Origin of the sequence: Streptomyces kronopolitis (genome assembly GCF_014646275.1) — a bacterium.
Lineage (GTDB): Bacteria > Actinomycetota > Actinomycetes > Streptomycetales > Streptomycetaceae > Streptomyces > Streptomyces kronopolitis.
Map to the genome: position 1 here is coordinate 1 of NZ_BMND01000009.1, position 57,671 is coordinate 57,671.

Sequence of the window (57,671 nt, forward strand, 5' to 3'; positions counted from 1 at the left end):
TCAGGGCGGCGTTCACGCCCAGCAGGGAGGGCTGGCCGTGGGTGTAGACCTTGCCGCGCTCGGCGGGCAGCAGCCCGGCGACCGCCTTGAGCAGGGTCGACTTGCCCGAACCGTTGGAGCCGATCAACCCGATCGACTCACCGCGGTAGGCGGTGAAGGACACGCCCTTGACCGCGTGCACCTCCCGCACGCCGGTGGAGGGCTTGCGGCGGATGATGCGGTTCAGCGCCGCGGTGGCACTGCCCTTGCCCGCGCCCGTGCCGTACACGCGGTAGACGATGTGCAGATCGTCCGCGATCACGGTGGGGACCCGCTCCCGGGCCGCCTCTGTCGGCTGGACGCCGTCGGTCTGCTCAGCCACGTCCGTACCGCTCCTCAGCCTTCCAGAAATACACAAAGCCCACGACGCCCATCAGCAGCGCCCAGCCTCCGGCGAACGCCCACACGTGCGGGGGCAGCTGGCTCGCCTTGAAGCTGTCGATCAGGGCGAACCGCATCAGGTCGATGTAGACCGCGGCCGGGTTCCCGTTGAGCAGGACCTCCACGAACTTCGGGACGTCCTTGCCCTTCAGGATCACGTTGATGCTGAACATGACGCCGGAGGCGTACATCCAGGTCCGCATGATGAACGGCATCAGCTGCGCCAGGTCCGGCGTCTTCGCCCCCAGCCGCGCCATGGCCATCGCCAGGCCGGTGTTGAACACGAACTGCAGCGCCAGCGCCGGCAGCGCGAGCAGCCACGACCACGTCGGCACCTGCCCGAAGCCGAGCAGGATGATCACCAGCACGCCCATGGAGAACAGCAGCTGCTGGAGCTGCATCAGGCAGAACGAGATCGGCAGGCAGGCCCGCGGGAAGTGCAGCGCCCGCACCAGGCCCAGGCTCCCCGAGATCGCCCGGGTGCCGGCCATCACCGAGCTCTGGGTGAAGGTGAAGATGAAGACGCCGGTCACCAGGAACGGGACGAAGTCCGGCACGCCGCGGCTCGTGCCGATCAGCACACCGAAGATCAAGTAGTAGACGGCCGCGTTGAGCAGCGGCGTCGCCACCTGCCAGACCTGGCCCAGCTTGGCCTGGCTGTACTGCGCCGTCAGCTTGGCGCTGGCGAAGGCGGAGATGAAATGCCTCCGGTGCCACAGCTGCCCGATGTACTCCAGGAGGCCCGGGCGGGCGCCGCTCTGCGAGAGCCCGTACTTCTGGGCCCGCTGGGCAGGGCTGAGCCCCTCGTCGGAAGATGACGGGGCACTCATGGCGACCGCACTGTCGTGCGTGGTCTCGCTCACAGTTGACACTTTCGTCCTCAAGGTGCGCTGCCGGGGCCATGCCCCGGCTCGCGCCTGATGCTCACGGATCCGAGCTTGTCAGATGACGGGAGGGCGGCCCAGTCGGGTCAGTCGCCAAACGGTAGCCCACTTCATGGGGCGCCTGGGACCGCACGGCGAGACCCAGCCCTCCTTGAAGCCGCCCAGCCAGGCCCGCAGCGCCGGCCGCGACGGCCGGCGGGCGAGGGTGAGCAGAAGCCAGACGCCGAGGTAGACCGGCACCAGCGGGGCGGGGAGGTTGCGGCGGGCCAGCCAGACGCGGTTGCGGGCCACCATGCGGTGGTAGACCGCGTGCCGGGCCGGGGCCGTCGTCGGGTGGAAGAGGACCATGTCCGACCGGTAGTCGATCTGCCACCCGGCGTCCAGCGCCCGCCAGGCCAGGTCCGTCTCCTCATGGGCGTAGAAGAAGTCGTCGGGCAACCCGCCGACCTCCTCGAAGACCGCCGTGCGGACCGCGTTCGCGCCGCCGAGGAAGGTGGTCACCCGCGACGAGCGCATCGGGTCGGCGGCGCGCAGCCGCGGGACGTGCCGGCGCTGGGTCTCGCCGGTGTCCGGGTCGGCGATCCGGAAGCTGATGATGCCCAGCCGGGGGTCCGCGGTGAAGGCCTGGCGGCACAGCTCGGCGGTGTCCTCGTGGGCCAGCAGTCCGTCGTCGTCGAGGAAGAGCAGCACGTCGACATCGCGGCCGCCCGGCCCGAACGCCTCGATACCGGCATTGCGGCCGGCCGGGATGCCGACGTTCTCCGGCAGCTCGACCGTCCGTATGCCCTCGGGCAGCTCGGGCAGCGGCGAACCGTTGCCGACCACCGCGATCTCGACCCGGTCGCCGTCCTGCTTGGCGACCGAGTCCAAAAGCGCGCGCAGCTCCTCGGGGCGGTTGCCCATCGTGATGATGACCGCGCCGACCTTCATCGTGCTCCTCACTTCAGCCTGCTCGACGCCAGGATGGACACCAGGTGCAGCAGCGTCTGCAGAAGCGCGATGCCGGCCAGCACGGCGACCCCGAGCCGGGAGAAGAACAGATCGCCCCGGACCGAGTCCAGGACCGCCAGGACCAGGATCAGCAGGGAGGCCTCGACCCCGAGGACGAGGCGGTGGAACTTCAGCGCCGCGGCGGCCTTGCGGGCCAGCGCCATGCCGGACGAGCGCGGCTCGGAAGCCGTCTCCTTGACCGGCGGCAGACCGCCCTGGTGGCGGGCCACACCGACGAGGTCGGTCTCGGCCTTGATCAGGATGGCGCCGAGCGCGGCGAGCGTGCCCAGGAAGGCCCACAGCCAGTCGATCCGCCCCGAGCCCCACAGGTCGGCGGCGCGCAGGCCGAAGCCGACGAGCACCGCGGCGTCGCACAGGTAGGCGCCGACCCGGTCCAGGTACACCCCGCCGAGGGAGAACTGCTTCTTCCAGCGGGCGACCTCGCCGTCGACGCAGTCGAGCAGCAGGTAGAGCTGGACCATCAGCACGCCGAGCAGTGCCCCCGCGATCCCCGGCACCAGCAGGGCGGGAGCGGCGAGGACGCCGGCGACGGTCATCACGTAGGTCAGCTGGTTGGGCGTGATCCGCGTGTTCACCAGGTGGCGGTCGATGCGCAGCGAGAGCTCGCGCATGTAGAGCCGGCCGGCCCAGTGCTCGCCGCTCCGCCGGTCCTTCACCCCCGGAGGGTGAACGACCGGGCGGAGCTCAGCTACCGATGGCTTCTGCATAGTCGGCGTAAGCGTCCCTGATCTGGTCGGTGGACAGGTCGAGGTGCTCCAGGATGGTGTAGCGCCCGGGGCGGGTCTTGGGTGCGTACTCGACGACCTGGACGAATTCCTCGTCGCTGAAGCCGATCTCACCCGGCGTGACCGGCAGGCCGTGCCGGCGCAGCACCTGGACCATCAGGTCACGGGTCTCCTTGTCCCCGCGCAGGTGCGTGGCGAACGCGGCACCCAGGCCGCACTGTTCGCCATGGCTCGCGGCGCGCTTGGGGAAGAGGAGGTCGAAGGCGTGGTTGATCTCGTGGCAGGCGCCGGAGGCCGGACGGCTGTCGCCCGCGACCGACATCGAGATACCGGTCAGGACCAGGCCCTCGGCCAGCACCTGGAGGAAGTTGTCGTCGCCGACGCCTCCGGGGTGCCGCAGCACGGCCTCGCCGGCCTGGCGGGCCATGGCGGCGGCCAGTCCGTCGATGTCCTCGCCGGTCTCGCGGTGGGCGAGCTCCCAGTCCGCGACCGCGGAGATGTTGGAGATCGCGTCACCGATGCCGGAGCGGACGAAGCGGACCGGGGCCTCGCGGATGATGTCGAGGTCGATCACCACGGCGATCGGGTTCGGCACCCCGTAGGAGCCGCGGCCCGCGTCGTTGTCGAGGGTGGCGACCGGCGAGCACAGGCCGTCGTGCGACAGGTTCGTCGCGACGGCGACCAGCGGCAGGCCGATGCGCGCCGCGGCGAACTTGGCACAGTCGATGATCTTGCCGCCGCCCAGGCCCACGACCGCGTCGTAGTGGCCCTTCTTCATGGCGTCGGCGAGCTTGATCGCGTCGTCCAGGGTGCCGCCGCCGACCTCGTACCACTCGGCGCCCGGCAGCTGGGGCGACAGCCGCTCACGCAGCCGCGCCCCCGAGCCGCCGCTGATCGCGATGGCGAGCTTGCCGGACGCGGAGATGCGCTGATCGGCCAGCAGGCCCGCCAGGTCGTCCAGGGCGCCGGCGTTGATGTCGACGACGACCGGGGACGGAATGAGGCGGGTCAGTACTGGCATGCGATGTCACGGCCCTTCGCGAGGTCGTCGTGGTTGTCGATCTCGACCCACTTGACGTCGCCGATCGGCGCCACGTCCACCTTGAAGCCGCGGTTGACCAGCTCCTGGTAGCCGTCCTCGTAGTAGAGGTCGGGGTCCCGCTCGAAGGTGGTCTTCAGGGCGTCGGCCAGCTCCTCGGCGGCCTCGCCCTCGATGAGGGTGACACCGATGTACTCGCCGGTGGCCTCGGCCGGGTCCATCAGCTTGGTGATCTTCTGGACACCCTTGGCGGGGTCCACGACGACCTTCATCTCCTCGTCGGCCAGCTGCTTGACCGTGTCGAGCGCGAGGATGATCTTCTGGCCGTTGCCGCGGGCAGCGAGCAGCGTCTTCTCGACGGAGACGGGGTGCACGGTGTCGCCGTTGGCGAGGATCACGGTGTGCTTGATGGAGTCACGACCGCACCACAGGGAGTAGGCGTTGTTCCACTCCTCGGCCTTGTCGTTGTCGATGAGGGTGAGCTTGAGGCCGTACTTCTGCTCCAGGGCGGCCTTGCGCTCGTAGACGGCTTCCTTGCGGTAGCCGACGATGATCGCGACCTCGGTCAGGCCGATCTCGGCGAAGTTGCCGAGGGTCAGGTCGAGGATGGTCGTGTCCCCGTCGACCGGCACCAGAGCCTTGGGCAGGGTGTCGGTGTAGGGGCGCAGACGCCGTCCGGCGCCGGCAGCCAGCACGAGGCCGATCATGCGGGTTCTCCTTCATCGTGTACGGCGGGTGCTTGGGAGGACACCCAGAAACGGATGCTCTCGACGAGCACCAGCAGCGCAAGGACCACGGCAAGGGCCGTGAGCGCCAATGTGAAACCTGAGGGGGACAGCGCGGCGGCGAGGACGGTGACCGCGAGGACGCGTCCCTCGTGCCCGCCGGTTGCCCGGACCAGCCACCGCGGCGGGGCCCCGGTGCCACCGCGGATGCGGTAGACGGTGTCGTAGTGATGGTAGGCGACCGCCGCGACCAGCCCGTACGCCGCGGGCAGCGCCCCGGGGACGTCCGCGCGGGCGGCCAGCACCAGGATCGTGACGTATTCGCCGGCCCGGAAGAAGGGCGGCACCAGCCAGTCGAGGGCGCCCTTGAGCGGGCGGGAGACGGCCGCTCCGGCCAGCAGCGCGGAGCAGCCGGCGATCCCGACGGTGAGCCAGGAGGCGGGGTCGTCCTGGAAGAGCACCCAGACCAACAGCACGGCGGTTGAGAGAAATGCCATGGCCGGGGCCAGGAAGGAGCCGGTGCGGCCGCGGCCGCGGGCCCCGGCGGCGATCAGCTCGGCCAGCGGTCCGGAGTCGGCGAGGTCGGCCAGCGCCCGGGCGGCGCGGTCGGTGCGCCGGGCCCGCCTGGTCAGCGAGCGCAGCACCCGGCCCGCCGTGGTGTAGCAGGCGGCCAGCGCACAGCCGATGAGCAGGGCGTAGAAGACGATGCGCGGGGTGGTGAAGGCGGTGAGCACCGCGATCATGGCCCAGCGCTCGCCGATCGGCAGCACGATCATGCGCCGCACCCAGACCGTCCAGCCGACGCTGTCGAGCTTGTCGGAGAGCGCCGCGGTCGGGCTCGTGTTGGCGTCCGCGTCGTGGTTCGCCTCGTTGAAGGAGAAGTCGACGACATGGCGGCAGGTCTGCAGCACCATCGCGCCGAGCGCCAGCGCCCAGACGTCATCCCCGCCGCGGGCCGCGCCCAGGGCCAGGCCCGCGTAGTAGGCGTACTCCTTGGCCCGGTCGAAGGTGGCGTCCAGCCAGGCACCCATCGTCGAGTACTGCAGGGAGTAGCGGGCGAGCTGCCCGTCGGTGCAGTCCAGGAAGAAGGAGAAGAGCAGCAGCAGGCCGGCGGCGACGAAGCCGCCGCGGGTACCGGTGGCCGCGCAGCCGGCCGCGATCAGCGCGGTGAGCAGGGACGCGGTGGTGACCTGGTTGGGGGTGAGCCCGCGCCGTGCGCACCAGCGGGCGAGGTAGCGGGAGTACGGGCTGATGAAGTGGGTGGTGAAGAACCCGTCGCGGGACTTCACGGCGGTGCGCAGCCGGACCGCCTCGTCGTCGACGGCGGCGACGTCCTCCCGTGCCTCCTCGCGCCGGGCGGGGGTGAGCGCGACGGTGGCGACCAGGCTGCCCAGCTCGACGCGGTGCAGACCGGCGCCGTCGCGGTCGAGGGCCTCGGTGAGGGTGTCGGTGAGCACGTCCGTGAGGTGGGCGGTGCCGGCGCCGACCGGGATCCGGCCGAGGGCACGGGTCAGCGCGCCGCGGGCCGCGGGCTGCGCGGTGAGCGCGCCCGGTACGGCCGCGGCCGGGAAGCGGGGGTCGGTCAGCGCCAGCCGCAGGGCGTGCAGATGCCCGACGAAGCGGGGGTCGACGACGGCGATCCGCTCCTGTGCGGGCACCGCGGCGATCAGCTCGGCGGCGGCAGCGGGATCGTTCGCCGTGCGGACGTCAAAACCCAGCGTGCGCAGGTCGGCTTCGAGCGGCGACCCGGCGACCGGCGGACCGGTGAGGATGGCGGTCGACAGACGAACTCACTCCTTGGAAGCTGACAAGGCAGCACGGGCGGTCCGCAGTCGATTCCGCATTCGACACGGTCTACCCGGGCAGCGGGCGTGGCACACCTCGCCCCCGGAGGGGCCGGGTGGCACGTCGGCAGAGGTTATCGGATCGCCGGATGCGGCCGTTCACCGCGCATTCACCGCACGATCGAGTGACCGACGGCTGCGCCTGCCGCGATCATCATGGTGGATCGGACGGCGCATGAACAACTGCGCTGCGCCCCCGGTGGCCGCCCCGGTGCCCCTTATGAGAGGGCTGGTCACGGGGCGGGCGGGTTGTGCCGGGGCAGGTGTGGTGCGCGCCATCCCCTCTTCGGCGGGTGCCTGGCCTCGCCCCGCCGCCACCGGCCGAGCGGCCGGGATCCCGGTCCCGGGGGCACCGTGCGCGGCGGTGGATGTGGCCCCTCTCACGGCGGGCGCACTTTCGTTCCGGCGCGCGGGGCATGTGGCGCCGCGCACCCGCTGTGCCGCTGATGCGGACCCGGCTAGGGCAGACTTGGCGTCGAAGACCGACGACAAGGATGGGCATGCCGATCACACCTGCCAACGGACAGACCGCCGGGGACCCGGCGGTGAGCACACCGGGCGGCGCCGCCGAACCGATCATGCTGGAGCTGGTCGACGAGGACGGTACGACGATCGGCACCGCGGAGAAGCTCGCCGCCCATCAGCCTCCCGGGCAGCTGCACCGCGCGTTCTCGGTCTTCCTCTTCGACGAGAAGGGCCGGCTGCTGCTCCAGCGCCGGGCCCTGGGGAAGTACCACTCCCCCGGTGTGTGGTCCAACACCTGCTGCGGTCACCCGTATCCCGGTGAGGCGCCGTTCGCGGCCGCCGCGCGCCGTACGGCCGAGGAGCTGGGCCTGGCCCCCTCGCTGCTGGCCGAGGCGGGCACGGTGCGCTACAACCACCCCGATCCGGACTCCGGCCTCGTGGAGCAGGAGTACAACCACCTGTTCGTCGGGCTGGTGCGGGCCGAACCGGCGCCGGACCCGGAGGAGATCGGCGAGATCGCGTTCGTGACGCCGCAGGAGCTGGCCGACCGGCATGCCCAGGCGCCGTTCTCCGCGTGGTTCATGACCGTGCTGGACGCGGCCCGCCCGGCGGTGCGCGAACTCACGGGACACGCGGCGGGCTGGTAGCGAGCGGGGCGAACGGAAGCTCGGCCCAGATGGCCTTGCCGCCGTTCGCCGTCAGCTCCACCCCGCATTTGCCGCCCGCCTCCGCGGTGAGCGACTTGACCAGCCACAGGCCGCGTCCGCCGACGTCACCCTGGTCCGCCTCGAGAGCCTTGGGGCGGTAGGGGTGACTGTCCTCGATCGCGATCTGCAGCCAGTTGGCGCCGAGGGTGAGCTGGACGGCGATCTGCGGCGAGAGCAGGGCCGCGTGCCGTACGGCGTTGGTGACGAGTTCGGAGACGATGAGCAGCAGGCCGTCCATGATCTCGGCGGCCACGGGCACACGCTGTTGGGCGAGCAGATCCCGGACCGCGTGCCGTGCCTGCGGCACCGAGGCATCCAGTGCCGGGGCGGTGAACCGCCAGACACCTTCGTACGCGAGCGGGGAGGTCAGCTCTTCGGGGGGCTCTGCGGGGGGTCCGGAAGGCATCCTCACAGGAAGAGTCTTGGGAATGCGCTGGTCCGTACCGGGCCGCTGACCACAAGTCGGCGCCTATCGACGCCTTTTGGCCGCATCCGAGTGTTTCGACGGACCCGGTGACCGGTCCTGTCCCTCTCCTGGCTCGCGCGCGGACCAGGCGGGAAGCATCGCCCCGCGCGCGGCACCGTCCGGCCCTACAGCACAGCCGGTCCGGTGCCTGAGCACCGGACCGGCTGTATCTGTGCAGTAGCGGGGACAGGATTTGAACCTGCGACCTCTGGGTTATGAGCCCAGCGAGCTACCGAGCTGCTCCACCCCGCGTCGGTGCACACCACCCTACGGGGCGGTGGCCGGTGGGCCAAATCGATAATCCGCGCGGGTCCCGGGGGGCGCCCGGTCCCGCCGTGCTCACACCGTCCGGTCGGTGATCCGTCCGGCGTCGACCTCGATCCGGCGGGTGGTGTGCACCGCCTGGAGCATCCGCCGGTCGTGGGTGACCAGCAGCAGGGTGCCGGGGTACGTGGCGAGTGCGGACTCCAGCTGTTCGATGGCCGGCAGGTCGAGGTGGTTGGTCGGCTCGTCGAGGACGAGGAGGTTGACCCCGCGGCCCTGGAGCAGCGCCAGCGCGGCGCGGGTCCGCTCACCCGGTGAGAGCGTGCGGGCCGGGCGCAGGACGTGCGCCGCCTTCAGCCCGAACTTGGCGAGCAGGGTGCGGACATCGGCCGGCGACAGCTCGGGGACATGGGCCCGGAAGGCCTCCATCAGCGGCGCCTCGCCCCCGTCACCGAAGAGCTGGCCGCGCGCCTGGTCCACCTCGCCGACGACCACGCCGGGGCCCAGCGCGGCATGCCCCTCGTCCAGCGGCAGCCGGCCGAGGAGGGCGGCGAGCAGGGTGGACTTGCCGGCGCCGTTGGGGCCGGTGATGGCGACCCGGTCCGCCCAGTCGATCTGGAGGTCCACCGGGCCGAAGCGGAACGTGCCGCGCCGCACCGCGGCGCCGCGCAGGGTGGCCACCACCGCGCCGGCCCGCGGGGCGGCGGCGATCTCCATCCGCAGCTCCCACTCCTTGCGCGGCTCCTCGACGACCTCCAGCCGCTCGATCATGCGCTGGGTCTGCTTGGCCTTCGCGGCCTGCTTCTCGGTGGCCTCGACCCGGGCGTTGCGGCCGACCTTGTCGTTGTCGGGGGCCTTGCGGCGGGCGTTCTTGACGCCCTTCTCCATCCAGTTGCGCTGGGTGTGCGCACGGGTCTCCAGGGCGGACCTGGTGTCGGCGTACTCCTCGTACTGCTCGCGGGCGTGGCGCCGGGCCCGCTCGCGCTCCTCCAGATAGGAGGCGTAGCCGCCGCCGTAGGTGTTGACCTGCTGCTGGGCGAGGTCGAGTTCGACGACGCGGCTGACCGTGCGGGTCAGGAACTCGCGGTCGTGGCTGACCAGGACGGTGCCGGCGCGCAGCCCGGTGACGAAGGACTCCAGCCGGTGCAGGCCGTCCAGATCGAGGTCGTTGGTGGGCTCGTCCAGCAGGAAGATGTCGTAGCGGGAGAGCAGGAGCGAGGCGAGGGAGGCGCGGGCGGCCTGGCCGCCGGAGAGCGTGGTCATCGCCTGGTCGAGGCCGACGGACAGGCCCAGCTGGGCGGCGGTCTCCTCGGCGCGCTCGTCGAGGTCGGCGGCGCCCAGCGCGAGCCAGCGCTCCAGCGCCGTGGCGTAGGCGTCGTCCGCGCCGGGCCGCTCCTCGACCAGCGCCTCGGTGGCGGTGTCGAGGGCGAGCTGGGCGGCGGCCACGCCCGTGCGCCGGGCGAGGAAGGCCCGGACGGTCTCGCCGGGGCGGCGGTCGGGTTCCTGCGGGAGGTGGCCGACGGTGGCGGCGGGCGGGCTGAGGGCGAGCTTGCCGTCCTCCGGGGTGTCCAGTCCGGCCAGCAGGCGCAGCAGGGTGGACTCGCCCGCGCCGTTGGCGCCGACGAGGCCGACCACATCGCCGGGGGCGATGACCAGGTCGAGACCGGAGAACAGGACGCGCTCGCCGTGGCCGGCGGCGAGGTCTTTGGCGACGAGAGTGGCTGACATCAGGCCGCCGATGCTATCGGGCCGGGCCCGCGGCGGGCGTTCTACCATCCGGGCATGGAACCCGGTCTGAAGACACACGTCAGCGACGGCACCGCGACCGTCACGATCAGCAACATCGGCAAGCGGAATGCCATGACGGTGCAGATGTGGCGGGAGCTGCCGCCGCTGCTGGAGCGGCTGGCGGGCGACCGGTCCGTACGGTCGCTGGTGCTGACCGGGGAGGGCGGGACGTTCTGCGCGGGGGCGGACATCGGGGCGCTGCGGGAGGGGGCCGGTGAGTCGCAGGGGCTGGCGGTGGCGGCGGAGGAGGCGCTCGCGGCGTTCCCCGGTCCGACGCTGGCGGCGATACGCGGCTACTGCGTGGGCGGCGGCGCCCAGTTGGCGGCCGCCTGCGATCTGCGCTTCGCGGAGGAGGGCGCGCTGTTCGGGGTGACGCCGGCCAAGCTGGCGGTGGTCTATCCGGCGTCCGCCACCCGGCGGCTGGTCCGGCTGGTCGGGCTCTCCACCGCCAAGTACCTGCTCTTCTCCGGGGAGTTGATCGACTGCGCGCGGGCACTGCGCACCGGCCTGGTGGACGAGGTGCTGGCCGAGGGGGAGCTGGGCAAGCGGGTGGCGGAGTTCTCGGCCGTCCTGGCCAGCCGGTCGCTGCTGACGCAGACCGCGGCGAAGGAGCTGGCCAACGGCACCTGGGACGTGCCGCCGGCCGAGGCCGAGGAGCGGGGCGCGCACTGGGCCGGGCAGGCCCGGGCGAGCGGCGACACCGCGGAGGGGGCCGCCGCCTTCCTGGAGCGCCGGGCGCCGCGCTTCACCTGGCCCGCGGGCTGAGCGGGGCGGGGTCCGCGGACACCGGGGCCGGGTCCGAAGCGGGGTCCGGGCCCGAAGCGGGGCCCGTCACCGCTCCCCCGCCAGCAGGAACCGGCTGCGCTCCCGCAGCGCCGCGGTGACCTCGGCCGGGGCCTTGTCCGGGGAGCCCGCGTCGTAGGGCGGCTGCGGGTCGTACTCGATGCCGAGCTGGATCATCTGGGCCGCGGCGTCCCCGGCGATCCGGCCCGCCAGCGCCAGCCCCATGTCGATGCCGGAGGAGACACCGGCGGCCGTGACGTACTTGCCGTCGAAGACCACCCGCTCCCCGGTCGGCTCGGCGCCCAGCGCCGGGAGCTGCTCCAGCGCGAGCCAGTGCGAGGTGGCCCGGCGCCCCCTCAGCAGGCCCGCCGCGCCGAGGATCAGCGAGCCGGTGCACACCGAGGTGGTCCAGGTGGTGGTGGCGTCCACGGCGCGGATCCACTCGTGCAGCGGGCCGTCGGCCATCTGCGCGGTCTGCCCGGGCCCGCCGGGCACGACGAGGATGTCCGGCGCGGTGACCTCCTCCAGCGCGGCGTCGGCGACCAGCCCCAGCGAGCCGGTGTCGTTGCGGTAGGGGCCGGTGTGTTCGCCGACGAAGACCGCCTCGACCCCCGGCAGCCGGCTGAGGGTGTCGTAGGGGCCGACGGCGTCCAGGGCGGTGAACCGGTCGAAGAGGAGGATCGCGAGCTGCATGGCGGGTTCCTGTCGGTAGGAGTGGTGCCGGCCCGGTGGCCGGCGGGGGATCAGGTCGCGGGTACGGGCGGCGCGGACGGCCGGAAGCGGCGGCGGTATTCGGCCGGGGAGGTGTCCAGGGCGCGGAGGAAGGCGCGGCGCATGGCCTCGGGGGTGCCGTAGCCGCAGTGGCGGGAGACCTGCGCGATGCCGTCGGCGGTGTCCTCCAGGCGCCGGCGGGCGGCCTCCAGCCGGACCCGGTCGACATAGCGCCCCGGCGGCATCCCGACCTCGTCGCGGAACGCCCGGGCGAAGTGCCGCGGGGACAGGCCCGCACGGTCCGCGAGGGCCTCGACGGACAGGTCCGCCGCCGGGTGCTCGGTGATCCACTGCTGGAGGTCGCGCAGCGGCCGCCGGTCGGCGAGCTGGACCGCGAGCTGGGCGCTGAACTGGGTCTGGTTGCCCGGCCGGCGCAGGAAGACGACCAGCTGCCGGGCGACGGCCAGCGCGAGGTCCCGGCCGAGGTCCTCCTCCACCAGCGCCAGCGCGAGGTCGATGCCGGCCGTCACGCCCGCGGAGGTGGCCACGTCGCCGTCCCGTACGTAGATCGGCTCCGGTTCGACGCGCACGGCGGGGTAGCGGCGGGCGAGGGTGTCGCAGAGCATCCAGTGGGTGGTCGCGCGGCGGCCGTCCAGCAGCCCGGCCTCGGCCAGCAGCAGCGCCCCGCTGCACACCGAGACCTTCCGCCGGGCGCGGTGGGCGTTGCCGCGCAGCCAGTCGATCAGCCGCGGGTCGGGGGCGCGGGTGCCCTGGCCGCCGGGCACCAGCAGGGTGTGCGGCACCGCTGCCTCGTCGAGCGTGAGGTCGGGGACGAGGGTGAGCCCGCTGGTGGTGCGGACCGGGGCGCCGTCGAGCGTGGCGGTGCGGATCCGGTAGGCGGCCGGCTCTTCCGGGGACGCCTCGTGGAAGACCTCGACGGGCCCGCAGACGTCGAGCGCCTGGACACCGTCGAAGAGGATCACGAGGACCTCGCGCTGTTCCATGTCTCCATCCTGGCCACCGCGGCGGATGGCAGCAATGACGGGTTTCCCACCTTTCCTGCCACCACCGGACGGGAAGCGGAGGGTGCGGCCGGTTCCGGTCCCCCGGGCTCTTGCTCCATACCCACCGGTCGGTAGCCTGCCTCCATGACCACTTCCAGCGCACTGCCCGAGCAGGCCGGCCGCACCTGCCACAACGCCGTCAACCCGTTCCACTCCACGCACTACTTCGCGCCGGAGCTCGCCGCGGAGCTGGCGAAGGCCGGCATCGAGAACCGCAGCGCCGGCTACTTCGCCTGTCGTGGCGCGGCCATGGGCGCGGTCGGCCCCGGCACGGTCACGGCGACCTTCTACAACTTCAAGCACGACCTCGTCGCCGCGCACGTCCCGCAGGTCTGGACGGTCACCACCCCGCAGGCGGTGCTGGACGCCCGGCTGCGCGCCGTGGACGCCACGCTGCGCCGGCTGCTCGGCCCGGAGGCCGTCGCCTCCCCGGAGATGGCCGAGGCCGCGGAGCTGGCGCTGCGCGCGACCGAGGGCTGCTCCCGGCAGGCCCGCCCGCTGTACGCCGCGCACGCCGACCTCCCGGTGCCCGACGCCCCGCACCTGGCCTACTGGCACGCCGCGACGCTGCTGCGCGAACACCGCGGCGACGGCCATCTGTCCGCGCTGCTGGACGCCGGGCTCGACGGCCTGGAGGCGCTGGTCACGCACACCGCCAGCGGCCGCGGGATGAGCTACCAGGGCGTCATGGCGACCCGCGGCTGGTCGGAGGAGGACTGGCAGGCCGCGCAGGAGCGGCTGCGCGAGCGCGGGCTGCTGGACGCCGAGGGCGAGTTGACCGGGGCCGGGGTGGAGCTGCGCAAGGACCTGGAGCGGGCGACGGACCGGCTGGACCGGGCGCCGTACGCGCACCTGGGCGCCGAGGGCGTGGCCCGGCTGACCGAACTCGCCACCGGCTTCACCACCGCCGTCATGGAGGCCGGGGCGTTCCCGGCCGCGCTGTTCGGCAAGTGAGCCGGCCGCCGGGGCGGTGATCCGGCGGGCGGCCGCGGTGACACTCCCGGGAGCAACTGCCCCTCAGCGGTGACGTATCGGGCCTTCCGGGCGGGGGTGTGCGCGGCCGCACGCACACCCCCGGCGCCGGGGAGCAGCCGCGGACCCGCGGGCGGCCGAGGACTCCGGGGACACTCCCCGTCGGCTGGGCGGCACGACAGTGCGGCCCGCCACCCGGCACAATGCAGGCTCATGCAAGCGCTGGAAGGCAGGTCAGGATCAACGTGACGGCATCCACTGAGCCCATCGGGGCCCTCGGGTCCATCGAAGCGAGGATCGCCGGGGAGCTCGGCGTCAAGGAGCGGCAGGTGAGGTCCGCGGTCGAACTGCTCGACGGCGGCTCGACCGTCCCGTTCATCGCGCGCTACCGCAAGGAAGCCACCGAGATGCTCGACGACGCGCAGCTGCGCGGGCTCGAGGAACGGCTGCGCTATCTGCGGGAGCTGGAGGAGCGGCGGGGTGCGATCCTGGAGTCCGTGCGGTCCCAGGGCAAGCTGGACGAGGCCCTGGAGGCGCAGATCCGCGGCGCCGATTCCAAGGCGCGCCTGGAGGACATCTACCTCCCGTTCAAGCCCAAGCGGCGCACCAAGGCCCAGATCGCCCGGGAGGCGGGCCTGGAGCCGCTCGCCGACGGGCTGCTGGCCGATCCGTCGACGGAGCCGGCCGCGGCCGCCGCGGCGTTCGTGGACGCGGACAAGGGTGTCGCCGACGCGGCCGCCGCCCTGGAGGGCGCGCGGGCCGTCCTGACCGAGCGGTTCGGCGAGGACGCGGATCTGATCGGTGAGCTGCGCGAACGGATGTGGTCGCGCGGGCGGGTCGCGGCGAAGGTGCGCGCGGGCAAGGAGGAGGCCGGCGCGAAGTTCGCCGACTACTTCGACTTCGCCGAGCCGTTCACCGCACTGCCCTCGCACCGGGTGCTGGCGATGTTCCGCGGCGAGAAGGAGGAGGTCCTCGACCTCACCCTGGAGCCGGAGGACCCGGCGGTGGTCACCGAGGGGCCCAGCTCCTACGAGGAGTCCATCGCGCACCGCTTCGGGGTCGCCGACCGCGGCCGTCCGGCGGACAAGTGGCTCAAGGACACGGTCCGTTGGGCCTGGCGCACCCGCGTGCAGGTGCACCTGGGGATCGATCTGCGGCTGCGGCTGCGGCAGGCCGCCGAGGACGAGGCGGTGCGGGTCTTCGCGTCGAACCTGCGCGATCTGCTGCTGGCGGCGCCCGCCGGGACCCGCGCCACGATGGGCCTGGACCCCGGTTTCCGTACCGGCGTGAAGGTCGCGGTGGTGGACGCCACCGGCAAGGTCGCCGCCACGGAGACCGTCTACCCCCATGTCCCGCAGCAGAAGTGGGACGCCGCGCTGGCCACCCTCGCCGAGCTGGCCCGCGCGCACGACGTCGAGCTGATCGCGATCGGCAACGGCACCGCCTCGCGCGAGACCGACAAGCTGGCGGCCGATCTGATCGCCGCCCGGCCGGAGCTGAAGCTGACGAAGGTGATGGTGTCCGAGGCCGGCGCCTCGGTGTACTCCGCCTCCGCGTTCGCCTCCCAGGAGCTGCCCGAGCTGGATGTCTCGCTGCGCGGCGCGGTGTCCATCGCCCGGCGCCTCCAGGACCCGCTGGCCGAGCTGGTCAAGATCGACCCGAAGTCGATCGGGGTGGGCCAGTACCAGCACGACCTGTCCGAGGTGAAGCTGTCGCGCTCGCTCGACGCCGTGGTCGAGGACTGTGTGAACGGCGTCGGGGTGGACGTCAACACCGCCTCCGCGCCGCTGTTGTCGCGGGTGTCGGGCATCGGCTCCGGGCTCGCCGAGAACATCGTCACGCACCGGGACAGCAACGGCCCGTTCCGCTCCCGCAAGGCCCTCAAGGACGTGGCGCGGCTCGGCCCGAAGGCGTACGAGCAGTGCGCGGGCTTCCTGCGGATCCGGGGCGGCGACGACCCGCTGGACGCCTCCAGCGTGCACCCGGAGGCGTATCCGGTGGTGCGGCGGATGGTGAAGTCGGCGGGCACCGAGGTCGGCTCGCTGATCGGCAACACCGCGGTGCTGCGCACGCTGAAGGCCGCCGACTTCGTCGACGACTCCTTCGGCCTGCCGACGGTCGGCGACATCCTCCAGGAGCTGGAGAAGCCGGGCCGCGACCCGCGTCCGGTCTTCAAGACGGCGACCTTCAAGGAGGGCGTGGAGAAGATCGGCGATCTGCAGCCGGGGATGATCCTGGAGGGCGTGGTGACCAATGTCGCTGCCTTCGGGGCGTTCGTGGACGTGGGTGTCCACCAGGACGGCCTGGTCCATGTCTCGGCGATGTCGAAGACCTTCGTCAAGGACCCGCGGGACGTGGTGAAGCCGGGCGATATCGTGCGCGTCAAGGTGCTCGATGTCGACATTCCGCGCAATCGGATCTCGCTGACGCTGCGGCTGGAGGACGAGCACGGTAAGGGCGGCCAGGCGGCCGGCGGCGGCGAGCGCCGCGGCGGCGCGGGCGGTGGCCGCGGCCGTCGCCTCGCCGGCCGGGAAGGCGGGCGGGGCGGTCCTCTTCGGTAGGGGCAGGGCGGCGACCGCCGGCGCGGCGGCGGTGACCGGCGGGGCGGCCGGGACGCCGCGCCCGCCAACGACGCGATGGCGGACGCCCTGCGGCGGGCCGGGCTGCTGGGCAAGGAGCGCGGCGGCCGCTGAGGTACCCCGGCAGCGGCGGAGTTCCCGCCGCTGCCGGGCAGTTCGCCGTCGGCTCAGCCGGCGCCCGCGTACCCGCGGATGCGCTCCAGTTCCGCCGCCACGTCCGTGAGCGTGGCGCAGTCCGGGACCGGCCGCAGAGCGGAGCCCGGCAGCCCGGCGCCGGACGGGCGGCGTGGGTCCTCCAGGGCGTCCGCCATCGCCGACAGCGTCCGGCACAGCCGTTCGGCCTCGGCCTCTCCCGGGCGGTGCGCGCCGTGATCGAGGCGTACCGCGCAGGCGGTCGCGGCGTCCACGATGCGTTCGGCGGCGGTGACCACGGTCAGCCAGTCGGGGTTGCGGTCGCGGGCCGCGAGGAGTTCGGCGGCCGCGGTCTCCGCCGCCGCCCTGGCCTCGGCCAGCGCCCGGTAGGCGGCGCGGCGCAGCGCCAGCCGTTCGGTGGGGTCCGCGCCCGGTTCGGCCTCCAGGACGTGCCGCAGGAAGTCCTCGGCGGCCCGCAGCGCGGCGGTCACCCGGTGGCCCACCCGCCGCCGCGGATCGGCGAGGTGCGGCAGATGCCCGACGACGAGGACGATGCCGCAGGCGATGGAGGTGTCGACGATCCGCTCGGCGGCGGCCTGGGGATCGCCGCTCACGGTCACGAACGCCAGCACCATGAGGGTGATCGCGACGGTCTGGAGCGCGAAGTGGCGGGTGGCGAACGGCAGCAGCGCCCCGCCCGCGGCGGCCACCAGCGCCGGCCACCAGCTGCCGGTCAGCAGCAGCCCCGCCCCGGCGAAGACCAGCACACCGGCGACGGTCCCGGCGAAGCGGTTGACCGTGCGCGAGAAGAGCGGCCCCAGGTCCGGCTTGACGAGGAAGGTGGCGGTCGCCGGGAGCCAGTACCAGTGGTCGGCGCGCAGCAGCAGGGCCACGGCGGTGCTCGCGGCGATGCAGACGGCGACCCGCAGCCCGTAGTCGCGGCCGGCGGGCCCGAACAGGTTGCGGCCGCGCCGGGTCCGGCCGCCGACGGCCGCCAGCGCGCGGCCGGCCACGGCCACCGGCATCCGCACCCGGCCGGGGCGGCCGCGCGGCGCCGGTTCCGGGTCCGTGCCGGGCAGCGGCTCCCGGCGGGCGAAGGCGACCGCGGCGTCCAGCAGCGCCCGGTCGAAGGCGCCGCGGCCGGCCGTACTGGTCTCCGGTGCGGCCACCCGTCCCGGTGAGCCTCCGGTGCGCAGCGCGTCGGCGAACCGGCGGGGGCTCTCCGCCACCCGCGGCGGCAGCGGGCGGGCCTCCCACAACAGGGCGACGCTCGCCTCGCACAGCGCGGTGGCGGCGGCGAACCGCTCGGTGAGCAGCAGTTCTCCGGTACGGGCCGGGCGGTGCAGCAGCCGGCTGGTGAGCCGGCGCAGCCGCAGCGCCTCATCGGCGCGGTCCAGAGCGGCGGTCAGCCGGCGCCGGGCCGGCTCGGCACCGGGCCCGCCGGCCGCGCCCAGCGCGTCGGCGAGCGCGTCGAAGACCGTGGCGACGGCCGCCCGCTCACCGCTGAGCGCCCCGCCGGCGGGCCGCGGCGAGCGCAGGGCCAGCCGCAGCAGGAGCAGCCACAGGCAGCCGGCGAGGACGTAGAGGGCCTTCGTCCAGGGCGCGCCGGGCAGCGGCATCCCGGCGCCGAGGACGGTGGTGGCCAGCATCTGCATACCGGCGTTGGAGCGCACCGGTCCGGCCACGCTGCCCGCGCCCGAGACGAAGCCGACGGCGAACAGCGCGGGAACGAGCCACCAGCCCGCCCCGGCCGCCAGCAAGGAGGCCCCGATCAGCATGCCGAGCGCCGAGGCGAGGGCCGGCAGCCCGATGTGGACGATCCCCGTGCGGCGCGTACCGGGGCGGTCGTTGACCCCCGCCAGCATCGAGCCGAGCCCGGCCAGCACGCCCGGCGCCGGGTGGCCGGTCGCGATACCCGCGCCCAGCAGCGGCCCCGCGCACAGCGCGCCGCGGGCCACGGCCGCCCAGGGCACGGGCAGCCGCTGCCAGCGGAAGGGGTGGGCCAGCCAGGCGGGCACGGCGCGCTGCGCGCGGAGCATGGGCCTCCTCAGACGACGACGTCCGGACGGCACGGGGGCCGGTCCGGCGGAATCCGAAGGGCGACATCGGCCGACGGTGGTGCTCCCAGCCTAAGCGCGGGGATTGTCCGTTTCGCTGCTGCGGGGTTACCGCAAGATCACAAACGGGCGGCGGGAAGAGGTCCGCACGAGCGGGCTGCCGCCTCGTCCCGCCACCTTTCCCGGGTCTCCCAGGCCCTCGGCTTCCCGCGTCGCCCGGGTTAGCGTCGCCGCATGACGCTCAGGACGGACGACATACGGGTGATCGGCGGCGGCGTGATCGGGCTGACCTCGGCGATCGCGCTGGCGGAGGACGGGTTCCGGGTGCGGGTGGTGCGCCGCGAGGCGGCCGGGGCGACGACGTCGGCAGTGGCCGGCGGACTGTGCTGGCCCTACCGCATCCAGCCGTACGAGCGGGCCGTGCGCTGGTCGGTACGGTCCTTCGAGGTGCTCAGCGCCCTCGCCCGGCGGCCGCGGGAGACGGGCGCCCGCATAGTGGCCGGCACGATGGCGGTAGGCACGACGCCCGGGGACCACGCCCCGCAGGAGTCGGACGGCGGCGTCGAGGACGGGCTGGCCGCCTGGTACGAGGCGGTCCCCGGCCTGCGGCGGGCACGCCCGGAGGAGCTGCTCGCCGGGTCCGCCTCCGGGTGGCGGGCACGGACCCCGCTCGTCGACATGCCGGCCCATCTCCGGTACCTGGAGCGGCGGCTGACGGCCGCCGGCGGGACCGTGGAGCAGCGCACGGTGTCCTCCCTGGAAGAGGCCGGCCGGTCGGCGGGCCTGCTCGTGAACTGCTCCGGACTCGGCGCCCGTGACCTGGTACCCGATCCGGACGTGCATCCGGTCCAGGGCCAGTTGGTGGTCGTGGACAACCCCGGGATCGAGGAGTGGTACGTCCGCGCCGACACCGGCGCGGCGGACACCACCTATCTGCTGCCGCAGCCGTACGGCCTGGTCCTCGGCGGCACGGCCGTGGAGCACGCCTGGTCGCGGGAGCCCGATCCGGCGGTGGCCCGGGCGATCGTGGCACGGTGCGCCCGGCACGTCCCCGCGCTGGCCGGGGCCCGGATCCTGGCGCACAAGGTGGGGCTGCGCCCGGCCCGGTCCGCGGTGCGGCTGGAGGCGGAGCGGCTGGCCGGCGGCGCGCTGTGCGTCCACAACTACGGGCACGGCGGTGCGGGCGCGACCGTGGCATGGGGCTGCGCGGACGAAGTCCTGCGGACCGTACGGGAGATCCGGGACGGCGACCTGCGCTGAGCGGGGCGCGCCGCCACGGCCGCCCGCCGCCTCACACCGTCCGGCATGCGGACACGAACATATTTGCCGCTCCCCGAGTGCATCCATCCGCCTGTTTCACGCGTCTCACCTCCGAGCGGCACTCTCATGGGGCCGCACAGCAGGGGCATTTCATTTGGAGCATTCACTTGAAAATCGGCATTAAGGGCATTAGGCGCGTGTCCGCGGTGGCCGTCACCGCGGGAGCCGTCCTGACGGCCGGGGCGTTCACGTCCCCGGCGCAGGCCGCCACGCTCAAAACCCCCACGATCACCGCCAAGGGCGGTTTCGTGATGAACAACGGCACGGGGAAGAGCCTCTTCACCAAGGCCGCGGACTCCCGGCTCTCCACCGGCTCCACCACCAAGATCATGACGGCTCGGGTGGTGCTGGCCCAGCAGAACCTCAACCTTGACTCCAAGGTGACGGTCCAGAAGGCGTACAGCGACTACATCGTCTCCAAGACGGCGTCGTCGGCGCATCTGATCGTCGGTGACAAGCTCACCGTCCGCCAGCTGCTGTACGGGCTGATGCTGCCGTCCGGCTGCGACGCGGCGTACGCGCTGGCCGACAAGTTCGGCAGCGGGTCGACCCGCGCCGCGCGGGTGAAGTCCTTCATCGGCAAGATGAACAGCACGGCCAAGAGCCTCGGCCTGACGAACACGAGCTTCGACTCGTTCGACGGCATCGGCAGCGGCGGGAACTACTCGACCCCGCGCGACCTGACGAAGCTCGCCAGCAACGCGATGAAGTACTCGACGTTCCGCACGGTCGTGAAGACCAAGTCGACCAAGCAGAAGGTCACGACGAAGAGCGGTGGCTACCGCTACATGTCGTGGACCAACACCAACAATCTGCTGGGCAGCTACGCGGGCACCATCGGCGTCAAGACCGGCTCCGGCCCGGAGGCCAAGTACTGCCTGGTCTTCGCCGCCACCCGGGGCAGCAAGACGGTCATCGGCACGGTCCTGGCCTCCTCCTCGGTGGCCAACCGCACCGCGGACGCCAAGAAGCTGATGGACTACGGCTTCAAGAAGTAACCCGTCCGGGTCCGACAAGGGGCCCCTCCGCGGCCGAACAGCCGCGGAGGGGCCCCTTCGTCATGGACGGCCGGCCTGGCGAGGCCGGGCGCAGGCGGGCAGCGGAGTCGCGGCCGTGACGTGATAGGCGGCCCGCTGGTCCAGCAGCAGCGGGACGAGTGCGCGCAGCGGCTGGCGCAGCGGGACGACCGCGCCGTCGCCATCCGGCCGCCAGCGCACCCCGTGCCCCGCCAGCACGTCCTTGACCTGCGCGAACTGCCGCGCGTCCAGGCGGTAGGCGCAGGGCGGATCGGTCAGGATCTGCGCGTCGGTGGCGGGTTCGTTGTCCGCGCCGCCGAGGTAGACGGGGCCGCGGTCGGCGTCACCGGAGCGCCGGGCCGCGGTGGTGGCCGCTTCGATGGCCGGGCGGTGCCGGTCGAGGAAGGCGAACGCGCCCTTGAGCGCGGCGAGCTGGGACCGCACCCGGCGCCTGTTGTTGCGTGCGGGGTCGGCCTTCTCGGCGTCGGTCAGCGCGTCGACCCGGGTCTCGACCAGCATGCCGAGCGAGCCCTTGACCCCCGCGGTGTTGCGCAGGATCCGCTCCTGGCCGTCGCCCGCGACCTGCTTGACGGGGTCGCCGGTCTCCGGGTCGGTCCAGATGCCGTAGACGCCGGCGGAGAAGCCGGCACGGCGGACGGCGGGCGCCACGAAGTCCTGGGAGAGCGCGGCGGCCTCGCGGTGCACCCGGTCCGCGGTGTTGAGGTTGCGCGGCCACAACGACAGCACGTCCTTGCGGTAGTACGGGGCGGTGGGTCCGTACTCGTGCAGGTCGTAGACGGTGTCGGGGCGGTAGTCGCGCAGGACGGCGGCCATCGCGCGGGCCTCGGCGGTCTTGAGGGCGAGGTGGTCGCGGTTGATGTCCACGCCGTCGGAGTTGCCGCGGGTGTCGGCGGCCCGGCCGTCGGGGTTGGCGGTCGGGATGACCAGGACGCTGGTCCGCGCCAGGAAGTGCCGGGTCGCCGGGTCCCGGGCGTAGGCGAGGTCGCGCACGGTGGTCAGGCATGCCTCGCGCCCGGAGGGTTCGTCGCCGTGCTGGGTGCAGGTCAGCAGGACGGAGTTGCCGCGTCGTACGTCCGCGGGGCGCGCGGGAGCCGGGGCGCCGATCCGTACGAGCCGGATCGGGCGGCCCTGCGCGGTGGTGCCGATCCGGTCGATCCGCACGCGCGCGGATCCGCGGTCGACGGCGTCGAGGAACCGCTGCTCCTCGGCCTCGCCGGTCCAGCGGGCGCCGTGGCTGGTCTCGAATCCCGTACGGGGTGCGGGGGTTGCGGTGGCGCCGGCGGGAGGGGCCGGCAGGGTCGCGCCGAGGGTGGCCGTCAGTCCGGTGGCCAGCATCCCTCGGGCGAGGCGGTGGGAGCGGGGTGTCACGAGGGGGTGCCTCCCTTGGGTGAGCGGTGGGGGTGGGGCGGGGCCGCCCGCGGTGGGCGGCCCCGGCGGTCGTTCCGCGGCGGTCCGCGGGTCCGCGCGCGCAGCCGCCGGCCGGCGGCCGGCTCGGGGCGTGCGGCGGGGCCAGGCCGTTCAGCGGGGCGCCCCCCGACGGGGGCCGGGGCGCGCCCGCGGTGGCCCGTGCGAAGGCGGGGGCGCCGCCGGTCAGCGGGAGTGCGGCGGAGGTGCGGGACAGGTCGAGGGTGAGCGCCGGGCGGGAGGCGGGCGGGTCGATCAGCCCGGCGTCGGTGCCGCCGACGAGGAGCGCGAGCCGGTGCCCGGCGGGCACGACATGGTCGCTCGCGGCGAGGTGCAGGGTGATCGTGTACGGCTTTCCCGGGGTGAGCGGGCGGCCCTTGCGGGCGTCGGCGTAGGTGCCGAGGTCGGCCCAGCCGCGGCTGAAGACGGTGTATGCCACCTTCTTCGTGTCGGCGGCGGTCTCCTTGAAGCAGCCGGTGTCGGCCGGGGTGCCCAGGCCCCAGCAGGTGCGCCTGTCGAGCGTGGTGATGCCCTCGCCGTCGGCGGTGTAGTTGCGGATGGTGGCGGGGCCGAGGTCCACCAGGACGGCGGAGAGATGGGCGGTCGAGGTGCTCGGGGTGGCGGTCACCGTCACCGTGCCGGAGCCGGACAGCCGCAGCGGCCTGCGCAGCGCCCCCGTGCTGAACCCGGCCTTGTCCGCGGTGGGTTGACCGGCCCGGGCGGCCCAGTCGGCCTCGCCGTGCCGCGGGTCGTCGGTGAAGGTCTCGGTCGTGCCGCGCGGCGCCTTGGCGGTGCCCAGGACGCCGACGCCGGGCGCGCTGCCGGCCCGCGGCCGCAGGACGGTCGTCGCGGTGCCGGGTGCGGGCCATCGCGCGTCGGTGGACCAGTGGCCGGGCGCCCGCTCGACGTCGGCGCCGGGAGCGCGCTCGATGCCGTTGTCGTAGCCCATCAGATAGTGGTCGAACCAGTGGTGCAGGGTCGTGACCCACGCGCCGCGACGGTAGTCGAAGGGGTCGACGTGCCCGGTCCGGGACAGCCAGATCTTGCGCTCGACGCCGTGCCGGGCGAGCGCGTCCCACCACTGCCCGGCGTGCCGGGTGCGGACGTTGAGGTCCTGCATGCCGTGGACCAGGAAGACACTGGCCCGGACCCTGCCCGCGTCGCGGACGTAGTCGCGCGCGGTCCACAGCGGGGTCCAGTCGCCGCTGCGCGGGGCGCCGGCGGCGAGCGCGCGCTGCACCGCGGCGCAGTGCGTGCCGGTCGCGGGGCTCTCGACCAGGCCCGCGAGGGAGTCCGGCCCGGAGTCGTACAGCGGGGCGCCCTGGGAGAAGTAGTAGTCGTACCAGGAGGAGATCCCGGAGATCGGGACGATGGTTTTCAGCCCGCTGACGCCGGTCGCCGCGACGCCGTTGGCGATGGTGGCGTCCCAGCTCTTGCCGATCATGCCGGTGCGACCGTTGGACCAGCCCGCCGCGACGGGTCTGCCGCCCGTGCGGGCGGTGTAGGCGCGGCCCCGGCCGGCCAGCCAGTCGACGACGGCCCGGGCCGAGCGGATGTCGGAGGGTCCGCCGACGTCCACACAGCCGTCCGAGCGGTTGGTCCCCGCGAGGTCGACGAGGACCGTCGCATAGCCGCGCGGCACGAAGTAGTTGTCGTAGAAGAGCGGGAATCCGGCGGGCCGGCCCCGGTCGTCATACGTCTTCTTCTGGCTCTCGTTGCCGCGTCCGCAGCACGAGTAGTACGGACTCGCGTCCATGATCACGGGTATCCGGCGGCCCTGCCGGGCGGGTTCGGCGGGCCGCACGATGTCGGCGGCGACCCGGTCGGTCCGCCCGTCCGCGTCGCCGTCGAGCCCGGTGTCCACCCAGACCGATTCGCGTATCGCGTGGTCGTAGGAGTAGACGGGTCTGCTCTCGCCGGGCGCCGCCTGCGCGGCGGACGGCCCGAGCAGGGCGGACAGCAGGGCGGCGACGGCCGCCAGCACGAGCGCTGTGAAGGAGATGCGGGGGATTCGCGCAGGACTGGTCACGAGGCGGACGGTAGCGCGGTCCAACTCCTGTGCGTAAGGGTGCGGGTGACGACGGATGTGCGGCCGGTGACGGAGCCCGGGGCCGACTCGGGGGCAGGGAGTGGCCGGAAGGCGTTCATGTCGGTCATGTGTCAGATCAGGCCATGTACATGACGCCGCCCCGAAGGAGTACATAGGGTCTGAACAGAGCCATCCCCCCTACGAGTTGGAGGACTCGTGCGTCACAGACTCCTCGTCCCGGGCGCGGCCGCACTCAGCCTGGTGCTGGCGGTCCCGGCCTCCGCGGCCGACTTCACCCCGGGCGCTCCGGGTGTGGGCGACACCTACTACCCCGAGAGCGGGAACGGCGGATACGACGTTTCCCACTACGATCTGCGACTCAAGTACCAGCCGAAGACGGACCTGCTGCAGGGCACGGCGACGCTGCTCGCCACCACCACCCAGGACCTCTCCCGCTTCAACCTGGACTTCGCGCTGAAGGTCAGCGAGATCCGGGTCAACGGCAAGAAGGCCCGCTTCGCCACCTCCGGCAAGCACGAGCTGGAGGTCACCCCGGCCACCCCGCTGGAGAAGGGCAAGCAGATCAGCGTCGTCGTGCGCTACGCGGACAAGCCCTCCCAGGTGAAGATCGACGACTACAGCGCCTGGGCCCGTACGCCCGACGGCGGTGTGGTCGCGCAGGAGCCGGACGCCGCCGTGTGGTGGTTCCCCAGCAACGACCACCCCACCGACAAGGCGACGTACGACGTCTCGGTGGCGGTCCCGGACGGCACCCAGGCGCTCAGCAACGGCGTACTGGCCTCGCAGTCCTCCAAGCTGGGCTGGACCCGCTACAACTGGCGCTCGGACAAGCCGCAGGCGACGTATCTGACGACGCTGGCCGTCGGCAAGTTCGACATCACCACCGACACCACCGCGAACGGCCTGCCGGTCATCAACGCGGTCAGCAAGGACCTCGGCGCGAACGAGGGGTCGGCGAAGGCGAGCATCGCGCGCACCACCGAGGCCACCGAGTGGCTGGAGAGCGTCTTCGGCCCCTACCCGTTCAACGCGGTGGGCGGCTATGTGCCGAACGTTCCGGCCCATTACGCGCTGGAGACCCAGACCCGCCCGTTCTACGGGAAGAAGGCCTTCGACAAGGGCACCAACGTGTCCGTCGTGGTGCACGAGCTGGCGCACCAGTGGTACGGCGACAGCGTCTCGCTCAAGGACTGGAAGGACATCTGGATCAACGAGGGCTTCGCGGCCTACAGCCAGTGGCTCTGGTCGGAGAAGGAGGGCGACGGCACCGCGCAGCAGCTGGCGGACTACGTCTACGCCCAGCACCCGGCCAATGACCCGTTCTGGAAGGTCCGGCCGGGCAACCCGGGCGCGGAGAACCAGTTCGACGACGCGGTCTACGACCGTGGCGCGCTGGCCCTCCAGGCGCTCCGCAACAAGGTCGGCGACAAGGTCTTCTTCGGCCTCCTCAAGTCCTGGCCGACCGAGCACCGGTACGGCAACGCCTCGGTGGCCGACTTCGTGAAGTTCGCCTCGAAGAAGTCCGGGAAGTCGCTGGACGGCTTCTTCCACACCTGGCTCTTCGAGCCGACCCGGCCCGCCGCGGGCGCGGCCCGGGAGGCGCTCGTCGCGTCGCACAAGAAGGTCGCCGAACCCAGGTCGTGGCGGGAGATCGCAGCCGCCACCCACGGTGTGCACGGAGTGCACGGGCACTGACCCGGGCGGCACACGCGCACCGTACGGAGCCGGGGCCTCCCCGGCTCCGTACGTACGTGGACCGCGGTCTCAGCCGCGCGCCGCCCGGCGGGCCCGGCAGGCGAGCGGCATGAAGCGCAGCCGCTCCGGAAGGGCCGGCACCACGGCGCGCACCACCCGGCCGAAGCGGCGCAGCCTGCGCTCCTGCGCGTCCGTCCACTCCAGACCAAGGGCCTCGCGGGCGTCCGGCGGCATCAGCCCGATCGACAGGAAGCGCCGGACACGGGTGAACCGCGGACACAGCCACGGCCAGGCCGCCCGCAGGAGCAGACGCAGCCACCGGGGGCCGCGGTCCGGGGCGGGGACCGGCTGGTCCGGCGCGAGCAACTCCCGCACCACGACGGTCGCTTCGCATTCGTTGTCGAGGACCTTGCGGTAATACGGCCAGAACTCCTCGACGCTCTGCGGCATATCGCGGTCGTGGATGCCCAGCACCCGGCCGACCTGCAGCCACTCCGCGTACAGCTGCCGCTCCTGCGCCTCGGTGAAGGGGCGGCCGAGATACTGCTGGGCGTGCCGGAAGACGGGAAAACCGGTCGCGTGCACCCAGGCGTAGTAGGCGGGGGTCAGCGCGTGGTACTTGCGGCCGTGCGCGTCGGTCCCCTGAATGGTCTTGTGCAGCCGGCGCAGCCGCCGCCCCTCCGCGGCCGCGCCCTCACCCCCGTACACCCACAGTTGCAGCGAGGTCAGCGACCGCTCGCCGCGCCCCCACGGATCCGTACGGAACACGGAGTGCTCGTCCACTCCGGCACCCACCGCCGGGTGGGCGACCTGCATGGTCAGCGCGGCCGGCAGGGTCAGCAGCATGCGGATGTCCCCGGCCAGCGACCAGAGCACCCCTCCGACCGGCGGCGGTTTCGGGTCGTTATCTACCGTATTCATTGCACTACTCATCCTACGGCGGGCCCCTCCGCCCGGCGTGGGAGGGGAGGGCGTGCGCGCCACCGGCCCGGGTGATTCTGCCGCCCGGGCATGCGGGGCGCGGGTGGGGCGCCGGCCGGTCGCGGGTCGCTGGTCGTCGGTCGCCGTCACTGGGTCGCTGGTCGCGCGGGAGCAACGGACCTCGCGGCCACCGCCGGCCCCGGACTCTGGTCCTCCCGGCCCGGCCCCGAGCCCCCGGCCCGGACCCCGCCCTCCCCCATCCCGCCTATCGCGCCGATCGCACTGATCGCACTGATCGCTTCGCTCTGTACATCTCGCACCCTCCGAGCGGCTACCTGAAAGTAACCCCAGCTGGTTGGATGAGCGTCGCCGATTCAAGTCCCCATCCCCACAGGGAGATTCAGTGTCGCACTCCTCGCTGCGCACGTCCCGGATCGCTGCCCTCACCGCGGCCCTCGCCGCCGCCACCCTGGCCGCCGCCCCCTCCGCGTCGGCCACCGCCGTCCCCCGCCTGAAGGTGCTCAGTTACAACACCTTCCTCATGAGTCGCACGCTCTACCCCAACTGGGGCCAAGAGCACCGCGCCCAGGCCCTCACAGACGCGGACTTCTTCCAGGGCAACGACGTCGTCGTGCTCCAGGAAGCCTTCGACAACTCCACCTCCGACGCACTGAAGAGCCGGGCTGCCGCGCAGTACCCGTACCAGACGCCGGCGGTGGGCCGCAGCCGCAGCGGCTGGGACGCCACGGGCGGCTCCTACTCGGCCGTCACCCCGGAGGACGGCGGGGTCACGCTGCTGAGCAAGTGGCCCGTCGTCCACAAGGAGCAGTACATCTACAAGGACGCCTGCGGGTCGGACTACTTCTCCAACAAGGGCTTCGTCTACGCGGTGTTGGACGTCAACGGCACCAGGGTGCATGTGGTCGGCACCCACACCCAGTCCACCGACTCGGGCTGCCGGGCGGGCGAGGCGGCCGCGGACCGCGCCAAGCAGCTCAAGGAGATGGACGCCTTCCTGGACGCCAAGAACATCCCGGCGGACGAGGAGGTGATGGTGGCCGGCGACCTGAACACCGACTCACACAGCGACGAGTACCAGGCACTGCTCAGCAACGCCGACCTGGCACCCGCCGACGCCCGCACCGGACACCCCTACTCCTTCGACACCCAGGAAAATTCGATCGCGAAGTACCGCTACCCGAACGACCCCCGCGAGGACCTGGACTACGTCCTGCACCGCAACGGCCACGCCCGTCCCACCGGATGGCACAACACCGTCCTGAAGGAGCAGTCAGCACCCTGGACGGTATCCAGCTGGGGCAAGGACTACACGTACACCAACCTCTCCGACCACTACCCGCTCATCGCCGACTGAACAGCGGGGGCGACGCGGGGGACGGGTGACGGGCGACGGACACCGGACCGCGCGAGCTGGCGCCGGACGCCAGACCGTACGAGCGGACAGCGCACGGCGGACGGCGGACGGCGGACGGCGAGTTCAGCGGTCATACACCGTCACCGGTATGCCACCCCGGGCCAGCCGTACGGATATCAGCGGCTCCACCCTGGACCAGACACCGCCCGCCAGCCCGCACCCGATACGCGGCATATGAACGGACGCCCCGAGCCGCCGGGCCCCGTCCGCGACCCGGATGTACGTGATCCCCGTTTTCTCAGCCATGACTTCACAGTAGGGGCAGCCACTGACAATCGGCCGGGACCGCAGCCGTTGGACCGTCCGGCACCGGCCCGACAGGGCCTGGCACGCACGAAGGCGGCCGCGGACGCCTTCCGGCATCCGCGACCGCCCGATGTCTCAGGCGCCGCGCGCTTGCATGGCTACTTCGACAGTTCGCGCTCCTCGGCGATCCGGCTCACCCGGCCGCGGACCGCGAACCAGCCGGCCACCAGGGCGGCGGCGAGCACCGGGATGATCATCACGGTCTGCCGGCCGACACCGTCGTCGAACCACATCAGCACGATGACGCCGAGCAGGAAGACGATGGTGGCAATGTCGGTGATCGGCGTGCCCGGCAGCCGGAAGCGCGGACGCTCGACCAGGCCCTCCTTCGACCTGCGCACGAACACCATGTGACAGACCATGATCGTGCACCAGGTGCTGATGATGCCCAGCGCCGCGATGTTCAGCACGATCTCGAACGCCTCACCCGGCACGACGTAGTTGAGCGCGACGCCCAGCACACAGACCGTGGAGGTGAGCATGATGCCGCCGTACGGCACCTGGTTGCGGTTCATCCGGCCGGCGAACTTGGGCGCGGACCCCGCCATCGACATGGAGCGCAGAATGCGGCCGGTCGAGTAGAGCCCGGAGTTCAGGCTGGACATCGCCGCGGTCAGCACGACGAGGTTCATCACATCGCCCGCCGCCGGCACACCGACGTTGGACAGCACGGTGACGAAGGGGCTCTCCCCGCCGGTGTACTTGTTCCACGGCAGCAGCATGGCCAGCAGGATCACCGAACCGACATAGAAGACGCCGACCCGCCACATGATGGAGTTGACGGCCTTGGGCACGACCTTCTCCGGCTCACCGGTCTCACCGGCGGTCACACCGACCAGCTCCACCGCGGAGTAGGCGAAGACCACACCCTGCAGCACGATCACGACGGGCAGCAGGCCGGTCGGGAAGATGCCGCCGTTGTCGGTGATCAGGTTCAGACCTGGCGCATGCCCGCCGACCGGGTGCTGGGTGGCCAGCAGGAAGATGCCGATGAACATGAAGGCGACCAGCGCGGCGACCTTGATGATCGCGAACCAGAACTCCAGCTCACCGAAGATCTTCACCGAGATGAGGTTCACCGTCAGCACGACCGCGAGGGCGATCAACGCCATGACCCACTGGGGAATGCTGGTGAACATGCTCCAGTAGTGGGTGTAGAGCGCGATCGCGGTGATGTCGGCGATACCGGTCGTCGACCAGTTGACGACGTACATCCATCCGGCGACGTAGGCGCCCTTCTCCCCCAGGAGCTCACGGGCGTAGGAGACGAACGAGCCGGACGACGGGCGGTGCAGCACCAGCTCGCCCAGGGCGCGTACGACGAAGAAGGCGAAGAGGCCACAGACCGCGTAAGCGATGGCCAGTGCGGGTCCGGCGGAGTGCAGCCGACCCCCGGCGCCCAGGAACAACCCGGTGCCGATCGCTCCACCGATGGCGATCATGTTGATGTGCCGGCCCTTGAGGCCCTTGCTGTAGCCCGCGTCGCCCGCATCCTGCGGGGCGCCGCTCCCCCCGTCAGGTGACCTGTGGGCTGCGTCGATGACGGATTCTGTGCTCACTGCTGGTGCATCTCGCTTTCGGGCAGGCTTGAGCGATGGCCGGATTTCGCGGATCGCACGTCCGGTCGACGGCACACGTTCCCCGAAGAGTGGCCCCCCGTCTGTGTTCAAGATCACACCACCTACAGGCCACCCAAGATTTGTCAGTATTTGTCGCGTATTTCCCGGCGTCTCATGGAGAAAGTGGGCCTCAGTTCACCCGATTCCGGACCCCGCCCCTCGACCGGCACCGCAGTTTTTTGGACCCGTTCGGTCCCGCTACGGCTGATGTTGGCCAAAACGACAATTCACGCCCCTCTCGATCACGCCCCGGGGAGGCCCGATCCGGCCCGCACGCAACCCGTCGCCCTCGCGCCACGTCGCACCTACAGGGGCCCGCTCGGCGCACAGGGCCCTCATCGGTCGTGAATCAGCCGTCGGCACGGTGGATTCCTCCGGCGCCCGGACAGCCGGAGGACGCCGGGCAGGCGGAGGAGCATGGTCACGGCGGCGCCCCCGAGCCCGTACCGCAGGGCTGCGGACCGCCCCGGCCCTCGGCGGCAGCGCCCGGCGGAGAAGGCGCCGAGAGGTTTCACAAGAGTGGTGAGACAGCAATACTGTTGAACATGATGGAGCCCGCCACCGATCTGACCGTCGACGAGCTGGCCGCCCGCGCCGGCGTCACGGTCCGCACGATCCGCTTCTACAGCACCCGCGGTCTGCTGCCGCCGCCGGAGATCGGTCCGCGCCGGGTCGGCCGCTACGGGCCGGACCACCTCTCACGGCTCGCGCTCATCGAGGAGCTCCAGCACCAGGGCCTGACCCTGTCGGCGATCGAGCGCTATCTGGAGCAGCTGCCGCCCGATCTGAGCGCGCAGGACCTGGCCATCCACCGGGCGCTGGTGGCGAGCTGGATTCCGGACAAGGCGGAGGACGCGACCCGGGAGCAGCTGGAGCGGCGGGTCGGCCGGGCGCTGACCGAGGAGGACGTGGACCGGCTGGCGGCGATGAGCGTGCTCGTGCGGACAGATGACCCGCGGGTCTTCCGGGTCGATCCGGGGCTGCTCCACCTGGGCACGCGTCTGCTGGACGTCCCGATCGCGCTGGAGACCATCCTCGCGGCGCGCGGCGTGGTCATCGAGCACACCCGTGCGGCGGCCCGTGAGCTGAGCCGGCTCTTCAAGGACGAGGTGTGGGAGCCGAACCGGCACGGCGGGCCGGACGAGGAGGAGCTGGCGCGGATGAAGTCGCTGTCGGCCCATATGCAGCCGATGGTGGTGCAGGCACTGGTCACCGCCTTCCAGCGTTCGATGAAGCAGGAGCTGCGGGAGTCGTTCGGCAAGGAAGGCGACCGGGGCCGGCGGGAGCGCCCCCAGGAGTGACGGGGGCGGGCCACGCGGGCCCGCCCCCACCGTTCAGTCGCTGAACTTCTCGCCCTTGCCAGCCTTGTCGACCAGCAGCGGGGACGGCGCGAACCGGTCTCCGTAGGCGGCCTGCAGCTCACGGGCGCGGGCCACGAACCCGGGCAGTCCGACGAGGTCCTCCCGGCCCGGCCCGCCCTGGTAGCCGTTGATGTACTGGAGCACGCCGCCGGTCCAGCCCGGGAAGCCGATGCCGAGGATGGAGCCGATGTTCGCGTCGGCGACGGAGGTGAGCACGCCCTCCTCCAGGCAGCGGACGGTGTCCAGCGCCTCGGCGAACAGCATCCGCTCCTGCATGTCGACGAACGGGATGGCGGCGCCCTCCTGGACGAAGTGCTCCCGCAGCCCCGGCCACAGCCCGGCGCGCTTGCCGTCGTCGCCGTACTCGTAGAAGCCGCCGCCCCCGCTGCGTCCGGGGCGGCCGAACTCGTCGACCATCCGGTCGATGACCGCGTCGGCCGGGTGCGGCTGCCAGCTGCCGCCGGACTCCTCGACCGCCCGCTTGCCCTCCTCGCGGATCTTGCGCGGCAGGGTCAGGGTCAGCTCGTCCATCAGCGACAGCACCTTGGCCGGGTAGCCGGCCTGGGCCGCGGCCTGTTCGACGGAGACCGGGTCGAGGCCCTCGCCGAGCATCGCCACGCCCTCGTTGATGAAGTGGCCGATGACGCGGGAGGTGAAGAAGCCCCGCGAGTCGTTGACGACGATCGGCGTCTTGCGGATCTGCCGGACCAGGTCGAAGGCGCGGGCCAGCGCCTCGTCGCCGGTCCGCTCGCCCTTGATGATCTCCACCAGCGGCATCTTGTCGACCGGCGAGAAGAAGTGCAGCCCGATGAAGTCCTGCTCGCGCTCCACGCCTTCGGACAGCAGGGTGATGGGGAGGGTGGAGGTGTTGGAGCACAGCAGCGCGTCGGGGGCGACGATGTGCTGGATCTCCTTGAACACCTTGTGCTTGAGGCCGACGTCCTCGAAGACCGCCTCGATGACCGCGTCACAGCCCGCGAGGTCGGTGGGCTCGGCGGTGGGCGTGATGCGCGCCAGCAGCTCGTCGCGCTGCTGCTCGGTCGTCCGGCCCCGGGCGACCGCCTTGGCGAGCAGCCCCTCCGAATAGGCCTTGCCCTTCTGGGCCGCCTCCACGGAGACGTCCTTGAGGACGACCTGCATGCCGGCCCGGGCGCAGGAGTAGGCGATGCCCGCGCCCATCATGCCGGCGCCGAGGACCGCGACCTTCTCCACCTTGCGGGGCTCGATGCCCTGCGGCCGGTTGGCGCCGGAGTTGACGGCCTGCAGGTCGAAGAAGAACGCCTGGATCATGTTCTTGGAGATCTGACCCGTGACCAGCTCGACGAAGTAGCGCGCCTCGATGGTCTGCGCCGTCTCGAAGTCGACCTGGGAGCCCTCGACCGCGGCGGCCAGGATGTTGCGCGGGGCCGGGTAGGGCGCGCCGTTCAGCTGCTTCTTGAGGTTGGCGGGGAACGCCGGGAGGTTGGCCGCGAACTTCGGCTGGGCGGGGGTGCCGCCGGGGATGCGGTAGCCCTTGACGTCCCAGGGCTGCTGGGACTCGGGGTGCTCGTCGACGAAGGCGCGGGCCTTGGCGAGCAGTTCCTCGGGGGTGGCCGCGACCTCGTGGATCAGCCCGGCCTCCTGGGCGCGGGTGGCGTTGTACTGGGTGCCCTGGAGCAGCACCTTCAGCAGCGCGTCGGCGATGCCGAGCAGCCGGACGGTGCGGGTGACGCCGCCGCCGGCGGGCAGCAGGCCGAGGGTGACCTCGGGCAGGCCGATCTTGGTGCCGGGGGTGTCGAGGGCGATGCGGTGGTGGCAGGCCAGGGCGATCTCGTAACCGCCGCCCAGCGCGGCGCCGTTGATCGCGGCGACGACGGGCTTGCCGAGCGTCTCGATGCGGCGCAGGTCGCGCTTGATGCCGTTGCCGGTCTCGAAGGCCTGCTCGGCCTGCTCGGGGGTGATGGCGATCAGTTCGCGCAGGTCGCCGCCGGCGAAGAAGGTCTTCTTGGCGGAGGTGAAGATGATGCCGCGGATGCTGTCCTTCTCGGCCTCCAGGCGGTCGGCGACCGCGGTCAGGGAGGCCTTGAAGGCGTTGTTCATGGTGTTGGCGGACTGGTCGGGGTCGTCCAGGACCAGGGTGACGATGCCGGTCTCGTCCTGTTCCCAGCGGATGGTCGACGACGCAGGGGACTCGCTCACTGTGGCTTCTCCGTAAGGGGTGGGGACGGGCGGTCAGAGGCGCTCGATGACGGTGGCGATGCCCATGCCGCCGCCGACGCAGAGGGTGGCCAGGCCGTAGCGCTTGTCCTGCCGCTCCAGCTCGTCGATCAGGGTGCCGAGGATCATCGCGCCGGTGGCGCCGAGGGGGTGGCCCAGGGCGATGGCGCCACCGTTGACGTTGACCTTGTCCAGGCTCAGGCCCATGTCCTTGACGAAGCGCAGCACCACGGCGGCGAAGGCCTCGTTGATCTCGACGAGGTCGATGTCGTCGATGGTCAGACCGGCCTTGGCGAGGGCCTTGCGGCTGGCGGGCGCGGGGCCGGTGAGCATGATCGTCGGCTCGGAGCCGGAGACCGCGGCGGACAGGATGCGGGCCCGCGGGGTCAGGCCGTAGCGGTCGCCGACCTCCTTGGAGCCGATGGCGACGAGCGCCGCGCCGTCCACGATGCCGGAGGAATTGCCCGCGTGGTGGACGTGGTCGATCTTCTCGACCCAGTGGTACTTCTGCAGGGCGACCGCGTCGAAGCCGCCGGCGTCACCGATGGTGGCGAAGGACGGCTTGAGGCCGGCCAGGGAGTCGGCGGTGGTGCCGGGCCGCATGTACTCGTCGTGGTCGAGGACGACCAGGCCGTTGCGGTCGCGCACCGGGACGACGGAGCGGTCGAAGCGGCCGTCCTTCCAGGCCTCGGCGGCGCGCTCCTGGGAGAGCGCGGCGAACTCGTCGACATCGCGCCGGGTGTAGCCCTCGATGGTGGCGATCAGGTCGGCGCCGATGCCCTGGGGGACGAAGCCGGTGTCGAAGTTGGTCATCGGGTCGGCGAACCAGGCGCCGCCGTCCGAGGCCATCGGGACCCGCGACATGGATTCCACGCCGCCGGCCAGGACCAGGTCCTCCCAGCCCGAACGCACCTTGGCCGCGGCCATGTTGACGGCTTCGAGACCCGAGGCACAGAAGCGGTTCTCCTGTACGCCGGCGACGGTGTCGGGCAGGCCGGCGGCGATCGCCGCGATCCGGGCGATGTCGGATCCCTGGTCGCCGACCGGGCCGACCACGCCGAGGACGATGTCGTCGACGGCGGCCGGGTCGAGGCCGGGGAAGCGGCGGCGCACCTCGTGGATCAGTCCGACGACCAGGTCGATCGGCTTGGTGCCGTGCAGTGCGCCATTGGCCTTGCCGCGGCCGCGCGGGGTGCGGATCGCGTCGTATACGTACGCTTCGGTACTCAAGTCAACAAGCCTTTCGCATGAGGGTGGGGCAGGGCGGCGGGTGGTCCGGGGCCGTCCGGGTCAGTCGAGCAGGGAGCGTCCGATGATCTCCTTCATGATCTCGGTGGTCCCTCCGTAGATCGTCTGGATGCGGCCGTCGGTGAAGGCCTTGGCCACGCGGTATTCGGCCATATAGCCGTAACCACCGTGGAGTTGCAGACAGCGGTCGGCGACGCGTTTTTGCAGCTCGGTGGCCCACCACTTGGCCATCGAGGCATGCGTCGCGTCCAGCTCGCCGGCGGTGTGGTCGGCGATGCAGCGGTCGAGGAAGGCGCGGGTGACGGCGCACTCGGTGGCCATCTCGGCTATCTCGAAGCGGATGTGCTGGAGCTTGGACAGCGGACGTCCGAACGCCTCGCGCTCCTTGACGTACCGGCTGGTGATCTCCAGCAGATGCTCGGCGGCGGCGATCCCGGCGACGGCGATGTTCATCCGTTCCTGGGCGAGGTGGGTCATCAGATGGATGAAGGCGCCGTTCCGCTCGCCGAGCAGATTCTCCTTGGGGACGTGCACGTCGTGGAAGAACAGCTCAGCGGTGTCCTGGGCCTTCTGGCCGATCTTGTCGAGGTTGCGGCCGCGCTCGAACCCGTCCATGCCCCGCTCGACGACCAGCAGGCTGAGGCCGCGCGCTCCGCCCTCCGGTGTCGTCCTGGCCACGACGATGACGATGTCGGCGAGGATCCCGTTGGAGATGAAGGTCTTGGAACCGTTGAGGATCCAGTGGTCGCCGGCGTCCTCGGCGTGGGTGCGGATGCCCTGGAGGTCGGAGCCGGCGCCGGGCTCGGTCATCGCGATGGCGCTGATGAGCTCGCCGCTGCAGAAGCCGGGCAGCCAGCGGCGCTTCTGCTCCTCGGTGGCGAGGGCCGTCAGATAGGGGCCGATGATGTCGTTGTGCAGGCCCACGGCCAGCCCGGCGGCCCCGGCCCGGGTGAACTCCTCGCCGAGCACCACGCTGTAGCGGAAGTCGGGCTGTCCGCCGCCGCCGTACTCCTCGGGCACCGCGAGGCCCAGCAGCCCCTGGGCGCCGGCCGCCCGCCAGGCGTCGCGGCTGACGATGCCGTCCTTCTCCCACTGCTCGTAGTGGGGTGTCACTTCCCTGGCGAGGAAGGTGCGTACGGTCTCGCGGAACGCTTCGTGGTCCGCGGTGAAGATCTGGCGCTTCATCTGTCCGGGCCCTCCTCAGAGCCAGTGCGGGACGGTCTCGGTCGGCGTGGCGGTTCCCGGCCTCCGGGGGCGGGCGCCGGGCGGCGTCATGCCCCGTCTCCCGCCCTGGCGTGCGCCGGCGTGTTCGATACCCGGGCGCGCGGGGCGGCAGGCGCCCGGGCTGGCGGCGGCCGCCTGCTTGTGCCCGACGGGGCGGGGCGCGTGGGGTCGGAAAGCACGTGCCATCAGCCAGCCGCGTCCTTCTCCTCGGCCCGTCCCGCGCCCCCGGACGGCGCGGGCGCGGCCCCGGACGGATCGGCCGGCGACGGGGCGAGGAGGCCGGGGACCTGCCAGTCACGCGCGATCTCGGCGGTGTCGGCACCGGGCCGTGCGGGGGGTCTGCGGACCGCTCCCGGCGTGCGGGAGAAGCGGGGGGCGGGCGCGGGCTGGGTGAGCCCGGAGTGTTCGACGAAGGTGCCGCGGGCGGCGAGATGCGGATGCCGCGGGGCCTCGCGGAGCGAGAGCACGGGCGCCACACAGGCGTCGGACTCCTGGAAGACCGCCGTCCACTCCTCGCGGGTCCGGGTCCTGAACCGGGCGGCGATGGCCGTGCGCAGCTCTCCCCACGCGGTGAGGTCCTCGCGGTCGGGGACCTCCTGCCCGAGGCCCAGCAGCCGGATGAACTCGGCGTAGAAGCGCTTCTCCAGGGCGCCGACGGCCATATGGCCGCCGTCGGCGGTCTCGTAGGTGCCGTAGAAGGGTGCGCCGCCGTCGAGCAGATTGCTGCCGCGCCGGTCCTGCCAGCCGCCGGCCGCCAGCATGCCGTGGATCATCGCCGTCAGATGGGCCGTGCCGTCGACGATGGCGGCATCCACGACCTGGCCCCTGCCGTCCTCGGTGCGGGCGTGCTGGAGGGCGGCGAGGACGCCGATGACGAGGTAGAGCGAGCCGCCGGCGTAGTCACCGACGAGGTTGGCGGGGATGGCGGGCGGGCCGTCGGGCCGGCCGATCATGCCCAGGGCGCCCGTGATGGCGATGTAGCCGATGTCGTGTCCGGCGGTGTCGGCGAGGGGGCCCTGCTGCCCCCAGCCCGTCATCCGGCCGTAGACCAGCCGGGGGTTGCGCGCCAGGCACTCCTCGGGGCCGACTCCCAACCGCTCGGCCACCCCGGGGCGGTAGCCCTCCACCAGCACATCGGCACGCTCCACCAGGTCCAGTACCCGCGCCACCCCGTCGGGGCTCTTCAGGTCCACCAGGACGGAGCGCTTGTTGCGGTTGGTGATGTCGTACGCGGGGTCGACGCCCAGCCCGGCGCCTCCGGGACGGTCGACGCGGACGACATCGGCGCCCAGATCGGCCAGCAGCATGGCCGCGAAGGGGCCGGGGCCGATGCCTGCGAGTTCGACGACCCGCACCCCGCTCAGCGGGCCGTTCCCTGACTCCGTCATCGCGCCCCATGCCTTTCCGCACTGTGACACTTCTGATGTAACACTCGCGATGTTAAGAACGTGTTCCACTTTCCACAAGCCCCTCCTGCCAAGTGGCGACCGCGGAAAAGGCCCGCGCCGACGATGCTCAATTGCCATCGCCGTCACGGGCCTTTGCGCGTCCGCTGCCGCTGCGCCGCTATCCCCCGTCGAGCTCGGCGATGAGCTTCTTGGGGGCTATGACGCGATACGACTCCTCCGCCCAGTCGCAGAGCAGCTCGGCCGGCGGAGCGCCCTGCCCCTCCAAGGGGACCTGCACCCATCCGGACGCGCCCAGGCCGTAACCGGCGGGCTTGGCGCCGGGCGAGGTCAGTGCGTGGGCATGCGCTTCCGGGTCCTTCAGCTTCAGCGTGACCCCGAGCGGATGGCTGCCGTCCCCGACGCCGAGGAAGACGAAGACCTTCTTGTTGACCTTGATGACGCTCTCGCCCCAGGGAAACTCCTCCACGGTCCCGGGAAGGCCCAGCGCGAACGCCCGCACCCGCTCCCGCACCGCCGCCGGATCCGACGCCTTCGCCATGACTTCCTCCACGTCCGTCCCCCGTACGGCACCTGTGGTGCCGCCCGGCGCCACGCGCACACCGCGCGGGCCGACCCAACGCATTCCACGCTAACGGCGACCACTGACAACGGCTTCGCGGAGCGCCGGACGCCCTGCCGGCCGAGGGACACCTGCCGCCATGCCTGCCCGGCCCGGCGGGGCGCCACGCTCGCCGGCGGGCGCGGGACGCGGTGCCGTGCCCGTCGCCCTGTCGTCGTACGACTGCCTGTGGCGCAGGGGGCGTCGGCGACCGCTACGGCGCGTCGGGAGCCGCGTCCCCGGTATTCGGGCCGGGCACCGCTCCCGTGGACCGGCCGCCCACTCCCCCGGCCTCCGGCACCAGCTGGTCGTCCGGCAGCTGACGGTCCGCGAGGCGCCCCAGCCGCCGGGGGACATCGCCGCCCACCAGGAGGACGACGACCAGCGTCAGCCCGAAGGTGAGCACGGCGAGCGCCCGCCCCAGGGGCATGCCCTCGGCCAGACGGGCCCCGAGGACGGGCGCGACCGCGCCGCCCAGCGCGCCGACGTTGTAGACGAAGCCCAGGGAGGCGGCGCGGGTCGCGGTGGGAAAGTGGCCGGCGATGTACTTCGGCAGGATTCCGGAGATGCCCTGGCTGAGCGCGAGCAACCCGAAGAGGAGCACGCCCAGCGCCGCAAGGCTGTCCCGTACCGCGAAGACCGGGAAGACGAAGGCCAGCGAGGCCAGCAGGGTGTACGCGTAGGCGCGGCGGGTGCCTAGCAGGTCGCCTACGAAGCCCGCCAGCCAGCAGCCCGCCATGGTGCCGAAGCCCGCGTAGAACATCACGTCGGTGACCTGCGCGGGCGCGTATCCGAGATCGGTCTTGAGGTACGTGGGCAGCAGGGCCTGGATCGGCCAGCTGTAGAGGAAGGCGCAGAACACCGTCGCCATCAGGGAGACATACAGCAGCCCTCCCCGGCGGCCACCCAGCTGCACCGCGAACGCGATCAGGCACAGCGCGGCGACGCCCGACAGCCAGGGGACGCCGCCGGCGCCGACCGGCGTGAAGACGCAGAACAGCGCGACGGCGGCAACCGCCGCCAGAGCCGTATTACACCCGCCGCGAAGGCGGCCGGTGAACAACGGCCGCAAGGCGTCGGGGCGTTCCCCGGCCGTGCGGGCGGCGATCTGCCGCTGCCAGTCCCCGGCCTCCGGCAGCGTTCTGCGCACCCAGAGGGCCACCAGTACGGGCAGTACGCCGATCCAGAACATCCAGCGCCAGCCGCCGTGAGGCACCACCCACCTGTAGAGCTCGGCAGCGAGGACGGTGCCGCCCGCATAACCGGAGATCAGGAATCCGGAGGCGCGGTTACGCCATCGGGTGGGCCAGCTCTCCAGCACATACGTCGCACTGGCGCTGTACTCCCCCGCCATCCCCAGACCGATCACCAGGCGGGCGACGAACAAACTGGTGTAATCCCAGGCGAACCCGCAGGCGAAGGTGCCGAGCGAGTAGAGCAGGATGCTGGCGATCATGGCGGCCCTGCGCCCGTAGCGGTCGCCCATCGCGCCCAGCACGGCACCGCCCAGCCACCGGGTGATGAAGGCGCCGGAGATCAGCGACGCCGCGGTGGCGGTGCGCAGATGGAAGTCGTCGGCGATATCGGTCAGCACCAGCGTGATCAGGACGAAGTCGAAGCCGTCCAGGAGATAGCCGATGCAGGCGGCGAACATCGCCTTCCACTGGGCCGGGGCGACCTCCCGCCACCCGTTCCGTATCCGGCCGGGCATCTCCCCGGGGCGCGTCGGCACAACGATCCGGCCTCCTCGGAAATCCGCGGTCGGCAGTCGGCGGCGGGGGGTGCGGGAGCGGCGACCGGCAGACCGGACATCGGACGTCCCATGTCAGGGCGCTCCCGTGAATCTGGCGCCGTATCGACACCCTGTCAAGACTGCGCGCCACGCCCCACCCGCCCCCGGAGGCCCAAGGGAGCGGCGGCCGAGGGACGTTGACGGGGCGACGGTGACTGCCTAGGGTCCGGACTCCAGGTCAAGCGGGTGCTGGAGAGGACGCGGGATGCGACGGCAGGACACCACCGGGCGAGCCCATGACCTCGTCCTCTACGGGGCGACAGGTTTCACCGGCGCACTCACTGCCGAATATCTGGCGGCGCACGCCCCCAGGGACTGCCGCTGGGCCCTGGCCGGGCGCAACATCGCCAAACTGGAGCAGCTGCGCGACCGGCTGGTGAAGATCGACCCCGCCTGTGCCGACCTGCCGTTGTTGCGGGCCGACAGCGGCGACCCCGACTCGCTCCGCGCGCTCGCCACCGGCACCCGGGTGCTGGTGTCGACGGTGGGCCCCTACGTGCGGCACGGCGAGCCGCTGGTGGCCGCGTGCGCCGCAGCCGGCACCGACTACGCCGATCTGTCCGGGGAGTCGGAGTTCATCGACCGGATGTACGTCCGGCATGACGCGACCGCCCGCGCCACGGGCGCCCGCCTCGTCCACGCCTCCGGCTTCGACTCCGTCCCGCACGACCTGGGTGTGCTCTTCACGGTGGGGCTCCTCCCCGAAGGCGCCCCCATACGCATCGACGGCTTCGTACGGACCAACGCCACCTTCTCCGGCGGCACGCTGGCCTCCGCGCTGACCGCCGCCTCACGGCCGATCGCCATGGCGCGGGCCGCCCGCGCACGGCAGCGGACCACCCCGCGACCGGTCGGCCGTACGGTGCGAGCGCCCCTCGGCGCGCCCGTCAGGAGCCGTGAAACACACACCTGGGGCGTGCCGTTGCCGACCGTCGATCCGCAGATCATCGGCCGCTCGGCCGCCGCGCTGGAACGCTACGGACCGGATTTCCGCTATCGCCACTACGCGGGTGTCCAGCGGCTGCCGATCGCCGTCGGCGGGGCACTGGGAGCAGGCGCGCTGTGCACGCTCGCTCAGGTGCCGCCCGCACGGCGCTGGTTGTCGGCGCGGCTGGAACCGGGCGACGGGCCGGACCCGGAGCGCCGTGCACGCAGCTGGTTCAAGGTGCGTTTCGTCGCCACCGCCGGCGGAAAGCGCCTGATCACCGAGGTCTCGGGCGGGGACCCCGGCTACGACGAGACCGCGAAGATGCTCGCCGAGTCGGCGCTCAGCCTGGCCTTCGACGACCTTCCGGAAACCGCGGGCCAGGTGACGACCGCGGTCGCCATGGGGGACGCACTGACCGCTCGCCTCCAGAAGGCCGGCATCACCTTCCGCGTCGTCCAGGGGTAGTCCGGATCCCTTGCCCCTAGGCGCTCGCGAGTGCCTTCCGGCACAGCGAGTCGGCGGCCCGCGTCGTCTCCGGAAGGCGGTAATGAGCCGCCAGGCGGAGCGTGTGCGCACAGGCCCGGTCGAGGCCGACCCGGTGCCCCACGGAGACGAAGACCGGCTTGACGCCCTGTTGGGTACGCAGCGCACGTCCCACCTCCTCGGCGCCGTCCAGCAGCGGGGAGGTGGCGCCGCGGTCCGGCCCGGGAGGCGCGTACCGGAATGTGAAGGGGTTCTTGGCCACCCCGATGGTGGGCAGCCCCGTCAACACCCCCAGGTGGCTGGCCAGTCCGAAGCGCCTCGGGTGCGCGAGCCCGTACCCGTCGCAGACCACGAGGCCGGGAACACGGGCCAGACGGGCGAGGGCGTCGAGCACGGTGGGGATCTCACGGAAGGCGAGCAGCCCGGGGACGTACGGAAAAGAGATCCGGCCGACGGCGGTGGCCTCGTCGACGACGGCGAGCGTACGGGCGTCCAGCGCGACGGCGGCCGCGGCGACGACATCCCGGGCGTCGTCATAGGCCACGTCCACCCCCACCACGGTGCCGTCGAACCCCGGTTCCGGACCGGGTTCATCGAGCCGTACACGGGGCCGCAGCCGGTCCTGCACCGCGCGAGCCTGGGCTTCGTCGGTGGGCCAGTGCCGCAGGGCGTCGTCGCAGCGGAGCATTCCGGGAGTGTCCATGATGATCACCACGCTACCGACCACCGGGTGAGTCCGGCGCGGGCGGATCGGCCTGCCCTTCCCGGTTCTCCTCTATATTGCCGCCATGTTCGTCTTGGAGCTGACCTATACCGCACCTCTCGCACGCGTCGATGAGGCCCTTCCCGACCACGTGGCATGGCTGGAGAAGGAGTACGCCGCAGGGCATTTCCTTGCGGCCGGCCGCAAGGTTCCGCGCGACGGCGGCGTGATCCTCGCCACCGGAACGGACCGTGCGACCGTCGAGAGGATCGTGTCCGAGGACCCCTTCGTCCGCGCCGGGGTGTGCGAGTACCGCGTCACCGAATTCGTGGCGACGACGACCGCGCCCGCACTGGAGCAGTACCGGGAGCAACCGCCGTCCTGAGACAGCGGCCCCTGTGGCGGCAGCTGCGCCTGCCGCCACAAACGGAGCGCCCACCGGGGCTCGTGGGCACCGTCGGCCCACCGCCTACGTCGTCGTGGTCGGAGGCACGGTTTCCGCACGGTCCGGGCCGAGGTGCGCGGACGCCGGTGCGAGTGGCGCGGGCCAGCGTCCCCCGTTGCCCCAGTACTCCCGGATCTCCTCCAGCTGGCGCCCCTTGGTCTCCGGCGCGGTGACAGCGGCGAAGACCAGGGCGCCGAGCGCGAGGACGCCGAGCCCCGCGAACGTCCGGGCGGCGCCCGCCCATGCCATCAGCGAGGGGAAGAACTGGGCGATCAGGAGGTTGGCGACCAGGTCCGCGGTGAGCATCACCGACGCCCCGGTCGAGCGCAGCTGGGCGGGGAACGATTCGCTCGCGTAGACCCAGATCAGTGAGCCGAAGCCGAAGTTGAAGGCCGCGGTGAACAGCAGGATGGCGGCGAACCCGACCCACGTCATGGTGCCGTGCAGCTCGCCCGTGCCGAAGACCGCGGTCAGCACGGCGAGCATCACGACCATCGTGCCGATGCCGCTGAGCAGCACCACCCGGCGGCCGAGCCGGTCGATGATGAGGATGGCGAGCACGGTCGCGGCGAGCGAGGCGAGCTGGACGAACGACGGCAGCAGGAAGTTCTGGCCGTTGCCGGTGAAGCCCATCTCCTCGAAGATCTGCGGGCTGTAGTAGGTCACGGCGTTGATGCCGGTGATCTGGCAGAAGAACCCGAGGCCGACGACGAAGAGCGCGGCGCGGGCATAGGGCTTGCGCAGCAGGGAGCGCGCCGAGCCGCCGCTCTCCTCCGCGAGCGCCGCCTCCACCGCGGCGACCTCGGTACGCGGATCGACCTCCGGGTCGGTCATGGCCATGACCTCGACGGCTCGTTCCGTACGTCCCTTGAGGACGTACCAGCGCGGCGTGTCCGGCAGCCGCAGGAGCGGAATCAGGACCAGTGCGGCGGGGATCGCCGAGAGGCCGAGCATCCAGCGCCAGTGACCGCCGCCGGACAGGCCCCAGTTGACGAAGTACGTGATGACGATGCCCGCGACCGTGGCGACTTGATAGGCCGCGACGGAGGCTCCACGAATCCGCGCCGGGGTCGATTCGGCGACGTAGAGCGGGGCGGCGACGATCGAGATGCCGATGGCGATGCCCAGCAGGAAGCGGACGACGTCCAGCACGATGACGTCGGGCGCGAGGGCGGAGAGCGCGACGAACACCGCGTAGGAAGCGGCGACGGTCAGCATCGCGGCCCTGCGGCCCAAGGCGTCCGCGAGCCTGCCGCCGATCAGGGCACCCACGATGGAGCCACCCACCAGAATGCTATTGACCAGGCCTTTCTCGGCCTCGGTGAGATGGAAGTCCTTGCTCAGGAAGACCAGGGCACCGGAGATGCTGCCGGTGTCGTAACCGTAGATGACGCCGACGACGGCGCCGGTGAGCGCGAACATCCTGCCGGTGCGGCGTGCGGTCCGGGGTGAGGGCGGCGGGGGTGTCGCGGAAAGCGTGGCAGTGGACACGGGAAGTCCTTTGTGCGGCGGGGCGGGCCTTGCTGCATGGCGGAACGTGCGTGACTGATCTTGCGAGTATTCGGCTCCTTTCGCGCAACTGTCAACACTCATTCGCCACCTCGTCGCCGCACCCGCCGACCCCTCGGCCGACCTGACCTGGCAGCCCGTTCAGCGTCAGCCGCGCACCTCCGGGCGCAAGGAACACGGTCTGCGCGGAGTCGCCGCACTCACCCCACCTCCGATGCGTCCACTCGTTCGAGGGATGGAACGCTGCGCGGATTCTGCGTACAGTCGATTGCAACGAAGTAAGAAAATGCAGCTTTGCGCAGAAGCGGCGCGTCACAGCACGGCAGAGCACCGCACGGCACGGTGAAGATCACGGGAGGGTGGCCATGAGCGAGATCTCGTACATGGAGCAGGAACTGCACAGTCAGCCGGAGACCTGGCGGGAGGCGGCGCGGCTCGGTGCGGCGGCCGGCCCGCTGCCGGAGGCCGGACAGCGGGTGGCCGTCATCGGCTGCGGCACGTCATGGTTCATGGCGCAGTCGTACGCGGCGCTGCGGGAGGCGGCGGGGCAGGGGGTGACGGATCCGTTCGCCGCGTCGGAGGCCTTCCTCGGCAGCGACCGCGGCTATGACGTGGTCGTGGCCATCACACGCTCCGGGACCACGACCGAGGTATTGCGCGTGCTCGACGCTGTTAAGGGCCGCATCCCGACGGTGACGATCATCGGCGATCCCGGGACACCCGCGGTGGCCCTCTCCGAGAGGACGTTCGCGCTGCCGTTCGCCGATGAGAAGTCGGTGGTGCAGACCCGTTTCGCGACGACGGCGCTGACACTGCTGCGGGCGCACCTGGGTGAGGACATCTCCCGGGCGGTGGCCGACGCGGAAGAGGCGCTGGCCGCACCGGTGGAGAAGGAATGGGTGGACGCCGAGCAGTTCTCCTTCCTCGGCACGGGCTGGACCTACGGTCTGGCCAATGAAGCGGCCCTCAAGATGCGGGAGGCGTCGCAGAGTTGGACGGAGTCCTACCCCGCGATGGAGTACCGCCACGGGCCGATCGCGATAGCCGCACCGGGCCGGGTGACCTGGCTGTTCGGCCAGGAGCCGGACGGGCTGGAGGCCGATGTGGTGCGGACCGGCGCCCGCTTCGTGCGCCATGACCGCGATCCGCTGGCGGACCTGGTGCTGGTCCAGCGGGTGGCGCTGGAGCGGGCCCGCGCCCGCGGTCTGGACCCGGACAACCCGCGCAGCCTGACCCGCTCGGTGATGCTCGAGGCACCGGCCGTCTCCTAGCCGGCCGCCTGCCTCTCCCGCGCACCGCAGCCACCCTCCACACGCCAACCAGCCACACTCGCAAGGGAGTCAGCGTCCCATGCCCCTCGTTCCGACCTCATCGATCGTCGATGCCGCATCAGCGGCGCGGGTCGGTGCCGCGGCTTTCAACGTCATCCATTTGGAGACGGCCGAGGCACTCGTCACCGCCGCCGAGCGCACCGGCATCCCGTTGATCCTGCAGATCAGCGAGAACTGCATCCGCTATCACGGCAGCCTGCTGCCCCTCACCCGCGCCACCCTCGCCCTCGCCGAGGAGTCCTCCGCCCCCATCGCGGTCCACCTCGACCACATCACCGACAGGGACCTGGTCCAGAAGGGCATCAGCGCCGGGGTGGGCTCCGTCATGGTGGACGCCTCCGCCCTTCCCTACGAGGAGAACGTCGCCACCACCGCGGAACTCACCGCCTGGTGCCACGAGCGCGGCGCCTACGTCGAGGCCGAACTCGGCGAGATCGGCGGCAAGGACGGGGTCCATGCGCCAGGGGTGCGTACCGACCCGGACGACGCCCTGACCTTCGTCCGCGCAACGGGCGTCGATGCCCTCGCCGTGGCCGTCGGCTCCTCCCATGCGATGCGCGAACGCACGGCCGTACTCGACAAGGAACTCATCGCCGCGCTGCATTCCACCCTGCCCGTGCCGCTGGTTCTGCACGGCTCCTCCGGAGTGCCGGACGACGAACTGCGCCGCGCCATCGCCGCCGGAATGACGAAGATCAATATCTCCACCCATCTGGTGTCCGTCTTCACCCGGTCGATACGGCAGACCCTCGATGCCGACCCGACGCTCGTCGACTCCCGGAAGTACCTCAAGCCGGCCAGGGCAGCGGTGACCGAGGAGGTGGCACGCCTGCTGGACGTGCTGGGCACACCGGCGACGGTCCCGGACCGGCACGTCAGCCAGGCCCCGGCCCCGGGATGAGCCGGCGCAGGACGGGAAAGCGGCACCGACTCCCCCACGGCGCCTCGCCCCCGGCAGAGCCGCTTGACCGGAGGGCGGCCCGTCTGCCGCCCGTCGCGGGGGTGCCCGCCATGCACCTCCGTGACATGCGGAGACGAATTAGGCTCGCGGCATGAAGCGCCATGAACGGATGAACGCACTGCTCGAGCTGCTCGGGGACCGGGGCCGGGTGGATGTCGAGGAGGCCGCGACCGCCCTGGAGGTCTCGGCCGCCACCATGCGGCGCGACATGGACGCCCTCGCGGAGCAGCAGCTGCTGACCCGTACCCGAGGCGGGGCGGTGCTCAGCTCGGTGGCGTACGACCTGCCGATCCGCTACAAGCACGCGCACCGCTCCGCGGAGAAGGAGGCGGTGGCCCAGGCGGCGGCGAAGCTGGTCGAACGGGGGGACGTGGTCGGGCTGAGCGGCGGCACCACGACCACGGCCATCGCCCGGGTACTCGCCACCCGCCCGGACTTCGCGGAGGCGGGTCCGCAACCGCATCTGACGATTGTCACCAACTCCCTCAACATCGCGAATGAGCTGGCCGTGCGGCCACAGATCAAGATTGTGCTCACGGGTGGGGTGGCACACTCGCGGTCGTTCGAACTGGTCGGCCCCTTCAGCGAGTTGGTGCTTCAGCAGGTCTCGATCGACATCGCGTTCATCGGCGCCAACGGCATGGAGCCGATGATGGGCGCCACGGTGCACGACGAGGCCGAGGCCCGGGTCAACCGCCTGATGGCCGAGCGCGCCCGGCGTGCCGTGGTCGTCGCGGACTCGTCGAAGATCGGCGAGCGCTGCTTCGCCCGGGTCGGCGACGCGGATGTCTTTGACACGTTCATCACGGACAGCGGCGCGAAGGAGGCGACCCGCCGCGAGTTCGCGGACCGGGGCCTGCGGGTGGTGACGGCACGCCCGTCCGGGGGCGAGTGATCTCCCGGCCGGGGCCGCTGAGGGATAGCGGCGCAAGCGGGCTCGGCCCGTGACTGCCGCGACCGCCTTCGATCGTGCCGACTTCGATCCCGGCTCCGGTCGCCGGTGCCGGCCATCGGCTCCGGTCGCTGGTTCTGACCATCGACTCCGGTCGCTGGTGCTGACCATCGACTCCGGTCGCTGGTGCGGCCACGGGCCTCGGCCATCGGTTTGAGGCATCGACCTCAGCGCCCGGCTTCGATCCTCGGCTGCGGTCGTCGGCTTCGCCCCCGGCCTAGGACGTCGGCTTCGGACGTCGGCTGCTGTCGTTGGCTTTGCTGTCGTTAGCCGCTGTCGCCGGCTTCCGAAGCTCCCTGGTATTGGCCGAAGATCTCCGCTTCGGTCCGGTGGCTCGCCGGGGTTGGGCAGGATCGTCGACTGATGCCGATCATGGGCACGCGGATCCGGCCATTCGGCGGCGATGGCTCGCTTCCGGCCGAGAGGTTCGGGTCCGCCCTTGGCGGCGCTTGCCCCGCACAAGGTGCGTCGGAGGGCAGCACGGGAGGGCACGGGAGGGCACAGCGTGGCCGGATCGCGCCGAATCGGGCAGGACAGAGAGGGCATACCGGAAAATGTGACCAACTTGGCCCGTCTCGCCTTGAACTATCGCCGCGACGGCGAGCGGCAATGGGAATTCCGCATCGGATGACGGTGTCCAGCGCGCAACCATGGGAGGGGCCTGACCTGCGACGTAAGGGGTAGTGGGTCAGCAGATGCGGCGCCGGGGGATCTCCTCGGCCGATGGAGCGAGGAGCCATACCGTCGCGGCGGGGGCCGTCCCGAAAGGGTCGCGCTTGTGTCGCGCTTGTGTCCCTGTGTGGCCCCCGGGGCTGATATTCCCAGAGTGGACGTGGACAATGGGGAATGAACGTGCGAAGCGACGAGATGCTTCGCGGGGGATCTGAGCAGTCCAGCGGGGGATCACATGAGGAAGTTCTTGGCCATAGTGGTGGCGATAGTGGCGTGCAGCGCCTCCCTCACGCTCACCTCGGCCTCGAGTGCGGCAGCCGCCGATCGGTCGCCGCAGTGCGTCAAAGTCCGGAAGTACTTCAACAAGGGCCATCAGCGCTATGTCCGCCTGACGAATCTGTGCACCAAGCGGACTTCGTGCTTCACCATCGTCGTCCCGCATCAGCGTAACCCTCACGGCAGCCTCCCCAAGGGCGCGACGAAGGACATCCGCTACGGGACGACCGACGGCTCGCGAGCCCTGTTCGTGAAGAACACGCCCTGCTGACCGGATCGCGATAACGAACGGACGAACCCCGGCGGGCGCGCCGAGCGACGCGGTCTGCCGGGGCCGTCACCTGCGGGCGGCGACGCCGTCCAGCACCATGGAGAGGTACTGGCGGGCGATCTCCTCGGGGCTGTGTTGTCCGCCCGGCCGGTACCAGCTCGCCGCGACCCAGACGGTGTCGCGGACGAAGCGGTAGGTGAGCCGGATATCGAGGTCGGCGCGGAAGACTCCATCGGCCACGCCACGCTCCAGTGTGCCGAGCCACGCCTTTTCGAACTTCCGCTGGGAGTCGGTGAGATACCCGAACCGGGGCAGGGCGGTGAGGTGCCTGGATTCCTTCTGGTAAATGGCGACGGCCGCGCGATGACGGTCGATTTCCCGGAAGGACTCGGTGACCAGCGCTTCGATCGTCTCCCGGGGGCCGAGTCCGGAGGCGAGTACGGCGTCATAGCCGTCCCACAGTTCGGTGAGGAAGCTGGACAGGATCTCGTCCAGCATCGATTCCTTCGAATCGAAGTGGTAGTAGAGGCTGCCGGCGAGCATCCCGGCCTCGTCCGCGATACGGCGGACGGTGGTGGCGTTGTAGCCGTGCGCGGCGAAGACCTCCGCCGCGGTGTTGAGCAGTTCGCGGCGACGCTCAGGGGACGCGTTCGCGGTCGTCGTCTTCTTCTTGGCGGCTGACACCCGGCCATTGTCGCTTCCCCCGGCGTCGCAGTGGCGTTCCGCCGTCGGTCACTTCGGCAGCTCACGTTGTTGAGTTGCCCCTCCCCGTCATCTCGGCGACGTACTCGTCGATGCACAGAGCAAGAAGCCCTGAGAAGGGTGAGCATCGTTGTTCGGGATGATGGGGCGGTGTCTCTTCGCTATTTCAGTCAGACCGGCTGGACCGCGATCTTCAGCGGCACCGACACCGAGATCGGCCGCATGGTGCGTGTGGAGTGCTGGGACGAGGCGACCGGGGCGGCCCTGGTCGTCGATCCCAAGCGTGGCGCCCTGCGTCCGGTGACGGGCTACGAGGACTTCTCGCGCCTGGAGCGAGCCGAGCAGGTCATAGCTGCGGTGCCTGGTGGAGGGTGGCAGGTGCACTGGAAGGACGAGGGCCCAGGGGGGACGCCGCTGACGGAACAGGTGCTGGCCTGGCTCATCACGTCGCAGGGACGGGCGACGGCCATCACCGTCGATACTCAGGGGCATGTCGAGGATGCCGATGGCGCCGACGCCTTCATCCCGCCGGGCGAGAACCCCGCGTCCTGATCGCAGCCGGTCAGAACAGGTTGTTCCCGGATACCTGTCGACTGGCGGCTACAACGCACAGGCGACTCCTGAACATGCAGGCCAGCCAGTCTCAGCCCCCGGCTTGACATCGAGATTGGGAAGTTACCTCTCCCGCCCCGGGTGCCCCTCCCATCGCGTCTCCCTGCCGCATCTCCCGTTGCCCTCGGGTGCCGCTCCCCCGTTGTCTCTCCTCATCCTCTCGCCGGGCTCGCATCCGCAGTGAGCCGCCGCCTCGTCGAATCGACTCCTGGCCGGGCCGCCTCCCTATTGAGCCGCCTCTTTGCCGAGCCGCCCCTCGCCGAGCCGCCCCTCGCCGTGCCGCCTCTCTCTGGGCCGCCTCTCCGCCGAGCCACCTCTTTACCGAGCCGCCTCCTCGCCGGGCCGACTCCTCCATGCACCACCTCCGCGATGGGCCACCTCCCGATGAGCCTCGCCTTCCCTGTCGGCGTCGCGCCGAGCGCATATCTTTTACTAGTGAAACACCTGTTAACCTTTTCGGTATGGGGAAGCATCGCAAGCCGTTCTGGCAGAGCTGGCGTATCGGGACGGGGAGCGCGGTGCGGGTGCGGCCGTTGGCTGTCCGTGGTGCGCTGCGGCTGCGTCGGCCCAGCGATATTTGGTACAGGGCGGCCGTCGGTGCGTTGGTGGCGATGGTCGTTCCGGACCTTGTGCTGTTCGCGTTGGGGCAGCTGGACCTGGTGCTTTACACCTCAGCCGGGGCCTTGTGCGCCCTGTATGGGCACGGGCTGCCGTATGCCGCCCGGGCGCGCACCCTGCCGTGGGTGGTGCTCGGAATGGTGGCGAGTGTCGGTGTCGCGCTGACCGCGGCGTCGCTGACCACGTCGACCGCGCTGCTCGTCGTGTTCGCCGCGGTGGTCGCCGCGCTCCACAAGACGGTCTGTGACGCGACGCGGATCGGGCCGCCGGGGAACATCATTCTGACATTCGTCACCGCGTCGGCGTTCTTTGTGCCGCAGCGCCTCGGGCAGGTGCCTTTGCACCTCGCTCTGACGCTCGGCACCGGCATCCTCGCCTGGCTGGTCTGCATGGCTCCGGCACTGCTACGGCCGCAGGGGCCCGAACGGATCGTCGTCGCCCGTGCGCTGGAGGCGGCCGCGGGGCTGTTGCGTACGGAACCGGGCGTCGACGGCGCGCGGCCGGCCGGGGCGACGGACGCCTGGCATGCCACCGCCGCCGCGGTGAATGCCGCGTGGCAGACGCTGTACGGGGTGCCGGCGCACACCCCGGCGAAGGCCACGGCCCGGGCGGGGCTCGAACGGCTGCTGGTGGAGGCGGAGTCGGTGCTGGGGAGCGTGGGGCGGGACGTCGAGGGGGAAACCGGGCGAGAGGCTGGGAGGGCGGTCCGGACGTACGACGGTCGGCACTACAGGCACAGCTTCGACGACGACTTCGACCGAGCCTCCGGCCAAGGCTTCGGCCGGGCCGTCGGCCAAAGCCTTGACCAGCACTTCGGCCAGAGCATCGACCAGGGTGTCGGTCAGAGCATTGACCACGGCAATGACCAGGGCTTCGGACAGGACCTCCGGCGGTTCGAAGCCGAGCGGCTCAGTGACTGGGCGCGTGAGTTGCGTGGTGGAGGGCCCCTGCCGGAGGTGGCGGGCGTCGCCTCGTCCTGGCAGGTCGGGGAGAAGGAGGAAGTCGGCGGCGAGGTGACCGGAGTGCGGCGGCCCGCGCCGGGGCAACCGCGCGGGGTGCGGCCGGTGCTCGCCCGGATCGGGCCGGGGTCGCCGCTGCTGCCGATCGGTGCGCGGGTCGCTGCCGGTTGTGTGCTGGCGGGCTGGACATCGATGGCTCTGGGAGTCGGGCATCCGTACTGGGCCGTGGTCACCGCCGCCTCGATCTACCAGGCCAACACCACACTCACCTGGCAGCGGGCCCTGCAGCGCACCCTGGGAAACGTGTCCGGCCTGCTGCTCTACACCGCGCTGCTGCCGCTGATCCATCTCGGCCCCCTCGCGATGATCGCGCTGGCGCTGGCCTGCCAGGTCGGCGCGGAGGCCTGGATCAGCCGCAACTACTGGCTCGGCTCGACCTGTGTCACACCACTGGCCCTGCTGCTGTCCGGGTTCGGCAGTCAGCTGCCGGCGCGGGCGCTGATCGCCGACCGCTGGATCGACACCGTGGTGGGCGCGGCGGTGGGCCTGGCCTGCTGCCTGGTGGTCACCAACCGACGGGCCGCGGACCGTATCGAGGTGGCCCTGGAGCGGGTCGCGGCCGCGGAGGCCGCAGCGTCCCGGCTGCTCGCGACGAGGCCCGCACCCCGTGCGAGCGGTACGGAGGGGTCCGCACCCCCGGCAAGCGGTACGGAGAGGTCCGCGCCCGGTGCAGGCAGTACGGAGAGGGCGGACGGTGTGCGGGAGGCCGGTTGGGCCCGGGACCGGCTGGCCGGTTGTCTGGTCGAGCTCCGCGAGGCCGTGGAGGTGGCGTCCGGCGAGTGGTGGCAGCGCGCCCTTCCGGAGGAACGGATCGACCATGCCCAGCAGCAGGGCCACCGGACGCTGGTGCGACTGGTCCGGCAGCTCCGGGTGCCGGTGGCGGCCGCCTGACGCGGGTGGTGCCGCCCGGCGGAGGGCGCCGGGCGGCAGGCACAATTGGGGAGGCTTACCGCCGGACCGAGAGGAGAGTGCGGGTGACCGAGGACATCGTCGCGAGGGTGCAGCGCCAGTGGCAGCAGGTGCACCCCGGGCTGGACACCGGCCCGATGGCGGTGATCGGGCGGCTCAACCGCTGCTCCGCGCTGCTCCAGCAGGCGGCCGACGCGCCGCTGCGGAAGGCCGGGCTCACCCGTCCCGAGTTCGACATCCTCGGCACCTTGCGCCGGATGGACCGCGAGCTGACCCCCGGGAGGGTGGCCCGCGAGACCTTCGCCTCCGGCGCCGCGGTGACCAAGCGCGTACGGCAGCTGGAGGAGCGGGGCCTGATCGCCCGCCGCCCCGACGGCCGGGATCGCCGGGTCGCGCATCTCTCGCTCACCGACGAGGGCCGCGAAACCGTCGACCGGCTGCTGCCCGAACAGCTGGAGTACGAGGCGGCGCTGCTCGGCGGCATCGGCGACCACCGGCAGGAGGAACTCTCCGAGGCGCTGAGCGAGTTGCTGGTGGTGCTGGAGAATCGGCTCGCCGGCCTGATGGACTGACCCCGGGCCTGCGCGGCACCGCCGCTCGGCACTGCCGCTCGGCACTGCGGGCAGCCACCCCGGAGGCGGTGGCAGCGACACCCCCGTCGATGCCGCGCCGGGAATCGGCACGCGCCGACCGGATGTCCTCGCGGGGCAGCTGAGAGGCCCCGCCCGGACGACCCACCAAGGCCTCGCCGCAGGCCTCGCCGCAGGCCTCGCCGCAGGCCTCGCCGTAGGCATCACCGCAGGCATCACCAATCCGCTGACTCAGCCGGCTCGGCGGCCGTACCAGCCCGCCACAGCTCCCATTCGCCCGGAACGGCCGGAAACGACCGTTCAGCCCATGTGCCGACACCGTTACCACTACCGCGACCACCACGCTGGCGGATCGGGGCGAGCGGGGTGCGGCGGAGGAAGAACGGGTGGACCCGGAGTAGTTCGGAGCCGGGTGAGGGAGGCAGGTTGGCACGGACGCAACACAGCCACCCCATCGCACACCACACCCCATCCGTACATTCCGGGCGTCGCGATCAGGCCACACTCCAGCCCCTAACACCCCGTCAGACCGAGCCTACGAGCCTCAATTTCCTCCGCCGGGCCCCAGCAAAGAGGGCAAATACGTACATTCGAAGGCCCGTGACACATGTCACGCAGGAATCCAATGCACTGGCGCGATATCCCGAGCGTCCTAGTGGCCAAAGCCGCAAGTGTCCGCAACGAATGCAAGGGAGCCGGCGATGTCCAGCGTCATCGACCAAGCCGTTCAGGCCCGTCTCATCGCGACTGCTCCCCGGTCGCAGGTGATTCCGGCGAACCTGCGATACGACCGCGCCGACCCGTTCGCGGTGCGCCTGGTCTTTCCGCCCGCCGCTTCGCTGGACGGCGCGGAGGTGGCCTGGACGTTCGGGCGGGAGCTGCTGGAGGAGGGGCTGCGCACGCCGGCCGGGGCGGGCGATGTGCAGATCTGGCCGTATGACGCCGATGCGGTGGTCATCGAGTTCCATGCCGCCGGCGGCATGGCGGTGGTGCAGTTCGACGCGCAGGAGCTGCGGACGTTCCTGACCCGGTCGTACGGGCTCGTCGCCAAGGGCGATGAGGCCGGCCATCTGGACGTCGAGGCCGACCTCGCCGCGCTGTTGCGCGAGGCGTAGGCCGCAACCACCCCGTCCGCCCCACCCGGCAGGGCAGGTCAGCCCCCGCCCGCCACCGGCGCACCGGCGGCGGCCCCGTTCACCTCGAAGAGCCGCGCCAGATGCCCGTCCAGCATGCGCAGCGCGGTCCGGCCGTCGTACACATCGAGCAGGACATAGGTGGACAGGCCGTCGACCATGCCGATGAGCAGCATCGCCTCGTCCTCGGTGGCGCGTTCCGGGGGGAGTTCGCCGCGCTCCGCGGCCCGCCGCAGCTGGTCGGCGAACAGGGTGCGGAGCTGGGGGATGCCGTTCTTGGCCTCGGCGCGCAGGGTCTCGTCGTACGCGGCGCGGGTGAAGTAGGCGGCGCCGACCAGCACTCCGACACGGCTCCTCTCGTCCAGCGGCAGCATGCCCGACAGGCAGGCGCGCAGCACCTCGCGGGGGGTCGGCTCCCCGGGCAGCGCCTCGATGCGCTCGCGGATCCGGTCCCCGGCGAGCCGGTTGATGTGCCGGAGGGCGAAGAGCAGCATCTCGTCCTTGGAGCGGAAGTAGTGCTGCAGCCGGCCGAGCGAGATGCCGGCCTCCGCGGCGACATCGCGCAGGCTCGCGCCCTCCAGTCCGCGGGCACTCGCGAGCCGCCACAGCGCCTCGGAGATCTCCTGACGCCTGGCTTCGTGGTCCACCTTCTTGGGCACGGATGACCTCCCACGCTCGGTCCTTCGATACGTGGCCCCCATGCAGGGAGTTCTGGCTTCGCGGAACCCTGCCCACTTTCACAAGTCGCTTGTACCGTTATAACGTATCGGAACCCAATACGCTTGACTTGGAAACCGGTGACCTCATGCCCGAACCCGCCGCCGCGCTGCTGCGACCGCCCCGCCACCGCGTCGACCCCCGGGCCCGACGCTGGTGGACGCTTCAGGCACTGGTGGCCCTCAGCGGCCCGATGCTGCTCGTCGCGCTCACCATGACGGTGCTGTCCCTCCTCTTCTTCCCCGGCGCGCTGCCCTGGCTGGGACCGTTGTTGCTGGTCGTGCTCGTGGTGCCGGCGGTGAGCTATCTCGTGGTGATGCCGCGGTGGCGGTACGCGGTGCACGCCTGGGAGCTGGGCGAGCAGGCGGTCTACGCGGCGGGCGGCTGGTTCTGGCAGAAGCGGCGGATCGCGCCGCTGAGCCGGGTGCAGACGGTGGACACGGTGCGCGGTCCGCTGCAGCGGCGGTACGGGCTGGCGACGGTGACCGTCACCACCGCCTCGACCGCGGGTGACATCAAGATCGCGGGACTGTCCCACGCGGACGCCGAAGAGCTGTCCCGGCGGATCGGCGAGGCCGCGCAGGCCGTGCCGGGTGATGCCGCATGAGCGCGCCACTGGACCCGGGGGCGCCCGGTACGAAGTCCGGCGCGGCCCCTGCCGCCTCCGACACCGGCACCCCCGACGGGGCGACGGGCGAGTGGCGGCGGCTGGATCCGCGCACGCTGCTGGTGCACTGCGGCTGGCTGGCCGCGCCGCTCGGCTCGATGGCGCTGACGGCGCTGGCCACCGGCGGCCGGATCACCGCCAAGGCCTGGTTCACCCTCGGCGCGCTCGCCATCTCCTTCGCCGTGGTGACCACGATCGGCCTGATCCGCTGGGCCCGTACGGAGTTCCGGATCACCGTGCCCCCGGGCCGTGACGGCGGGGCGGGCGACGGCGGGGGCGGCGCGCGCACCTTCGATGTCCGCAGCGGGCTGTGGACCCGGCGGCTGCGCAGTGTGCCGCTGCACCGGATCCGCACCGTCGATCTGACGGCCTCGCCGCTGCACCGGCTGCTGGGCGTCACCGTGCTGCGGGCCGGCACCGCGGGCTCCGGTTACGGCAGCAAGGACCTGTCGCTGGAAGCGCTCGCCGCCCCCGAGGCGGAGCGGCTGCGTGCGGAACTGCTCGCGTACGCCGACGCCGACGCGAGTGCGAACGACCCGGTGCTGGCGCGGATCAGCTGGCGCTGGCTGCGGTACGCACCGCTCACCTTCTGGGTCATCGGCGGGGTGTTCGTGGTGGCCGGGTCGGGTTACCGGGTGCTGGACGGCATCGGCATCGTGCCGTGGAAGCTCGGCATCGTCCGGCAGGCGTTCACCGAACTCGGTGCCGGAGCGCTCTGGTTGACGGTCCCGGCGGTACTGCTGGCCGTCATCGCTCTCGGCTCGGTCGGCGCCGTGGTGCTGTACGTCGAGAACTGGTGGAGCTACTGCCTGGAGTGGACCGACGCCCGCACGCTGCGGGTGCGCCGCGGACTGTTCACCACGCGCGCCGTGACCATCGAACGCGCCCGGCTGCGCGGGGTGTTGCTGCGCGAGCCGCTGCTGCTGCGGGCCGGCGGCGGGGCGACGGTGCGTGCGGTGGCCGGCGGTCTGGGCAACCAGGACGAGAACCGCAAGCGCAGCGGTCTGCTGCCGCCCGCGCCCCGCACGGAGGCGCTGCGGGTGGCGGGAGGCGTGCTGCGGGCGCCGTTCCCCGGTGACGGTTCACCGGCCCCGCTGACGCCGCACCCCCGGGTCGCCCTGCGCCGGCGGCGGGTGCGCGGTCTGCTGTTCGCGGTGCTGCCCGGCGCGGCCGTGCTCGCCGGTCTCGGCCTGGCGTTCACCCCCGTCCTGCTGCACTGCGCCTGGATCTACGCGGTGGTCACCACGGCGGTGGTGCTGTGGCTGGCGCGGGACGCGTACCGGAGTCTGGGGCACGGCGTCGACGGCCCGTATCTGGTCGCCCGCTCGGGCACCATCAGCCGTGACACCCTCGCCCTCCAGCGCGACGCCATCGCCGCCTGGACGTTCACGACCTCGCCCTTCACCCGCCGGGCCGGCGTCGTCACGCTCACCGCCGCGGTCGCGGCCGGTGACAACGGCTATCGCATCCCGGACCTCGCGGCCGACGAGGCGCCCGGCTTCGCCGCGGCGGCGGCCCCGGGGATCCTGGAGGAGTTCCTGGTGCGCCCGGGGACGGCTGTGCGCCTTCCGGAACAGCGGTCGTACTGAGGGGGCGGCGGGGAGCGGGCCGTCCGTCCGGGCGGCCCGCTCCCCCGCCGGATACCGTGGCGCTCGCCGCCACGCCCCACCCGGACCGCCGGTCAAGGGCGGCCCACATGAGATACCTCACACCCCTGTCGTGTGCACTAGGGGGACGGCCACACCGTCCTACTGGATGAGTCACCGGGATTCGACAGCAGTGAGGAGCAGCGCGATGCACCGCGTCATCGACCAAGCCGTTCAGGTCCGCCTCCTCGCCACCGCTCCCCGCTCCCACCCCGCGCCGGCCGTGCTGCACTACCAGCCCGCCGACCCGCTGGCGGTGCGGATGTCGTTCCCGCC

The 57,671-nt window shown here is 71.9% G+C and carries 46 protein-coding genes, 1 tRNA gene and 3 pseudogenes (1 of these 50 running past the window's edge); 22 read left to right on the forward strand and 28 right to left on the reverse strand.

Annotated features, from left to right (window positions below; all coding sequences use genetic code 11):
* From IEY78_RS12680 to IEY78_RS12710, 7 genes are all read right to left on the reverse strand, one after another.
* The coding region (locus IEY78_RS12680) for an ATP-binding cassette domain-containing protein (protein ID WP_189097790.1) at positions 1–361 on the reverse strand (361 nt) is incomplete at its 3' end.
* Entirely contained in the window at positions 354–1,283 is a 930-nt protein-coding gene (locus tag IEY78_RS12685) for an ABC transporter permease (protein WP_189097791.1), read from the reverse strand. The genes IEY78_RS12680 and IEY78_RS12685, both read right to left, overlap by 8 nt.
* Positions 1,284–1,361: 78 nt before the next feature.
* Positions 1,362–2,234 (reverse strand): glycosyltransferase family 2 protein, encoded by an 873-nt coding sequence (locus IEY78_RS12690; protein ID WP_373294149.1) that lies wholly within the window; start codon positions 2,232–2,234, stop codon positions 1,362–1,364.
* A gap of 8 nt (positions 2,235–2,242) precedes the next feature.
* The gene (locus IEY78_RS12695) at positions 2,243–3,022 is read right to left on the reverse strand and encodes a CDP-alcohol phosphatidyltransferase family protein (RefSeq protein WP_189097793.1); all 780 of its coding nucleotides are present in this window, start codon (positions 3,020–3,022) and stop codon (positions 2,243–2,245) included.
* On the reverse strand, positions 3,000–4,061 hold the full coding sequence (locus IEY78_RS12700; RefSeq protein ID WP_189097794.1) for an iron-containing alcohol dehydrogenase family protein: 1,062 nt from the start codon (positions 4,059–4,061) through the stop codon (positions 3,000–3,002). The genes IEY78_RS12695 and IEY78_RS12700 overlap by 23 nt, the downstream gene beginning before the upstream one ends.
* Positions 4,049–4,786 carry a phosphocholine cytidylyltransferase family protein gene (locus IEY78_RS12705; protein ID WP_189097795.1) on the reverse strand — a complete coding sequence of 246 codons (738 nt, stop codon included), beginning with the start codon at positions 4,784–4,786 and terminating at the stop codon, positions 4,049–4,051. Before IEY78_RS12705 ends, IEY78_RS12700 begins: the two co-directional genes overlap by 13 nt.
* A complete protein-coding gene (locus IEY78_RS12710) occupies positions 4,783–6,588 on the reverse strand; it encodes a DUF5941 domain-containing protein (protein ID WP_189097951.1) in 1,806 nt (601 codons plus the stop codon). The genes IEY78_RS12705 and IEY78_RS12710 overlap by 4 nt, the downstream gene beginning before the upstream one ends.
* 560 nt (positions 6,589–7,148) lie before the next feature.
* Between IEY78_RS12710 and idi the strand changes: the two genes are divergently transcribed.
* Positions 7,149–7,760, forward strand: a complete 612-nt coding sequence (gene idi / locus IEY78_RS12715) for an isopentenyl-diphosphate Delta-isomerase (RefSeq protein WP_189097796.1) — start codon at positions 7,149–7,151, stop codon at positions 7,758–7,760.
* On the opposite strand, the gene IEY78_RS12720 is transcribed toward idi, so the two are convergent.
* From IEY78_RS12720 to IEY78_RS12730, 3 genes are all read right to left on the reverse strand, one after another.
* Entirely contained in the window at positions 7,735–8,226 is a 492-nt protein-coding gene (locus tag IEY78_RS12720) for an ATP-binding protein (RefSeq protein WP_189097797.1), read from the reverse strand. The two genes, idi and IEY78_RS12720, sit on opposite strands and share 26 nt — an antisense overlap.
* A gap of 238 nt (positions 8,227–8,464) precedes the next feature.
* Positions 8,465–8,538: transfer RNA gene (locus tag IEY78_RS12725), tRNA-Met, on the reverse strand.
* 87 nt (positions 8,539–8,625) lie between these two features.
* A complete protein-coding gene (locus IEY78_RS12730) occupies positions 8,626–10,278 on the reverse strand; it encodes an ABC-F family ATP-binding cassette domain-containing protein (protein ID WP_189097798.1) in 1,653 nt (550 codons plus the stop codon).
* Positions 10,279–10,332: 54 nt separating this feature from the next.
* Between IEY78_RS12730 and IEY78_RS12735 the strand changes: the two genes are divergently transcribed.
* Entirely contained in the window at positions 10,333–11,103 is a 771-nt protein-coding gene (locus IEY78_RS12735; RefSeq protein ID WP_189097799.1) for an enoyl-CoA hydratase/isomerase family protein, read from the forward strand.
* Between the two features lie 66 nt (positions 11,104–11,169).
* Here the strand turns inward: IEY78_RS12735 and IEY78_RS12740 are convergent, their stop codons facing one another.
* Positions 11,170–11,814, reverse strand: coding sequence for a DJ-1/PfpI family protein (locus IEY78_RS12740; RefSeq protein WP_189097800.1), 645 nt, complete (start codon positions 11,812–11,814; stop codon positions 11,170–11,172).
* Positions 11,815–11,864: 50 nt separating this feature from the next.
* Complete coding sequence (locus IEY78_RS12745; RefSeq protein ID WP_189097801.1) at positions 11,865–12,836, reverse strand: GlxA family transcriptional regulator; 972 nt, start codon at positions 12,834–12,836, stop codon at positions 11,865–11,867.
* Positions 12,837–12,980: 144 nt separating this feature from the next.
* On the opposite strand from IEY78_RS12745, the gene IEY78_RS12750 reads away from it, so the two are divergent.
* Together IEY78_RS12750 and IEY78_RS12755 are read left to right on the forward strand one after the other, a co-directional pair.
* The gene (locus tag IEY78_RS12750) at positions 12,981–13,850 is read left to right on the forward strand and encodes an SCO6745 family protein (protein ID WP_189097802.1); all 870 of its coding nucleotides are present in this window, start codon (positions 12,981–12,983) and stop codon (positions 13,848–13,850) included.
* Positions 13,851–14,113: 263 nt separating this feature from the next.
* A pseudogene (locus IEY78_RS12755) lies at positions 14,114–16,561 on the forward strand (Tex family protein).
* Between the two features lie 53 nt (positions 16,562–16,614).
* Here IEY78_RS12755 and IEY78_RS12760 read toward each other — a convergent pair.
* A complete protein-coding gene (locus IEY78_RS12760) occupies positions 16,615–18,618 on the reverse strand; it encodes an FUSC family protein (protein WP_189097803.1) in 2,004 nt (667 codons plus the stop codon).
* Positions 18,619–18,870: 252 nt separating this feature from the next.
* Between IEY78_RS12760 and IEY78_RS12765 the strand changes: the two genes are divergently transcribed.
* Complete coding sequence (locus tag IEY78_RS12765; RefSeq protein ID WP_189097804.1) at positions 18,871–19,896, forward strand: FAD-dependent oxidoreductase; 1,026 nt, start codon at positions 18,871–18,873, stop codon at positions 19,894–19,896.
* A gap of 206 nt (positions 19,897–20,102) precedes the next feature.
* Positions 20,103–20,954, forward strand: coding sequence for a D-alanyl-D-alanine carboxypeptidase family protein (locus tag IEY78_RS12770; protein ID WP_372509253.1), 852 nt, complete (start codon positions 20,103–20,105; stop codon positions 20,952–20,954).
* A 60-nt stretch (positions 20,955–21,014) separates the two neighbouring features.
* Here IEY78_RS12770 and IEY78_RS12775 read toward each other — a convergent pair whose 3' ends face one another.
* Together IEY78_RS12775 and IEY78_RS12780 are read right to left on the reverse strand one after the other, a co-directional pair.
* Positions 21,015–22,361: a M14 family metallopeptidase gene (locus tag IEY78_RS12775; protein WP_229699901.1), complete on the reverse strand. Its 1,347-nt coding sequence runs from the start codon at positions 22,359–22,361 to the stop codon at positions 21,015–21,017.
* Between the two features lie 109 nt (positions 22,362–22,470).
* Positions 22,471–24,378, reverse strand: a pseudogene (locus IEY78_RS12780) (Xaa-Pro dipeptidyl-peptidase); the annotation flags it as partial.
* Positions 24,379–24,642: 264 nt separating this feature from the next.
* Between IEY78_RS12780 and IEY78_RS12785 the strand changes: the two are divergent.
* Positions 24,643–26,142: a M1 family metallopeptidase gene (locus IEY78_RS12785; protein ID WP_189097806.1), complete on the forward strand. Its 1,500-nt coding sequence runs from the start codon at positions 24,643–24,645 to the stop codon at positions 26,140–26,142.
* Between the two features lie 69 nt (positions 26,143–26,211).
* On the opposite strand, the gene IEY78_RS12790 is transcribed toward IEY78_RS12785, so the two are convergent.
* Entirely contained in the window at positions 26,212–27,063 is an 852-nt protein-coding gene (locus IEY78_RS12790) for an oxygenase MpaB family protein (protein WP_189097807.1), read from the reverse strand.
* Between the two features lie 403 nt (positions 27,064–27,466).
* On the opposite strand from IEY78_RS12790, the gene sph reads away from it, so the two are divergent.
* Positions 27,467–28,438 carry a sphingomyelin phosphodiesterase gene (sph, locus tag IEY78_RS12795; RefSeq protein ID WP_189097808.1) on the forward strand — a complete coding sequence of 324 codons (972 nt, stop codon included), beginning with the start codon at positions 27,467–27,469 and terminating at the stop codon, positions 28,436–28,438.
* Between the two features lie 123 nt (positions 28,439–28,561).
* Here sph and IEY78_RS12800 read toward each other — a convergent pair.
* A pseudogene (locus IEY78_RS12800) lies at positions 28,562–28,714 on the reverse strand (Appr-1-p processing protein); the annotation flags it as partial.
* Between the two features lie 188 nt (positions 28,715–28,902).
* Positions 28,903–30,363 carry an amino acid permease gene (locus IEY78_RS12805; protein WP_373294143.1) on the reverse strand — a complete coding sequence of 487 codons (1,461 nt, stop codon included), beginning with the start codon at positions 30,361–30,363 and terminating at the stop codon, positions 28,903–28,905.
* Between the two features lie 605 nt (positions 30,364–30,968).
* Here IEY78_RS12805 and IEY78_RS12810 point away from each other — a divergent pair.
* On the forward strand, positions 30,969–31,724 hold the full coding sequence (locus tag IEY78_RS12810) for a MerR family transcriptional regulator (RefSeq protein WP_189097809.1): 756 nt from the start codon (positions 30,969–30,971) through the stop codon (positions 31,722–31,724).
* A gap of 33 nt (positions 31,725–31,757) precedes the next feature.
* On the opposite strand, the gene IEY78_RS12815 is transcribed toward IEY78_RS12810, so the two are convergent.
* The 6 genes from IEY78_RS12815 to IEY78_RS12840 all read right to left on the reverse strand — a co-directional run bounded on the left by IEY78_RS12815 (position 31,758) and on the right by IEY78_RS12840 (position 40,170).
* Entirely contained in the window at positions 31,758–33,962 is a 2,205-nt protein-coding gene (locus IEY78_RS12815; RefSeq protein WP_189097810.1) for a 3-hydroxyacyl-CoA dehydrogenase NAD-binding domain-containing protein, read from the reverse strand.
* 33 nt (positions 33,963–33,995) lie between these two features.
* The gene (locus IEY78_RS12820) at positions 33,996–35,210 is read right to left on the reverse strand and encodes an acetyl-CoA C-acetyltransferase (protein WP_189097811.1); all 1,215 of its coding nucleotides are present in this window, start codon (positions 35,208–35,210) and stop codon (positions 33,996–33,998) included.
* A 60-nt stretch (positions 35,211–35,270) separates the two neighbouring features.
* Entirely contained in the window at positions 35,271–36,413 is a 1,143-nt protein-coding gene (locus IEY78_RS12825) for an acyl-CoA dehydrogenase family protein (protein WP_189097812.1), read from the reverse strand.
* Positions 36,414–36,637: 224 nt separating this feature from the next.
* The gene (locus IEY78_RS12830; protein WP_229699902.1) at positions 36,638–37,840 is read right to left on the reverse strand and encodes a CaiB/BaiF CoA transferase family protein; all 1,203 of its coding nucleotides are present in this window, start codon (positions 37,838–37,840) and stop codon (positions 36,638–36,640) included.
* A gap of 178 nt (positions 37,841–38,018) precedes the next feature.
* A complete protein-coding gene (locus IEY78_RS12835; protein WP_189097813.1) occupies positions 38,019–38,399 on the reverse strand; it encodes an MmcQ/YjbR family DNA-binding protein in 381 nt (126 codons plus the stop codon).
* A 274-nt stretch (positions 38,400–38,673) separates the two neighbouring features.
* Positions 38,674–40,170, reverse strand: coding sequence for a sialate:H+ symport family MFS transporter (locus tag IEY78_RS12840; protein WP_189097955.1), 1,497 nt, complete (start codon positions 40,168–40,170; stop codon positions 38,674–38,676).
* Positions 40,171–40,456: 286 nt separating this feature from the next.
* Between IEY78_RS12840 and IEY78_RS12845 the strand changes: the two genes are divergently transcribed.
* Entirely contained in the window at positions 40,457–41,644 is a 1,188-nt protein-coding gene (locus IEY78_RS12845) for a saccharopine dehydrogenase family protein (RefSeq protein ID WP_189097814.1), read from the forward strand.
* Between the two features lie 16 nt (positions 41,645–41,660).
* On the opposite strand, the gene IEY78_RS12850 is transcribed toward IEY78_RS12845, so the two are convergent.
* The gene (locus tag IEY78_RS12850) at positions 41,661–42,365 is read right to left on the reverse strand and encodes an endonuclease V (RefSeq protein ID WP_189097815.1); all 705 of its coding nucleotides are present in this window, start codon (positions 42,363–42,365) and stop codon (positions 41,661–41,663) included.
* An 85-nt stretch (positions 42,366–42,450) separates the two neighbouring features.
* Here IEY78_RS12850 and IEY78_RS12855 point away from each other — a divergent pair, with 85 nt between their 5' ends.
* Positions 42,451–42,750 carry a YciI family protein gene (locus IEY78_RS12855; protein WP_189097816.1) on the forward strand — a complete coding sequence of 100 codons (300 nt, stop codon included), beginning with the start codon at positions 42,451–42,453 and terminating at the stop codon, positions 42,748–42,750.
* 84 nt (positions 42,751–42,834) lie between these two features.
* Here IEY78_RS12855 and IEY78_RS12860 read toward each other — a convergent pair whose 3' ends face one another.
* On the reverse strand, positions 42,835–44,301 hold the full coding sequence (locus IEY78_RS12860) for a sugar porter family MFS transporter (protein ID WP_189097817.1): 1,467 nt from the start codon (positions 44,299–44,301) through the stop codon (positions 42,835–42,837).
* Positions 44,302–44,684: 383 nt separating this feature from the next.
* On the opposite strand from IEY78_RS12860, the gene IEY78_RS12865 reads away from it, so the two are divergent.
* The 4 genes from IEY78_RS12865 (at position 44,685) to IEY78_RS12880 (ending at position 48,782) form a co-directional block, all read left to right on the forward strand.
* Positions 44,685–45,590 carry an SIS domain-containing protein gene (locus IEY78_RS12865; RefSeq protein ID WP_189097818.1) on the forward strand — a complete coding sequence of 302 codons (906 nt, stop codon included), beginning with the start codon at positions 44,685–44,687 and terminating at the stop codon, positions 45,588–45,590.
* A gap of 79 nt (positions 45,591–45,669) precedes the next feature.
* On the forward strand, positions 45,670–46,551 hold the full coding sequence (locus tag IEY78_RS12870; protein ID WP_189097819.1) for a class II fructose-bisphosphate aldolase: 882 nt from the start codon (positions 45,670–45,672) through the stop codon (positions 46,549–46,551).
* A gap of 151 nt (positions 46,552–46,702) precedes the next feature.
* Positions 46,703–47,506: a DeoR/GlpR family DNA-binding transcription regulator gene (locus tag IEY78_RS12875; RefSeq protein WP_189097820.1), complete on the forward strand. Its 804-nt coding sequence runs from the start codon at positions 46,703–46,705 to the stop codon at positions 47,504–47,506.
* A 964-nt stretch (positions 47,507–48,470) separates the two neighbouring features.
* Positions 48,471–48,782, forward strand: a complete 312-nt coding sequence (locus tag IEY78_RS12880) for a hypothetical protein (protein ID WP_189097821.1) — start codon at positions 48,471–48,473, stop codon at positions 48,780–48,782.
* A 66-nt stretch (positions 48,783–48,848) separates the two neighbouring features.
* Here IEY78_RS12880 and IEY78_RS12885 read toward each other — a convergent pair whose 3' ends face one another.
* Entirely contained in the window at positions 48,849–49,466 is a 618-nt protein-coding gene (locus IEY78_RS12885; protein WP_189097822.1) for a TetR/AcrR family transcriptional regulator, read from the reverse strand.
* 138 nt (positions 49,467–49,604) lie between these two features.
* On the opposite strand from IEY78_RS12885, the gene IEY78_RS12890 reads away from it, so the two are divergent.
* The 4 genes from IEY78_RS12890 (at position 49,605) to ssgD (IEY78_RS12905) (ending at position 54,347) form a co-directional block, all read left to right on the forward strand.
* Positions 49,605–50,036: a hypothetical protein gene (locus IEY78_RS12890; RefSeq protein ID WP_189097823.1), complete on the forward strand. Its 432-nt coding sequence runs from the start codon at positions 49,605–49,607 to the stop codon at positions 50,034–50,036.
* 521 nt (positions 50,037–50,557) lie between these two features.
* A complete protein-coding gene (locus tag IEY78_RS12895) occupies positions 50,558–52,624 on the forward strand; it encodes an FUSC family protein (RefSeq protein WP_189097824.1) in 2,067 nt (688 codons plus the stop codon).
* A gap of 83 nt (positions 52,625–52,707) precedes the next feature.
* Complete coding sequence (locus tag IEY78_RS12900) at positions 52,708–53,214, forward strand: MarR family winged helix-turn-helix transcriptional regulator (protein WP_189097825.1); 507 nt, start codon at positions 52,708–52,710, stop codon at positions 53,212–53,214.
* Positions 53,215–53,933: 719 nt separating this feature from the next.
* Entirely contained in the window at positions 53,934–54,347 is a 414-nt protein-coding gene (gene ssgD, locus IEY78_RS12905) for a spore wall synthesis regulator SsgD (protein WP_189097826.1), read from the forward strand.
* Positions 54,348–54,385: 38 nt separating this feature from the next.
* Here ssgD (IEY78_RS12905) and IEY78_RS12910 read toward each other — a convergent pair whose 3' ends face one another.
* Entirely contained in the window at positions 54,386–55,024 is a 639-nt protein-coding gene (locus IEY78_RS12910) for a TetR/AcrR family transcriptional regulator (RefSeq protein ID WP_189097827.1), read from the reverse strand.
* Positions 55,025–55,170: 146 nt separating this feature from the next.
* Here IEY78_RS12910 and IEY78_RS12915 point away from each other — a divergent pair, with 146 nt between their 5' ends.
* From IEY78_RS12915 to ssgD (IEY78_RS12925), 3 genes are all read left to right on the forward strand, one after another.
* On the forward strand, positions 55,171–55,689 hold the full coding sequence (locus IEY78_RS12915) for a PH domain-containing protein (RefSeq protein WP_189097828.1): 519 nt from the start codon (positions 55,171–55,173) through the stop codon (positions 55,687–55,689).
* Positions 55,686–57,338, forward strand: a complete 1,653-nt coding sequence (locus IEY78_RS12920) for a PH domain-containing protein (protein WP_189097829.1) — start codon at positions 55,686–55,688, stop codon at positions 57,336–57,338. The genes IEY78_RS12915 and IEY78_RS12920 overlap by 4 nt, the downstream gene beginning before the upstream one ends.
* Positions 57,339–57,543: 205 nt before the next feature.
* On the forward strand, positions 57,544–57,671 hold the start of the coding sequence (gene ssgD / locus IEY78_RS12925; protein ID WP_189097830.1) for a spore wall synthesis regulator SsgD. 286 nt of this gene lie beyond the right edge of the window; the window shows 128 of its 414 coding nt (coding positions 1–128); the start codon lies at positions 57,544–57,546; its stop codon lies beyond the right edge, outside the window.

Coding starts and splice junctions, on each gene's coding strand:
- IEY78_RS12690 (WP_373294149.1), bottom strand. CDS start 2,234: ATGAAGGTCGGCGCGGTCATCATCACGATGGGCAACCGCCCCGAGGAG.
- IEY78_RS12695 (WP_189097793.1), bottom strand. CDS start 3,022: ATGCAGAAGCCATCGGTAGCTGAGCTCCGCCCGGTCGTTCACCCTCCG.
- IEY78_RS12700 (WP_189097794.1), bottom strand. CDS start 4,061: ATGCCAGTACTGACCCGCCTCATTCCGTCCCCGGTCGTCGTCGACATC.
- IEY78_RS12705 (WP_189097795.1), bottom strand. CDS start 4,786: ATGATCGGCCTCGTGCTGGCTGCCGGCGCCGGACGGCGTCTGCGCCCC.
- idi (WP_189097796.1), top strand. CDS start 7,149: ATGCCGATCACACCTGCCAACGGACAGACCGCCGGGGACCCGGCGGTG.
- IEY78_RS12720 (WP_189097797.1), bottom strand. CDS start 8,226: ATGCCTTCCGGACCCCCCGCAGAGCCCCCCGAAGAGCTGACCTCCCCG.
- IEY78_RS12730 (WP_189097798.1), bottom strand. CDS start 10,278: ATGTCAGCCACTCTCGTCGCCAAAGACCTCGCCGCCGGCCACGGCGAG.
- IEY78_RS12735 (WP_189097799.1), top strand. CDS start 10,333: ATGGAACCCGGTCTGAAGACACACGTCAGCGACGGCACCGCGACCGTC.
- IEY78_RS12740 (WP_189097800.1), bottom strand. CDS start 11,814: ATGCAGCTCGCGATCCTCCTCTTCGACCGGTTCACCGCCCTGGACGCC.
- IEY78_RS12745 (WP_189097801.1), bottom strand. CDS start 12,836: ATGGAACAGCGCGAGGTCCTCGTGATCCTCTTCGACGGTGTCCAGGCG.
- IEY78_RS12750 (WP_189097802.1), top strand. CDS start 12,981: ATGACCACTTCCAGCGCACTGCCCGAGCAGGCCGGCCGCACCTGCCAC.
- IEY78_RS12760 (WP_189097803.1), bottom strand. CDS start 18,618: ATGCTCCGCGCGCAGCGCGCCGTGCCCGCCTGGCTGGCCCACCCCTTC.
- IEY78_RS12765 (WP_189097804.1), top strand. CDS start 18,871: ATGACGCTCAGGACGGACGACATACGGGTGATCGGCGGCGGCGTGATC.
- IEY78_RS12790 (WP_189097807.1), bottom strand. CDS start 27,063: ATGAATACGGTAGATAACGACCCGAAACCGCCGCCGGTCGGAGGGGTG.
- IEY78_RS12810 (WP_189097809.1), top strand. CDS start 30,969: ATGATGGAGCCCGCCACCGATCTGACCGTCGACGAGCTGGCCGCCCGC.
- IEY78_RS12825 (WP_189097812.1), bottom strand. CDS start 36,413: ATGAAGCGCCAGATCTTCACCGCGGACCACGAAGCGTTCCGCGAGACC.
- IEY78_RS12830 (WP_229699902.1), bottom strand. CDS start 37,840: ATGACGGAGTCAGGGAACGGCCCGCTGAGCGGGGTGCGGGTCGTCGAA.
- IEY78_RS12835 (WP_189097813.1), bottom strand. CDS start 38,399: ATGGCGAAGGCGTCGGATCCGGCGGCGGTGCGGGAGCGGGTGCGGGCG.
- IEY78_RS12840 (WP_189097955.1), bottom strand. CDS start 40,170: ATGCCCGGCCGGATACGGAACGGGTGGCGGGAGGTCGCCCCGGCCCAG.
- IEY78_RS12845 (WP_189097814.1), top strand. CDS start 40,457: ATGCGACGGCAGGACACCACCGGGCGAGCCCATGACCTCGTCCTCTAC.
- IEY78_RS12850 (WP_189097815.1), bottom strand. CDS start 42,365: ATGGACACTCCCGGAATGCTCCGCTGCGACGACGCCCTGCGGCACTGG.
- IEY78_RS12855 (WP_189097816.1), top strand. CDS start 42,451: ATGTTCGTCTTGGAGCTGACCTATACCGCACCTCTCGCACGCGTCGAT.
- IEY78_RS12865 (WP_189097818.1), top strand. CDS start 44,685: ATGAGCGAGATCTCGTACATGGAGCAGGAACTGCACAGTCAGCCGGAG.
- IEY78_RS12870 (WP_189097819.1), top strand. CDS start 45,670: ATGCCCCTCGTTCCGACCTCATCGATCGTCGATGCCGCATCAGCGGCG.
- IEY78_RS12875 (WP_189097820.1), top strand. CDS start 46,703: ATGAAGCGCCATGAACGGATGAACGCACTGCTCGAGCTGCTCGGGGAC.
- IEY78_RS12880 (WP_189097821.1), top strand. CDS start 48,471: ATGAGGAAGTTCTTGGCCATAGTGGTGGCGATAGTGGCGTGCAGCGCC.
- IEY78_RS12895 (WP_189097824.1), top strand. CDS start 50,558: ATGGGGAAGCATCGCAAGCCGTTCTGGCAGAGCTGGCGTATCGGGACG.
- ssgD (WP_189097826.1), top strand. CDS start 53,934: ATGTCCAGCGTCATCGACCAAGCCGTTCAGGCCCGTCTCATCGCGACT.
- IEY78_RS12915 (WP_189097828.1), top strand. CDS start 55,171: ATGCCCGAACCCGCCGCCGCGCTGCTGCGACCGCCCCGCCACCGCGTC.
- IEY78_RS12920 (WP_189097829.1), top strand. CDS start 55,686: ATGAGCGCGCCACTGGACCCGGGGGCGCCCGGTACGAAGTCCGGCGCG.